The sequence below is a fragment of the Actinomadura hibisca NBRC 15177 genome, from assembly GCF_001552635.1.
GTDB classification, from domain to species: domain Bacteria; phylum Actinomycetota; class Actinomycetes; order Streptosporangiales; family Streptosporangiaceae; genus Spirillospora; species Spirillospora hibisca.
Window position 1 is genome coordinate 1 of record NZ_BCRO01000098.1, and the last position, 48,170, is coordinate 48,170.

Here is a 48,170-nt window from a genome sequence, read left to right on the forward strand (position 1 = left end):
CCCCGGTGGCCGGGGTAGCTGGGCATGTTCGGGCCCGGGGTTGAGGTAGTTGATCACGCGCGGAGTGCGGGATTGGGGTAGTTGCGCGGGAGCGCGGGTTGAGGTTGTTGCGCGGGAGCGCGGATTGGGGTTGTTGCGCGGAGTGCGGGTTGAGGTTGTTGCTTGAGCGCGGAGGGCTGGGTTGAGGTAGTTGATCACGTGTGGGGCACGGGGCGAGGTCGGCGTGATGGTGTGGGCGCGCGGCTGAGGCTGTTGGTCACGTGTGGGTCGCAGGGCTGGGGTTGTTGGTCATGTGTCGCACACGGGGCTGAGCCTGTTGGTCACTTGTCAAGCATCGGACTAAGGCTGCTGATCACATGTCACACACAGGCTAAGGCCGCTGGTCACATATGAAAGCTCGGCATGACCTGACCAGGCGTCAGCCCCTCCCCATGGGGTAGGACGCGATCATGGCTGCTCAACGTGCTCGTCGGGCCTCTCGGGGCACCCTTGCCAAGACCTCGCTGGCCGTCACCGCCGCCGCTACGGCTGGCGGGGTCGCCACCCGGCCGGACTCCTCCTGGTACGAGTCCCTGAACAAGCCCTCCTGGCAGCCGCCCCCGCCCGTCTTCGGGCTTGTCTGGACGCCCTTGTACGGGCTCATCGCCTGGGCGGGCGCGCGGGCCCTGGACTCCTCCGCCACCTCCGGCGAGCGGGCTGGTCTGCGGCGGGCGTTCGGCTGGAACCTCGCCCTCAACGCCGCCTGGACGCCCCTGTTCTTCACCGCGCGTGCGCCGCGTGCCGCCTTGGTCGAGGTCTTGGCCCTGAACGCCGCCAACGTCCTTCTCGTGCGCCGGGCTTGGCGGGCGGATCGGCGTGCGGCGGTCTTGCTCGCGCCCTACCTGGGCTGGACCGCCTTCGCCACGGCCCTCAACACCGCCATCGTTCGTCGTAACCCGCGCGGCTGACGGCTTCTCGGCGAGAAGGCCCGCCGCTCAGGGAGCCCTGAGAGCCCTGAGAGCCCTGAGAGCCCTGAGAGCTCTGAGAGTTCAGGGAGCGGCGGGCCTCGAAGCCAGCTAGGCCGTCACGCCTTCTGCGTCTCCGGTACCAGGCCGCGCGTTTTCATCGCGTGCAGCACCAGGTCGATCAGCACCTTCTTGCACGAGGCCAGGCTGCGGGCGTCGCACAACATCACCGGGACGTCGGGGCCCAGGTTCAGGGCCATCTGGATCTCCGTCAGGTCGAACTGCTGCGCGCCCTCGAAGCAGTTCACCGCCACCACGAACGGGGTGCCCCGGCGCTCGAAGTAGTCCACCGACGGGAAGCAGTCCGACAGGCGGCGCGTGTCCGCGAGCACCACCGCGCCCAGGGCCCCCAGCGCCACCTCGTCCCACATGAACCAGAACCGTTCCTGGCCCGGGGTCCCGAACAGGTAGAGGACGTACTCCTCCTGCATCGTGATGCGGCCGAAGTCCATCGCCACCGTGGTCGTCTTCTTCTTCTCCACGCCGGAGACGTCGTCCACGCCGATGCTCTCGTCGGTGAGGATCTCCTCGGTCCGCAGCGGCCTGGTCTCCGAGACCGTGCCGACCATGGTGGTCTTGCCGACGCCGAAGCCGCCCGCGATAACGATCTTCACAGCCGTGGGCAGCCGGCGGCCGTCAGAGCGCCCGGAGACCATCGATCACCGCCTTGTAGAGCCTGATGTCGTGCATGTCCGCCTCGGGTTCGGGCTCCTGCATCGTGATGAAGCCCTTGTCGAGCAGGTCCCCGAGCAGGACCCGCACGGTGGCGACCGGGAGGTCGAGAAGGCCGGTCAGCTCGGCGACCGAGGTGACCGACTGGCACAGGCGCACGATCGCCAGGTGCTCGGGGCCGAGGCCGATGGCGGTGTCGGGTTCGGGACCGGCCGCGACCACCAGGGTGATCAGGTCGAACCTGCCGCGGGTCGGCTCGATCCGGCCGCTGGTCATCACGTAGGGGCGCACCATCGGGCCCACGTGCTCGTCCAGGAGGCGTTCGGGCGGGTACTCCTGCTGGGGCCGCTCGGGCCACTGTGCTGGATCCTCCGGCGGCATCATGACAGGGGGCGCTCCCCGGTCTCGGTGCGCGACGGCGTGGACAGGTGGTGGCCCATGCTGGTGACCAGCATCGCCATCTCGTAGGCGATCAGGCCCACATCGGCCTCCTCGTCCGACAGCACGGCCAGGCACGCGCCCTTGCCCGCCACCGAGACCAGCATGAACGCCGACTGCATCTCCACGATCGTCTGCCGGACCGGGCCGCCGCCGAAGCGGGTCCCCGCGCCCTTGGCCAGGCTCTGGATGCCCGCCGCCACCGCCGCCAGGTGCTCGCCGTCGTCCTGCGACATGGCCGCCGAGGAGGCCATCAGCAGGCCGTCGGCCGACAGGACGACCGCGTGCCGCGCGTGCGGCAGCCGGTTGACCAGGTCGTCCAGCAACCAGCTCAGATCGGCCGCCGAACCCGCCTTCTGCATCACTGCTCGTCCTCGCCTTCTGCTTCGTTGCCCAGGGCTTGTGCCTCGCTCCGGCCGCGCCGGGTGCCACGCTGGTAGGAGCCCATGATCCGCTGGATCTCCGCGGGCGAGCGGGCCGGGCCGCCCGGCTCGTCGGCGGGCTCGCCGGCGGCCGGCTTCTCGTCGGCGCGCAGCGGCGGGGCCAGGTTCGCCTGCGGCACCCGGACGGGCAGCCCGGACGGGGTGCTGGGGACTTCGGGCACGGTGGGCTGGTCCTCCTCGGCGGGGTCGGGCTGCGCGACGCGGCGCGTCGGCGCGTCGGCCTCCGTCCGGTGCCGGACGGGGCGCGAACGCGGGAACGGGACGGTCGCCGACGCCGGCAGCGGGCGCGGCCGGCGCGGTTCCCGCGGCGTCTCGACCGTCTTTCCGGGACGCCGTTCCGGGCGCGTGACGGGGCCGTCCGCGAGCGGTCGCCGTACGTCATCGGGAGTGGCCGCACCGCTCACGACCTGGGCGAACCTTCCGCGCAGGACGGTCCACGCCGCGCCGACCCACCGTGCGGTCAGTGGCAGCGGCGCCACGTCCTCCGTCCGCACACCGGGGTTGCGGAAACGCATTACGAATCGCCCCAACAATTGTCATGGTGCCTGCGATGCGCGGTGCTTTGACCAGTATGCGAGACACGGGCGGCGGGGGTTGCTGCGCACGGCGATATTTCTGGTTCGCGCACCGCAGAACCTTACCAACGCGATCAAAGCCGCTCAAGGTGAATGGTTTACCGGAAAGCTCTCACCAGGTAACGGAGGCGTGATGTGGCGTAATTCACGTCGCGGAAACGCGTCCCCCGGAGTCGGCGAGGTGGAGGGCGGCCAGGACGGCGGCCCGGACGATGGCGACGGGGCGGTAAAGGTCCTTGTCGTGCCACAGCGGCGGCTTGTCCGAATCCAGGTCACCGCTCAGCACCGCCGACCGCAGCAGCGCGGCGCCCTGCGCGACGGCGTCGGCGGCCTCCGCCGGGACGTTCCGAGCCAGCAGGAGCAACTGCAACGCGTAAGCGGTCTCCTCGGCGGTCCCGCCGAAATCCCCCCAGGAGCCGTCGGCGTTCTGGGTGGCCAGTATCCAGCGGACCGCGCGCGCCACCGACGTCGCAGAGGCGGGACCGCCGAATTCGTCCAGCGCGAGCGCGGCGGAGAACGTCGCGTAATACGGGGAGGCGTGCCAGCGGTCGTGCCAGCGGCCGTCGTCCTGCTGCTGGGTGCGGAGCCAGGAAGCGGCCTTGTCCGCGGATGTGGCGTAACGCGCGGCGTTCGCGCCGCCTCCCGTATCGGCCAGATAGTGGCCGAACGCCTCCAGAACATGCGCGTTGGTGGTAATCGAGCGGCCGTTCTCGCCCCGCCAGGTGCAGAAATGCGTCGCGGTCTCGTATTTCCACAACAGGTCGGGCGGATGGGGCACGCCCAGCAGGGACAGCGCGTACAGCAGTCCGGAGCTGCTGTCGGCGTCGTCGGGCAGCCCGGCCCCGCCCGGCACACCGGACGGGCCGAGGGACGCGCGCATCTCGGCGAGCAGGGCGGGCGGCACCGTGACCGGGACCCCGGCGCGGGCCAGCCAGCTCAGCACCCAGCCGCGCTCGAAGTTGGTGATCGGGACGGCGACGGGCACCGGCCCGCCGTGCTGCCGGACGGCCTCCTCCAGGTAGCGGCGGAGGGCGGCGGCCTCGGCGGGATCGGACGTCAGGTCCCCGATCCCGTCCGGACCGAGCCACGCGGCGGTCGCGGCGGGCGACGCGCCGATCGTCCGCGGCGCGTCGGGACCGGCCGGTCCGTCGCCGCCCACGGCCACCGAGGGGACGGAGGGCGCGCCGACGGCGGCCTCTCCCGCGATCTCCAGCGCGTGCAGCAACTTCTCCGGCAGCTCGGTGCCCAGTTCCAGCAGGTCGCCGACGACGGGCAGCAGCGCGCCGTCCATCCCGGCGGGCAGCGGCGGCGGGCCCGCCTCCGTCCAGTGCTCCAGCCCGGCCGGCGGGCGTTCCCGCATCCCGTCCAGCAGCCGCCCGATCCGGATGATCAGCGACGGGGCGATGTGCTCGATCGCGGGCATGTCCGGCAGCTCCAGCGGACCCGCGAGCGGACCGGCCAGGACCTCCAGCCCCCGGAGCGCGCACTTGACCAGCACGGCCGGTTCGACGGCGGTCTCCCCGGCGGCGACGGCCGAGAGCGCCGCCTCGGTCGCGCTCAACGTCGGGACCAGCGCGTATCCGGGAAGGGGCGGCCCCCAGGCGCCGTCGGAACGCTGGGTCTCCACCAGGAACCGCAACCGCTCGGCGTGGCCGGTCAGCCAGGGGGCCAGCGACACCAGGCGGCCGGTCTCGTACACCGAGGGCGAGGACCGGCCCCACGGCTCGGCCGTCAGCCCGGCCACGAGCCCGGCGGCCGCGTCGGCCGCGCCGGGGAAACCTGCGCTCGCGGGCGGTGCGGTCATGACGATGCCGGCGGAGTCCAGTGTCACAACGTGCTCCCGTGCTCGCCGTTGCCATGGAAAGCGGGCGGCGGACCGGCGTCGACTGGCATGCGAGAGGCCCCTCAGGACGAAGTGGAGGCCGGGAACCGGAGCAGGGAGGCTGCGGTTTCGACCGTCTACTACTCTTTAGGTGCTTTTGGGCTGCATGAGCGTTATGCGAGGATCTGGGGAAGTATCACATGGCGGAAAACTGCTAACAAGAGGTGCGGCGGTGGGAAATTAATACACCTCCAGGTGATCTCGATCACATTTCTGCGGCCATCTCACCAGCCGGGATTTCCTGACAGAAGAGGCGGCGGGCATGTCATCTCATCGGTAAGGACCGAAGGGTGCTCGGGCGCATTGTTCGGACACATCGCCGCCGAAAGAAAAAAGCCCGCCGGAGGAATTCCGGCGGGCTCGGTTTGCGGTCCGCGGGGCGGACCGCCTCAAGATGCTCAGGGTGCGGTGCGGTTCGCCTCCGGGTTGAGCGGCGTCGGCAGCAGCGTCGGCCACGAGCGCCGGGTCGAGACCTTGACCTTGCCGGTCACCGTCCGCGGCCCGCAGTGCGCGGTGACGGTGTAGGAACCGGGCCGCACGTCCTTCTTCAACGTCGCGACGCCGGTGCCGAAGTCGGCCATGCCGCCGAGCGTCACGTTCCCGGCGAACGCGGGCGAGGACGCCCAGTGCCGCTGCGCGCCCACCGCGCAGCCCGGCACCCGCAGCTCCACCCGCTGGCCCGGCTGCGCCACCTTCGGGGCGACGGTGACGTGCTTGGACGCCGAGGCCGTCGCCTCACCCGCGGCGGGAGCCACCAGGCCCGCCGTCACCAGGGCCGCTCCGAGGGCGGTGATGCTCAGCAGGCGCAAGGGGGACTCCTCGGTCAAACATGTAGGCGGTGTGACTTCCGGCACTTTAGTGGGTCGGGCTTGCCGACTCTAGAGATGTCACCAAACCGGGAAAAGTTGCCCTCAACGCCAAGAAAAGGCCGTCACGCCGCCGGTTCGGTCACCCGGACCGCCTCGGCGCGGGCCGTCCGCCGGGCCCGGCGACCGGCGCGCAGGCCGTCGGCCGTGAGCACCAGCAGCGCCGCCCACACCAGCGCGAAGCCCGCCCAGCGGCCGGCCGGCATCTCCTCGTGCTGCACCAGCAGGCCGATCAGGAACTGGAGGGACGGCGTCAGGTACTGGAGCATCCCGACGGTGCTCATCGGGATGCGGGTCGCCGCCGCGTTGAAGAGCATCAGCGGGATGGCCGTCACCACCCCGCCGCCCACCAGCAGCGCCACGTGCCCCGCGCCCTCGTGCCCGAAGGTGGCGCTCCCGTTGGCCTGGAGCAGCACCGCGAACGCCAGCGCGGGCAGGAACAGCACCGCGGTCTCGACCGCCAGGCTCTCCGCCGACGGCATGTCGGCGAACTTCTTGAGCAGCCCGTACGTGCCGAACGACACGGCCAGCAGCAGCGCCATCCAGGGGAGGCGGCCGTAGTCGAAGGTCAGCGCGACCACCGCGAGCCCGCCGAGGCCCACCGCGAGCCACTGCCCGCCGCGCAGCCGCTCCCGGAAGACCAGGACGCCGAAGAGCACGCTGATCAGCGGGTTGATGAAGTAGCCGAGCGACGCCTCGATGGTGTGGCCGGTGTTGACGGCGTAGATGTAGGTGCCCCAGTTGGCCGTGATGAGGACCGCGGCGGCCGTCAGCAGGCCGAGCCGCCTGCGGGTGAGCGCGCGGAGCCAGCCCCAGTGGCGGCGGACGGCCAGCATCGCGAGCACCGCCACCAGCGACCACATGATCCGGTGGGCGAGGATCTCGGTCGCCCCGGCCGGCTTCAGCAGGGGCCAGTACAGGGGGAACAGGCCCCAGAGCGCGTAGGCGGCGATGCCGAACAACATTCCGCGACGGTTCACCACGAGCGGCAATCTAGCAGGATGTAAGCAGCCAAAACAGATCATGCTGCTGACCGGGAGGACGGACCTACGCCCTATCCCGACGAGGCCGAGCCCGTCCGGGCGCCCCTGCCTGGTCCGCCGCTGAGCAAACCTGGGGCATAACGGCAGATTGTCGCCACTCCGTCACGGGTAGTGCCCAGGGGAGAGACGGTGCGATTTCCAGGGGGAGGAAACGCCATGACGACGCAGGAGAGCGGTCTCGTCGGCAAGCAGGTCGTCGGCGACGACGGGACGGAGATCGGCACGGTCTCCCAGATCGTGCACGCCGAAGGTTCCGGTGAGCCCGAATGGCTGGTGGTCAAGTCCGGCCCGTTCGGCATGCGGGAACGGGTGCTGCCGTACGCGGGCGCGCGCGGCTCGGGCGACACCATCAACGTCCCGATGAGCCGGGACTTGGTGAAGGACAGCCCGCAGGTCGATCTGGAGAACGGCTTGACCTCGCAGGACGAGACGACGCTCGTCGAGTACTACGACCGGGGCCCGCACGGGGCGCTGAAGTCCACCACGGCCAAGGCGTCCACGGCCGCGACCCCGATGGCGGCGGCGACCACTCCGCGAGCCACCGCGACGCCGCAGGCCGGGCCCCGCACGTCGGCCACCGGGGAGACCGCCCGCGCGCCCCGGCAGCAGGAGGACACGGACCGCCGTAGGGACGAGGTCGAGGTCACGCGCTACGAGGAACGGCTCAGCGTGTCCAAGCAGTCGGAGGAGGCGGGCCGCGTCCGGATCCGCAAGGTCGTGGAGAAGGAGGCGTACGAGCAGAGCGTCGGCGTCCTCACCGAGGACTTCGAGGTCATCCGCGAGCCCATCGAGAACGGCCGCGGCGAGCGGCACGAGCTGGCCGCCGACGAGCAGGAGATGATCCTCTACCGCGAGCGCCTGATGATCACCAAGGTGGTCGTGCCGGTCGAGCGCGTCCGGCTGCGCCGCAAGAGCGCCCAGACCCAGCAGACCGTCCGCGAGACGCTGGCCAAGGAGCGCATCGAGGTGGAGAAGGCCGACATCCCGTCCCAGCCGGCCCAGCAGCGGACCACCGCCGCCCAGCGGCGGTGACCGCCGGGCCCTCCGGCGCCCGCCGCGCCGGAGGGCCGCCGGGGTGCCGACCGGCCTCCCGGGCGCATAACCTGCAATCGTGTTCGGATTCGCGAAGACCGAGATGATCTCACCCGACCAGGCGCTCCCGGGCCGCGACGAGCCCATGCCCGTCCCGCCCCGCCACGAGGTGCTGGACGGCCCGCTGGCCCCGCCCTACCCCAACGGCGCCGAGATCGCCGAGTTCGCCCTCGGATGTTTCTGGGGCGCCGAGCGCAAGTTCTGGCAGACCCCGGGCATGTTGTCCACGAGCGTCGGCTACGAGGGCGGCTACACGCCCAACCCGACCTACGAAGAGGTGTGCGGCGGCCGCACGGGCCACACCGAGACGGTGCGCGTCGTCTACGACCCGGCGAAGGTGTCCTACGGCGACCTGCTGCGCGTCTTCTGGGAGTCGCACGACCCGACCCAGGGCATGCGCCAGGGCAACGACGTGGGCACCCAGTACCGCTCGGCGATCTTCACCCGCTCCACGGCGCAGCAGCAGGAGGCCGAGGCGTCCCGCGAGGCCTACCAGAAGGTGCTGACGGGCGCGGGCTACGGCCCGATCACGACCCAGATCACCCCGGCCACCGACTTCTACTTCGCCGAGGACTACCACCAGCAGTACCTGCACAAGGTGCCGAACGGCTACTGCGGCATCGGCGGCACGGGCCTCTCCTGCCCGATCGGCGTCGCCCCCGCCGAGTGACCTTCAAATGAATCAGCGCCGGTAAGGATCGATCAGTGACGCAGGGGTTCTCGCTTCCGCCAAAGCCCGCTCGGGGAAGCGGGGGCCTGCGGTGTACGAACGGGCCCTCGTGCGACCGGTCGACTCCAGGATGCCTAAGCTTGTGAGATCACGAAGATCTCGTTGCGCTTGTTGGACGCTCAACCCTTCGGCCTGTTCGTAGCGCAGGCGTCGTACGCGTCCAGTCATGGCTACTTCGTGGAGCGCGGAGACCCAACGCTCGTCGCGGTCTTCTGCTATCGCGAAGTCCGTGAGAACGCCCAAGACCCTGTTGGTTCTGTCGAGCCTGTTCCTGACCGTTTGCGCTTGTTGATGATAGGCGGTCAAGTTGAATCTGATCCAGCTGGAGACGTCCTGGTCAGGCTCGTATTCGGTGCCTCTGGCGTTCAGTTCGCGGTAGTACTCCCAAGTGTTCCCTGGTCGCCCCAGCCATGCCTCGATCGAGGAGAATTCCGGCGCCAAGACGCCTTCACGGGCAATGACGAGCGTCTGGAGTGAGCGTGACATACGGCCGTTGCCATCGCTCCAGGGATGGATCGAAACGAGATGCAGGTGGGCCATGGCCGCTCTGACCAGGGGATGAGAGCCATCGTCTGTCAACCATGCCACCAGTTCATCCATCAGTTCCGGCACTTCTTCGGCGTCAGGCGCAGTGTAAGCGGCGATGCTTCGGTCTCTGGGGTCGGTGACATATACCGGACCGCGCCGCCACTGGCCGGCAGGTTTGGAGACGGTGTGACGGTGCCCCTGTAGCATCCAGTGGAGCGCGTTCAGGAAGCCTTTGCTGTAAGCGAAATCTGCCACATCGTGGAGTGTCTGGATGTAGGTCATCATGTGCTGATAGGCAAGGGTCTCGTCGCGGTCGGCTTCCGATATATCGACATCGCGTTCCCCGTCCATCAGGTCGACGACATCGACCGTGGGCACCTGGAATCCCTCGATGGAGTTCGAAGCCGCCACTGCATCCGCGGTCAGGTATTTACGGAGACCGTCTGCCCATTTTGTTGGCACCTGGCGTATCTGAAGGCGCAGGGCCGTCCTCATCTGCTCGATCTCCTCTAGAACGAGGCGATCGAGGTCGGTGAGGTCAGGAGTCGGGAAGAGCATAAAATCAATAATATTGTGACGCAATCACTGCGTCAAGCCTCGCGGCCGTCGCGGCGTTTCGGTGCACGTTGCTCTATGTGTTGAAGTCGAGAACCCCCACCAGCGGTACCCGTACAAGGTGTCGAATCACTCTGCGGCACCGGTGGCACGGGCCTGAACTGTCCGATCAGCGCCACGGTGAGGCCGACGAATGAGACGGACGTGGATCCGGCGAAGTCGGTCAGGTGTTCATGGCCTGGTGGATCCAGTCCAGGGAGCCGGTGTTCAGGGCCTCTTCGGCCAGGCGCTTTGCGGTTTCGGTTTTTAGTTGGGCGAACGAGCTGTCTATCCACGGCTGGGTGTTCCGGTTGCCCTGGTCTCGGTACTCGATCGCCTGGATCAGGCATTCCAGTTTGTCGGCGTCTCGGGCGCAGCGGGACTCTGGGGTTTCCTGGGACTCGTATTCGGTCACGGTTTTCGTGACGAGCGCCGCTATCGGGGCGGGCAGGGCGCGTGTCTGGTCGGCGGTCACCTGTTCGTTGGGGGTCTTGGTCACGTAGGGCTTGGCCAGGTAGGGCAGGTCCGTCAGGCGCGTTTCCTGCGTGTCGTGGAAGAGGCTCAGGAAGGCCGCGCGTTCGGGGTTCGCTCCTTCCTGCGCGGCCAGGACGGCGGCGATGATCGCGGTGCGGAACGAGTGGTCGGCCACGCTCTCCGGGTCGGTGACGCCCGCCACCAGCCAGCCGGTCCGCTTGTAGCGCTTGAGCAGGCCGATCTCGTACAGGAAGTCCGCCAGTGGTTCGGTCATGGACTCACGCTAATGGGCGCGTCCCCGCCGTCATGATGGGCGGTATGGATGTCGGGTTGCGCGCGGAGCGCGTGTTCACGGTTGGTGAGGCGGATACCGCCGAGCGGGTTGGGAGTGGGGATCTCCCTGTTCTTGGGACGCCTCGGTTGCTCGCGTTTGCCGAGGCTGTCACCTTGCAGGTCCTTGCGGGGCGGTTGGGGGAGGGGGAGACCTCGGTCGGGACTCGGGTCGAGTTGGAGCATCGGGCCGCCAGTTTGGTGGGAGCCCGGGTTCGGGTTGTCGCTGAGTTGATCGAGGTTGACGGGCGACGGCTTGGGTTTCGGGTCACCGCTACCGATGAGGGGGGTGCCCTTGTCGGGTTCGGGCTTGTCGAGCGTGTTGTGGTGTCGGGGGAGAGGTTTCTTTCGCGGCTTCGGTAGGGGTTTTTCCTATGGGGGAACACGACAGGGCCCCCGCGCGTCGGGTGGACGCGCGAAGGCCCTGTGGGGTCGTGGTTCTCCGTCAGTACGGCAGGAGGCGTCCCGAAGGCGTCCTGAGGTCGATCGGGCTCGGTTGACGTGGCGGTTTCGGGCGCTTGATGAGCTGCTGCCGTGCCATGGTGATCATCTCCCCCGTCGAACCGGGTGTTCAAACCCGGGGATCGAGCCGATGTCCGCCTCTTTTCGTTCGACGCCGGGGTCGAACGCAAGGTTCCGCGAGCTTATGCGACAACCTCGGCCCGTTCGACCGAATTTGGGGAAGCCGGTCTTGCTTTGGGTGGCGGCGACGGCACGGAGGGTCCCGATCAGGAGACGACGTCGCGGCTTCGGAAGCGGCGGAACGCCAGCGCGAACAGGATCGCCGCGTACGCCACCGAGATCGCCGCGCCCTTCGCCATCCCCGTCCACTGGATCTGCGGCTGGAGCGCGTCCATCCACGAGTACATCCAGTGCGTGGGCAGGAAGTCGCGCCATGAGCCCAGGGCCGTCACCGCGTCCAGGATGTTGCTGACGATCACCAGGCCGACCGCGCCGCCCACCGCGCCCAGCGGCGAGTCGGTGGTGACCGACAGCAGGAACGCCAGCGCCGCCACCACGAGCTGGCTCACCAGGGCGTAGCCGATGATGATCCCCATCCGGCCGAGCGCCGTGCCGACCGCGACCTCGCCGCCGGTCGGCAGTTCCACCTCGCCCCAGCCGAACGCGACCGTGCCCGCCAGCAGCGACATCAGCGGCAGCACCAGCACCGCGACGGCCGCGTAGCCGAGCGCGACGATCAGTTTCTGCCGCAGCAGCCGGGCGCGCGGGACCGGGGCGGCCAGCAGGTAGCGCAGCGACGACCAGCCCGCCTCGCTCGCCACCGTGTCGCCGCAGAACAGCGCGACCGCCACCACCAGCAGGAAGCCCGTCGAGACGAACAGCGCGAACAGCGCGAAGTTCATCGCGCTCGCCGTCGCCACGTCCACCAGGCTCGGGAAGCCGTCCGGCTCCGGGTCGCCGCCGAGCTTGAACGCGGCGACCAGCACCCAGGGCAACACCAGCAGGATCGCGAACGCCACCAGCGTCCGGCGCCGCCGCCACTGCCGCACGACCTCCACGCGCAGCGGCAGCGTGCGGCGCACGTCGTAGCCGGGCGCGCCGCCGTCGGGGCGCGCGGCCCGGCCGCGGTCGCCGTTCAGGGTCGCGGTCATGGGGTCCCCTCGCCGATGATCTCCAGGAAGGCGTCCTCCAGTCGGCGGCCGGCCCCGGTGATCTCGGCCACCGGCCCGGCCGCGACCTGGTGGCCGCGGGACATGACGACCGCGTGCGTGCACGACTGCTCGACCTCGGCCAGCAGGTGGCTGGAGACGATCACGGTGCGGCCCGCCGCGGCGTACCGGACCAGCACCTCGCGCATCTCGCGGATCTGCGGCGGGTCCAGGCCGTTGGTCGGCTCGTCCAGCACCAGCAGGTCGGGCAGGCCGAGCATGGCCTGCGCGATGGCGAGGCGCTGCCGCATGCCCTGGGAGTAGGTGCGCACGGCCCGCTCCAGCGCCGCGCCCAGCCCGGCGATCTCCAGCGCCTCGTCCAGGTGCGCCTCGTCGGGGCGGCGGCCGATGGCCCGCCAGTACAGGTCGAGGTTGTCGCGGCCGGACAGGTGCGGCAGGAAGCCGGGGCCTTCGACGAACGAGCCCAGCCGCGACAACACCGGCGCGCCCGGCGTCACCCGGTGGCCGAAGATCCTGATCTCGCCCGCGTCGGGGAGGATCAGGCCCATCAGCATGCGCAGCGAGGTCGTCTTGCCCGCGCCGTTCGGCCCGAGCAGGCCGAGCACCTGGCCCTTCTCGACGCGGAACGACAGGTCCGACACCGCGCGGTGCCCGTTGCTGTACGCCTTGGTCAGGCCGGTGATCTGGAGCGGGACGTCGGCCAGTTCCGGATCGAACTCCGGTGTCGTGTCGCGGCGGCGACCTGTCAGCACGATGCCCGCCGCCACGGCCAGCGCCGCCAGCGGCAGCGCCCACACCCACGCGGGCAGCGGCGCGGCCTGCGTGCGCAACGCCGGGACGGTCGGGACCGTCAGCCCCGACACCGCCGCGACCTTGTAGGAGGCGGGCTTGGCGGGTGTCGCGAAGCCCATGTCGGTGGTGGTCAGCACCAGCCGCAGCCGGTGCCCCCGGTCGAACCGGTAGTCCATCGCGGGCAGCGTCACGGTGGCCTCGCCCGCCTTGGTGCGCAGCGGCGCGGCGATGCGGCGGGCGGGCGAGCCCTGCCCGGACGGCCCGACGTCGTAGAGCTTGGCGAACAGCGGGACGTCGCCGTCGCCGGTCACCTTGATCCGGACGGTGGCCGCGCCGGTGAGCTGGAGCGGCTCGCTCAGCGGCCGGGTGTCGAAGGTGGCGGCCTGGCCCGGCATGTCCACCGGGAACTGGCCGCCCAGCGCGCCGCCGCCCAGGTCGCCGAGGCTGCCGAGCGCGCCGAGGCCGGGCAGCGCCGAGATCGACGTGGGGGAGCCGCCCGCCGGGTTGTGGATCGTCTGCTCGCGGCCGGAGAGGGGCAGCGTGCGCGGGTTCGCGTTCAGGCCCGGGTAGGCGCCGGCGGTGGCGGGCTCGACGGTCACCTGCTGGGTGGAGGAGTCGATGCCGCCCGCCCGCGTCACGGTGAACGCCGGGTCGCCGCCGCCCTTGCTGTCCAGCCGCTGGTCGAAGAAGTCGCGGACCAGGCCGCGCAGCCGGGACGTCTCCTCCGCGCCGCCGTCGTGGCCGCCCTGGTACCAGACGGTCGAGACCGGCGCGCCGTTGCGGGCGATCGCGCGGGCGTTGGCGTCGCCCTGGTCCAGCGGGAACAACGAGTCGGACTGGCCCTGCACGATCAGCGCGGGCACCTTGATCTGGCCGGCGACCGCCGACGGGCTCGACCGCCGCAGGATCTCGATGGCGGCGGCGTCGGGCTTCCCGTTCTCGGCGACGCGCTGGTACATGTCGCAGAGCGACGGCAGGAACCGGCCGCAAGCGGTCTCGCCGGACTCGCTGGTGAAGAACAGCCCGGCCCACAACTTCTTGAACACGCCGTTGGCGGGGCCCGCGCCGGTCGCGTCGGGGAAGAACACCTGCGGCAGGTCGTTCCAGGTGATGCGCGGCGCGATGGCGTCCACGCGCCGGTCGTGCCCGGCGGTGAGCAGCGCGATCGCGCCGCCGTAGGACTCGCCGGTCATGCCGAGGCGCGGGTCGCCGGGGCCGTCGAGCTGCACCTCGGGCCGCTTGGCGAGCCAGTCGATGAGCTGGCGGACGTCCTTGACCTCGTAGTCGGGCGAGTTCAGCGCGATCTCGCCGGTGGACTTGCCGAAGCCCCGCGCCGACCACGCCAGCACCCCGTACCCGGCGCGCGCCAGCGCCTCCGCGTCGCCCTTCACCTCGTCCTTGGTGCCGCCGAACCCGTGCCCCAGCAGGATCACCGGGGCCTTGGCGCGGCCGACGGGACGGTAGAAGGTGGTGTCGAGGGTGACCTTCTGGTCGTCCTTGGGGCCGTCCAGCACGTCGATCCGCTGCTGGAGCGCCGTGACGGACGGCTCGCCGCCCGCCGCCGCGCCCCACAGCAGGCCGCCGCCCGCCAGCACGACGACCGCGCCGCCCGCGGCCGTCCAGCGCTTGGCGCGCCCGGCCCGTTCCCACCGCTTGCGGAGCCGCCCGGCTCCCCCCAGCCTCATGGGCAGAAGCCTATGTGGCGCGGGATCGGCGGCCGCTCCGCCCCTGTGCCGATCATGCCTGCGCCCACCGCCGTAGCCGGCCCGCCGCGGCTACATCCCCCGGCGTAGCACGATTAGAGCAGTGCGGCTTCGAACATGCCGGTCAGTCTGTCCGTCAGGTCTTCCGGGGCGACGGTGCGCAGTTCGTGCAGGCCGAGGCGGCGGATCGGGCCGCCGCCCATGATCAGGGTGGCGGCCAGCATCGCGCGCGAGCGCGCGTCCGGACCGTCGAGCTGGGCGGCCAGCGGGCCGATCAGCACCCGCTCGACGTGGCCGCGCAGGATCTCCTGCACCTCGGCGTTGCCGTACGAGCGGTCGATCATGCGCGACAGCGGCTTGACCTCGCGGAGCTGCGCCTGCCGCACGAAGTGCTCGGCCAGCCGCCGGGGCAGCGGCACCGCGCTCGGCCCCTCGATCACCCGCAGCAGCGGCGACTCGTCGGCCAGCACCTCGGCGAACAGCGCCGCCTTGCTGCCGAAGTAGCGGTGCACCAGCGCGAGGTTGGCGTCGGCCGCGGCGGCGATCATCCGGACCGACACCCCGTCGTAGCCGTGCTCGCCGAACAGGTCGCGGGCCGCCTCCAGCAGCCGCCGCCGGGTGGCCTCGCGGTCGCGCCGCGGGCGCCCCTTCACCGGTGTCTCCACCCGCACGATCGTCCCACGCCCCTTCCGCCGCCCGACCCGCCGGCCGCCGCCGAGTTGCAAGTAAACAAGTGTCTACATAGCATATATGCAAAACACAGGTAATTGACGCGATGGGGGCCCAGTGGCGCAAGCGAACGCGGTTCCGCCGAGTACGGCGGCGACCGCCGGATCGGCGCCGGTCAGCTACACGCACCGGCAGATCCTGGAGATCCTCTCCGGTCTGATGATGGCGATGCTGACCGCGATGATCTCGACCTCGGTGGTCGGCACGGCGCTGCCGACGATCGTGGGCGACCTCGGCGGCCAGGACCAGCTGTCCTGGGTGGCCAGCGCCTCGCTGCTGACCATGACCGCCTCGACCCCGCTGTGGGGCAAGCTGTCGGACATCTTCGGCCGCAAGCTCATGTTCCAGAGCGCGCTGCTGCTGTTCGTGGTGGCCTCGGTGGGGGCCGGGCTGTCGCAGAACATCGGCGAGCTGATCGCCGCCCGCGCGGTGCAGGGCCTCGGCGTCGGCGGCCTGTCGGCGCTCGCGCAGGTCATCCTCGGCGACGTGGTGCCGCCGCGCGAGCGCGGCCGCTACTCCGGCTACATGGGCGCGGTGTTCGGCGTCGCGACCGTCGCCGGGCCGCTGCTCGGCGGCTTCATCGTGGACGCCGACGGCCTCGGCTGGCGCTGGTGCTTCTACGTCTGCATCCCGCTGGCGATCGTCGCCTTCCTGGTGATCCAGAAGGTGCTCAAGCTGCCGAAGGTCAAGCGGGACACCCGCATCGACGTCTTCGGCGCGTTCACCATCACCGGCAGCGCGACGCTGCTCATGCTGGCGCTGTCGCTGGGCGGCAAGGAGTTCGACTGGAACTCGGTCTGGACCTACGGCCTGGTCGGCGGCGCGGTCGTGCTGCTGGGCCTGTCGGTGGTCGCCGAGCGAATCGCCTCCGAGCCGATCCTGCCGCCCCGGCTGTTCCGCAACCGCACCTTCGTGCTGACGAGCATCGGCTCGCTCTGCATGGGCATCGCGATGTTCGGCGGCATGATCTACCTGCCGCAGTACCTCCAGATCGTCAAGGGCATGAGCCCGACGGCCTCGGGCCTGATGACGCTGCCGATGGTCGCGGCGATGTTCGTGACCTCCACCGTCTCCGGCCAGCTCGTCACCCGCACCGGCCGCTGGAAGGTCTACCCGGTGATCGGCCTGCTGTGCGTGGCCGTCGCGATGTTCCTGCTGTCGCGGCTGCACGTGGACTCCAGCAACCTGGTCATCGGCCTGGACGTCGCGGTGCTCGGCTTCGGCCTCGGCCTGACGCTCCAGATCATGATCCTGGCCGCGCAGAACGCCGCCGACCTCAAGGACCTGGCCGCCACCACCTCCGGCGTCTCGTTCTTCCGCAACCTCGGCGGCGCGATGGGCGTGGCCGCGTTCGGCGCGATCCTCACCAACCGGCTCACCGCCGAGCTGAAGGACGGCCTGGCCGCCGCGCACATCCGTCCTCCGGCGGGCGGCGGGGGCCTGTCCCTCGGCTCGCCCGACGCGGTCCACCGCCTGCCCGAACCGTTCAAGGGCGTGGTGCTGGAGGCGTTCACCAAGGCGCTGGAGACGGTGTTCATGGTGGGCGTCCCGATCGCGATCCTGGGCTTCCTGGCGGTGCTGTTCCTGAAGGAACTGCCGCTGCGAGGCTCGGCGCGCGCCGCGACCGCCGGTCCGGCGCAGGGCTCGCCGACGGCGGACGCGCCCGCGTCCGAGGCCAAGCCCGTGTCCGCTCAGGAGGGCGGGCGGCACGCGCGCAGCGCCGACCAAGAGCTGGTGACGGTCGCGTCTGCGCCGATCCCCGGCGCGAACGGCCTCGCGCCCGCCCCGGCCGAGCAGCCCGTCATGGCGTCGGCCGCCTCCAGCGAGTACGCCCCGGCACCCAAGGGCGGCGCGCCCATCCGCGGCGTGGTCCGCACCGGCGACGGCAGCCCCGTCCCGGCCGCCGCGCTCACCCTGATCGACGTGACCGGGCACCAGCTCGGCCGCGCCATCACCCAGGACGACGGCGCGTATGCGCTGCCCACCCCCGGCCCCGGCACCTACGTGCTGATCGCCGCGACGGGCGGGCACGAGCCGCAGGCCGCCACGCTGGTGGTCGGCGACAAGGTCGTGGACTTCGACCTGCTGCTGGCGGGCAACGGGGGCCTCGCCGGCACGGTGCGCGGTTCCGACGGCGTCCCGGTCGACGGCGCGATGGTCGTGCTCACCGACGTGCGCGGCGAGGTCGTCGGCACCGTCCGCACCGAGGCCGACGGCGGCTACCTGGTCAAGGACATCGCCGTGGGCGGCTACACCCTCGCCGTCAGCGCCGCCGCGCACCGCCCGGTCGCGCTCCAGGTGGAGGTCACCGGCAACGGCCAGACCCGCCAGGACGTCGAGCTGCCGCCCGGCGCGCGGGTGCGCGGCACGATCCGCGACGGGGCGGGGCGGCCCATCGCCGACGCGCGCGTCACGCTCGTGGACGCGGCCGGTAACGTGGTCGCGATGTCGATCACCGGCCCCGACGGCGAGTACGCGTTCGGCGACCTCACCGGCGGCCAGTACACCGTCATGGCCTCCGGCTACCCGCCGGTCGCCACCGCGCTGACGCTGGGCGGCGGTGGCGGGCAGGACGGCCACGACATCACCCTCGGCTACCCGGACGCGTGACCGCCATGGACATCAACGACGACCGCGGCCTGCGCGGCGCCGCCCGCACCAAGGACGGCTGGGCGGTCCCGCAGGCCATCGTCACCGTCACCGACCTGCAGGGACGCCAGGTGGCGCGCGTGCAGGCCACCGCCGACGGCGCGGTGCGCGCCGACCCGCTGCCCCCGGGCACCTACACCGCCATCGTCACCGCCGTCGGCTACGAGCCCGCCGCCCGCACGCTGATGGTGACCGGCTCGGGCGCGGCCGACCTCGGCACGCTGGTGCTGGCCCGCGCGGGCGGCACCGAGCTGCCGCCGCCCGGCCCGTGGACGATCGACCCGGCGCACTCCGGCGTCGGGGCGGTCGCGCGGCACATGGGGCTGTCCAGCGTGCGGGGCCGCTTCGGGGAGTTCGGCGGGCGCGTCGAGATCGCCGACCCGGTCGAGCGCTCCCGCGTCACCGCCCGCATCGACGCCGCCTCCATCGACACCGGCAACGCGGTGCGCGACGAGCACCTGCGCTCGGCCGACTTCCTCAACGCCGCCGAGCACCCGGTGATCGAGTACGTCGGCGAGGGTCTGACCGCGCGCGGCCCGGACCGCTGGACGGTGCACGGCAGCCTCACCCTCAACGGCGTCACCCGGCCGGTGGATCTGGACCTGACCTACCTCGGGTCGGGCCCGGACATGTGGGGCGGGGTGCGGGCGGCGTTCCGCGCGACGACCGAGCTGCGCCGCACCGACTTCGCCATCAAGTTCAACCAGATCCTGGAGGCCGGGATCGCGACCGTCGGCGAGAGCCTCCGCGTCGAGCTGGAGATCCAGGCCGCGCAGGGGGAGACCCTCCCGCAGGGCTGACCGCCGCCAGGAGGCCCCGGACCCGCATCGGGTCCGGGGCCTCCTCATGTGTCGCTGTCGGGACGCCGGGGATCGTGGTCGAGCCTCGGCGGCGGTGGGCCGGACGGTGCGGTCGGACAGGCGCACGCCGAGGCCCTCCTCCAGGCGCGCGACCCGTTTCGACAGGGCCTGCCGGGTGCGGAACAGCGTCCCGGCGGCGCGGCCGGAACGCAGGTGCCCGGCGGCCGCCGCGAACGCTCGCACCTGCGCCGGACCGAGATCCACGCCGCTCACCCCGCCCGACAACCAGCGGTTGTCGAGAACCCCTGATCGCTGTTGGACGCACCCGCTGAGCAGGCGTTTTGCTGATCGGCATGAAAGCGCTGATCGCAACAGGGCGGGCCGACGAGCCGGTGGCCCTCGCCGACCTCGACGAGCCCGTGCCCCAGCCGGACCAGGCGCTGGTCCGCGTCGCGGCGTTCTCGGTCAACCGGGGCGAGACGTTCAAGCTGGAGAACCCGCAGGGCTGGCTGCCCGGCAAGGACATCGCCGGGACGGTCGTCCGGGCCGCCGCCGACGGCAGCGGGCCGAGCGCCGGGGAACGCGTCGTGGCGCACCTGCCGGGCGGCGGCTGGGCCGAACTCGCGGCGGCCACGACCGCCGACCTCGTCGCGCTGCCGCCGTACGTGCCGTTCACGACGGCCGCCGCGCTGCCGCTGGCCGGGATCACCGCGCTGCGGCTGCTGCGCGCGGCCGGGAGCGTGACCGGCCGCCGGGTGCTGATCACCGGCGCGTCCGGCGGCGTCGGGCACTACGTGGTGGAGCTGGCCGCCGCGGCGGGCGCGGAGATCACCGCGGTGTCGGCGACGCCCGAGCGCGGGCGGCGGCTCAGGGAGCTGGGCGCGGCGGCCGTGGTGCCGGACGCGGCGGCGGCCTCCGGTCCGTTCGACGTGGTGCTGGAGTCGGTGGGCGGCCGGTCGTTGCCCGCCGCGCTGGCCCGGCTCGCCCCGCACGGCACCCTGATCTGGTTCGGGCAGGCGAGCCGCGAACCGGTGACGCTCGACTTCTTCGACTTCTTCGCCGGGCCGGAGGGGGCGACGCTGCGGCACTTCCACTACGCCGACGCGCCCGGCCCGTACGGGCCCGACCTCGCGACGCTGGTGGGGCTGGTGGCGTCCGGCCGCCTGCACCCGGAGATCGGCCGCGTCGCCGACTGGGCCGGCACCGCCCGCGTCCTGACCGACCTGCGCGAGCGCCGCATCGTCGGCAACGCCGTGCTGACTTTGGAGAACATCTGATGACCTTGCACCTGGACCTGTCCTACATCATCGCGGGCAACCGCTCGCGGACGGCCGCCGCCGGGATCGACCCGTTCCACTACGAGCGGGCGACCGCCGGGATCGGCACGGCGCGGGAGTGGACGGCGGCGTTCCTGCGGACCGGCCGCGAGCGCCTGGCCGACGCCGAGCGCGCCGACTCCGCGATCTCGGCGGGAGAGGCGTACCGGGACGCGGCGTTGTGGTTCCACTTCGCGGCGATCCTGCCCGTCCCGGGCGTGCTGGGCGAGGCGGAGGCGGCGGCCGACGAGGCGATGGGCCGGGCGTTGAAGCTGCTGGAGCCGTCCGCCGAACGTGTCGAGGGAGTCGGCTTCGCGGGGTGGTTGCGGCGTCCGGCCGGGGTGGCGCGGCCGGCGCTGGTCGTGGTGGTTCCGGGGATGGACTCTTCGAAGGAGGAGTTCACGGCGGTGGCTGACGCGCTGCTGCGGCGGGGACTGGCGACGCTGGCGATCGACGGCCCGGGGCAGGGCGTGCTGGCCGCCACGACCGCGCCGGACGCCGACTACGGCCGTGTCGTGGGGCGGGCGCTGGACGCGGTCGGGGACCGTCCCGATCTCGACGCGTCGGGCGTCGGGGTGATCGGGCTCAGCCTCGGCGGGTTCTACGCCGCGCTCACCGCCGCCCGCGAGCCGCGCGTGCGCGCCGCCGTGACCGTGAGCGGCCCGTACCGGCTGAGCTGGGCGGAGCTGCCGCCGTTCGTGACGGAGACGCTGACGCTGCGAGCCGGGGACGCCGCGGCGGCACGGGCGTTCGCCGACCGCGTCGACCTGACGGACCTCGCGCCGGAGATCGCCGCACCGCTGCTGGTGGTGGACGGCGACACGGACGTGATCCCGGGCGTGGTGAACGGCGCGCCGCTCGCGGCCGCCGCGCCGCAGGGGGAGTACCTGTCGGTGCCGGGCGGCGACCACCTGGTGGGCAACGTCCGCGCAGCTTGGCTCCCGCTCGCTGCGGACCGGCTCGCGCGTGCCCTGACGGCGTGACGGCGTGATCGCGTGGCGACGGGGAGATGGTGTGGCAGCCCGTCGAGTTGCCCGGTCAGCCGTCGCCCTGCTGGATCGTCCTGGCGGCCGCGCGGTCAGCGGCCGCGCAGTTCCCGGAGGATCTTCTCGGCCTCCGGCTTGGTCGGCGGGCCGGTGATGACCACCTTGCCGTCGGTGATCGGGGTGTCCACGCGCGGCGCGGTCACCAGCTGCTCGCGCACCACGAACGCGACCTGCCGCCCCACCGTCGCCCGGGTGAGGTCGGCGAAGGCGCGCTGGTCGGCGCTGCGCAGCGCGACCGCGACGTCGTGGCCGCGCCCGTCGGCCGACTTCTGCACCCTCAGGTCGGCGACCTTGCGGATGGCGATGCCCTGCGCGAGCCGGTAGCAGGTCGGCCCGGTCGCGGCCGGGCCGGTGATGCCGGGCGTCCCGGCCGGGCACTGGCCCGCGGTGACCTGCGAGACCGGGTAGACGTGCAGCGGCGCGGCCAGCGTGATCGGCTGGGCGTGCCGGGACGCGGCGATCATCCCGCCGGTCACCGCGACCGCCGCGATCAGCAGCCCGAGCGTGATGACCATGACCAGCAGCGCCGCCCGGTGCTCGCGCGCCTCGCGCTCGCGCTGGGTCTGCCGCGTCCGGTCGCCGCGCAGGGCGGCGCGGCTGCGCTTGACCTCGGCGGCGGTGCGCTGCCGCTGGGAGACGCGGGCGCGGCGGCGCTGGTCGGGGTCGTCGGGGAGGGCGGGCCGCGCGGCGGGCTGCTCCGAGGGCTTGGTCTCCGGCGGCTTGGTCGCGGCGGCGTCGCCCTGCTTCTTGGCGCGCCGCCGCTCCTTGCGGCTCGGCTTCTTGGCGGGCGCGGCCTCGGCGGGCGGGAGGATCTGCTTCTTGGCCTGCCGCCGTTCCTTACGGCTGAGCTTCTTGGGCTCCGCGGCCTCTGCGGGCTCCGCAGGCTCCACGGTTGCCACGGGCGCGGTGGTCTCCGCTGGCCTCTCGGCGGGGCGGGGCCGGTCCCGGCGGCCCGCCTTCGCGGCGGGCGGAACGTTCCCGGGCCGGTGGGCGGTCTCCCGGACGGCAGGCGGCTCCTCCTCCTGCGTCCCTTGACGACCCTTGCTGCGGCGCGGAACGACCCGCATCGTCACCTCCCCGGCGGAATGATCTCCAGTCTTGCAGCATGGCGCGGCGTCCCGCATCGTCGGACCGTCCGAACCCGGACACCGGTCCCGTGCGTACCCCGCCCCAGCCATATGACGCGCGAAGGCCCGGCCCCGTTGAACGGGAACCGGGCCCTCCCGCGATGACGCCGGTCCGGCTAGTCGACGCGCCAGGTGTCGCCGCTGCCCAGCAGCGCGGCCAGCTCGCCCTGGCCCTGCCGCTCGACGGCCTCGTCCATCTGCGCGCGCATCTCCTCGTCGTAGGACGGCCGGTCCACGTTGCGGAAGACGCCGATCGGGGTGTGCTCGAACGCCGGGGAGTCCAGCCGCGACAGCGCGAACGCCTGCGACGGGTCCGCGGCCGACGCGTCGTGCACCACGATCTCCGCCGGGTCCACGTCCGCCACGTTCACGACCTCGAACGCGCCGGTGCGGGTGCGGCGCAGCGCCTTGTCGCGCTCGGCGCCGAACACGATCGGCTCGCCGTCCTCCAGCCGGATCGTGATGTCGTCGCGGACCGCGGCGTCCTTCAGCGGCTCGAACGCGCCGTCGTTGAAGATGTTGCAGTTCTGGTAGATCTCCACCAGCGCCGTGCCCTCGTGCTGCGCCGCCGCCCGCAGCACCGACTGCAGGTGCTTGCGGTCGGAGTCGATGGTGCGCGCCACGAAGGTGCCCTCCGCGCCGATCGCCAGGGAGATCGGGTTGAAGGGCGCGTCCAGCGAGCCCATCGGCGTCGACTTGGTGATCTTGCCGACCTCGGAGGTGGGCGAGTACTGGCCCTTGGTCAGCCCGTAGATCCGGTTGTTGAACAGCAGGATCTTCAGGTTGACGTTGCGGCGCAGCGCGTGGATCAGGTGGTTGCCGCCGATCGACAACGCGTCGCCGTCACCGGTCACCACCCAGACCGACAGGTCCGGGCGCGAGGTGGCGAGGCCCGTCGCGATCGCGGGCGCGCGGCCGTGGATCGAGTGGAACCCGTAGGTGTTCATGTAGTACGGGAACCGCGACGAGCAGCCGATGCCCGAGACGAACGTGATGTTCTCCCGGCGCAGCCCCAGCTCGGGCAGGAACGACTGGACCGCCGCCAGGATCGCGTAGTCACCGCACCCGGGGCACCAGCGCACCTCCTGGTCGGTCTTGAAGTCCTTCAGCGTCTGCTTGGCGTCGGTCCTGGGGACCAGCGACAGGGCCCGGCGGCCGTTCACGATCTCACTCACCGTCGATCACATCCTGGATGACGCCCGCCAGCTCCTCCGCCTTGAACGGCAGGCCGCGGACCTGGTTGTAGCCGATGACGTCCACCAGGAACCGGCCGCGCAGCAGCAGCGCGAGCTGGCCCAGGTTGATCTCCGGCACGATGACCCGGTCGTAGGAGCGCAACACCTGCTCGGTGTTGGCCGGGAACGGGTTGAGGTGGCGCAGGTGGGCCTGCGCGACCGGGTGGCCGGCCCGGCGCACCCGCCGCACCCCCGCCGAGATCGCGCCGAAGGTGCCGCCCCAGCCGAGGACCAGCACCCGGGCCGCGCCGGACGGGTCGTCGACCTCCAGCGCCTCGATGTCGCGCGCGATGCCGTCGACCTTGGCCTGCCGCAGCCGCACCATCTTGTCGTGGTTGGCCGGGTCGTAGGAGATGTTGCCCGAGCCGTCGGCCTTCTCCAGGCCGCCGATGCGGTGCTCCAGCCCCGGCGTGCCCGGGACGGCCCACGGCCGCGCCAGGGTGTCGGGGTCCCGCTTGAACGGCTGGAAGTCCTCCTGGCCGGCCTCGGCGAAGCCGGGCTCGATCGTCGGCAGGTCCGCCACGTCCGGCAGCTTCCACGGCTCGGAGCCGTTGGCCAGGTAGCCGTCCGACAGCAGGATGACCGGGGTGCGGTACTCGACCGCGATCCGGCCCGCCTCCAGCGCCGCGTCGAAGCAGTCCGACGGCGACCGCGGCGCGATCACCGGGACCGGGGCCTCGCCGTTGCGGCCGTGCATGGCCTGCAGCAGGTCGGCCTGCTCGGTCTTGGTGGGCAGGCCGGTGGACGGCCCGGCGCGCTGCACGTCGATCACCAGCAGCGGCAGCTCGGTCGCCACCGCCAAGCCGATGGTCTCGCTCTTGAGCGCCAGGCCCGGACCCGAGGTGGTGGTGACGCCGAGCGCGCCGCCGAACGACGCGCCGAGCGCCGCGCCGACCGCCGCGATCTCGTCCTCGGCCTGGAAGGTGCGCACCCCGAACCGCTTGTGCTTGGACAGCTCGTGCAGGATGTCGGAGGCCGGGGTGATCGGGTAGGAGCCCAGGTAGACCGGCAGCCCGCTCTGCGTCCCGGCCGCGACGACGCCGTAGGCCAGCGCCACGTTGCCGGTGATGTTGCGGTACAGGCCCGGCGCGTGCTCGGCCGGCTTGATCTCGTACTGGACCGAGAACGCCTCGGTGGTCTCGCCGTAGCTCCAGCCCGCCTGGAAGGCCGCGATGTTGGCCTTCATGATCTCGGGCTTCTTGGCGAACTTCTTCTCCAGGAACGCGAGCGTGCCCTCGGTCGGCCGGTGGTACAACCACGACAGCAGGCCCAGCGCGAACATGTTCTTCGCGCGCTCGGCGTCCTTCTTGGAGATGTCGAAGCCCTCCAGGGCCTTGACGGTCATCGAGGTGAGCGGCAGCGCGTGCACCCGATACTCGCTGAGCGACTCGTCCTCGACCGGGCTGGTCGCGTAGCCGACCTTGGCCAGGTTGCGCTTGGTGAACTCGTCGGTGTTGACGATGAGGTCCGCGCCGCGCGGCAGGTCGCCGAGGTTGGCCTTGAGCGCGGCCGGGTTCATGGCGACCAGCACGTTGGGCGCGTCGCCGGGCGTCAGGATGTCGTGGTCGGCGAAGTGCAGCTGGAAGCTGGACACGCCGGGCAGGGTGCCGGCCGGGGCGCGGATCTCGGCGGGGAAGTTGGGCAGCGTCGACAAGTCGTTGCCGAACGACGCCGTCTCCTGGGTGAAGCGATCGCCGGTCAGCTGCATGCCGTCACCGGAGTCACCGGCGAAGCGGATGATGACGCGGTCGAGTTGCTGGACCTGTTTGGTCACAGAGGAAGACCTCCTCGACGCGCAGCACCCGTCCTGGGGGAGGCACCCAGGATCGTGATGCTACTTAGGCTTACCTTCATGGTATGTCCGGGAACGAATGCTCTTCTCGGGGAACGGGAGACCGGCGGGGGCAGGATCGTGTTCCGGTCCGCGCCGCGCGCCCGACCGGACCTGAGGTCTCACCGCCGGTCCCGCCGCGGTGGGGGATGCCGCGGCCGTCGCCGCTCCGCCCGTCATCTGACGTCCCGCTTCCAGGGAGTCGTGGCCCCGTAACACCAACAGGTATCACCTCAGGGCACGAAAGATGCGTCTCCCTGCAATTCGGGCAGGTCCTATCCGGCGGTACGGCGCCGCGCGCTCCCCGCGTTCACCGGGAACACAGGCAGCTGGCCATGCGGCACAGGTCGACGTGCAGACGCCGGACGAGCCGCAGCAGATCGCAAGGGGCGCCGAAGCTCCCCGGGGGCACGGAGTTCACGCCCCGAACCATAGCGATGCCGAACGTGCCCCGACCGCACCGCCCCCCGTGCTCAGGGCCGGGCTGACGTGGGTACGGAAGCGGGTACTGACGCCCTGGCGGCGGCACGCGGGCCGCCCTCGGCGTCCAGGTCCTTCAGCAGGCGCGCGGCGTCGGCCGCCGACACCGCCTCGCCCAGCACGCGGGCGCTGGCCTGGTAGGCGTGCTGGCCGGGGGAGTCCAGGGCCCGCTTCATCCACCGCTTCCACGCGCCGCCGACGACGGTGCAGCGCAGCACGAGCTGGCCGTTGGCGGGCACCGCGCCCGAGCCGCGGCACTGGCCCAGCACCTGCGCGCCCGACGTGACGGTGGCGCGCAGCACGGCGCGGGCCCCGGCGGGCGCCGAACCCTTGGGCTCGGTGAGCGAGGCGGGGACGCTGACGGTGCAGCCGCTGGTGTTCTCGTTGCAGTTGACGAAGGTGAGCTTGCCGGGCGCGAACCGCAGCGCCGGGTCCACCGCGCCGGGCAGCGACGCCACGCGGGGCCGGACGGCGGCGAACAGCGGCCCGGGGTCGGCGATCTCGGTCGCGCCGAACCGGGGGTCGCCGTGCCCGGCGGTCTGGACGGCGAGCAGCCGGTAGGGCGGGGCGTTGGTGACGAGGTAGTCGGCGCGGGGGGTCTTCACGCGGTAGGCGGGCGTCCCGGCGACGTTCTCGGCGGGCGGCTTGGCGGGGGCCTTGAGGAGCGCGGCGGCGATGGCCTTCGGGCCGAGGAGGTCGCGGACGTCCACGCCGAACAGGGAGGCGGGGGCCTTGGTCCAGCGGCCGGTGTAGTCGTCGGCGCGGCCGGTCTCCCCGGCGTGGTCGCGCCAGAAGGCGGTGCCGGCCCTGACGTAGGTGACGCCGCCCGCGGTGACGAGGTCGGCCTTGAGGGCCCCGGCGGTGAGGGTGCCGCTGGCCACGCCGTTGCGGGTGACCTGGAGAGTGGCGTTGACGGGCTTGCCGTTGAGGGTGAGGGTGCCGTCGTAGCGCATCCCGGGCTTGGCGGTGAGCTGCCGCCCGGCCTCCTGGGCCCAGGCGGAGGGCGCGGGCTTGCCCGGCTCGCCTCCGGAGGAGTCGTCCCCGCCCACGAGCAGCACGGCCCCTCCAGCGGCCCCGACGAGAAGGACCCCGGCCGCCGCAATGACGGCGGCCTTGGGAACAGCCCGCCGCTGAGGCCGAACAGGCACCCCACCACCAGCAAACCCGGGCCCTCCAGTCCCGCCGGGTCCGCCGGGTTCACCAGGTCCGCCGGGACGACCAGGATCCCCGGGACCGTGAACGCCGCGCGGCTCTCCGGGGAGCGGCGTGTGGGCCGGGCCGCGCGCCTCCTGGCGACCGGTCCTAGCGGCGACCGGGACGTCACCGTTCGTCCCGCCCGCCACGGGCCTGCCCACGTTCGGATTCGCCGTGCCCTGACCGCCCTGACCACGGCCCGACGGCTGACGCGACGTGCCCGCGACGCGTACGTCGTCCGGGGCCGGCTCGCCCGGCGCGTTCGCGGGCCGTCCGCCCCCCGGTCCTTCCTGAGCCGCCGCACCCGCGACCGGCGCGTCCCCGGCCGGCCCGCTCTGCTCGACGCTCACTCGGCGCTCCCCGTGCCCACTCGTTCAGCCTCCGCTCGGCGGCCGCCCGTGCACCGCGCTCCGCGGGGCGCACAATCGGCCCATGCCAGACATAGAGTGCCGGACGATGCGCGGTGCCGCAGCCGCGACGCGCATCGCCGGCACCCCGCACGACCGGTGCGCCGGAGGTGTCACTCCTGGTCGAGGCCGCTCCGCATGCCCTCGATCTCCGTGCTCGACGCGCCGCCGACCTTGAACTCGGCCTGCCGCCGGTAGTCGCGCTCGCTGCCGCGCGACCAGCTCGACCAGGCGCCGCCGGTCACCCGGCACTCGGCCCACACGCCGGCGGTGCCGCGCAGCGTGATGCCGGTGGTGCAGTTGCCCAGGTCGCGGCCGGTGGTGCCGATCTTGCCGCTCCGCAGGGTGTACCGCACCTCCACCTGCAGCGGCTGGTCGGAGGTGGTCAGCGCCGTCACGCGCCCGCTGACGCGGCAGCCGTCGCTGTTGGTCGAGCACGGCGTCTTGCTCCACTCGCCGATGCGCGGCTGCACCGAGCTGTCGAAGGAGTCCTTCAGCTCGCCGACGCGGTCGCGCATCTCGCCCAGCGCCGCGGTCTCCTCGGCCGCCTTGTCCCGCGGGTCCACGTCCACCGCGATGCGCGGCTGGGACGCCTCGTAGCGCAGCAGCGCGGGCTCGTCGGCGTCCGACAGGTAGAAGAAGCCCGCCGGGTCGCCGAACCGCAGCGCCTTGACGCCCTTGATCGTCGTCTTGGTCGGCTTCAGCTTGGCCCGCGCCGCCGACCGCAGCTTGCTCGCCAGCGTGCTCGGGGCGAGCTCCTTGAAGTCCACGTTGAGGCGGGTGGAGCTGAGGCGTCCCCACTGCGGGCCGCCGCTGAGGAAGTACGGCTCGCTCACCGAGAGCGTCTGCCGCCGCCAGTAGGAGGCGTCGCCCTTCACGAACAGCTTGCCGTCGGCCGCCAGCAGCGTCACCGTGTCGGAGTTCCAGGTGACCTGGCCCGTCGCGCGGCCGCCCCGGGTGACGTTCAGGTCGCCCTGCAGGGTGTGCGTGCCGCCGCTGACCACGCCCTTGTAGGCGACGACCTTGGTGCGTTCCAGCGCCCCGGCCGCCGAGTTCAGCTGCTCCTCGGACGACTTGCCGCCGCCCGCGACCGCGAACACCACGATCGCGATCAGGACGACCACCACCAGGCCGCCGCCGATCAGCGCCGCGATCAGCGCGCCCGGCCCCGACTTCCGGGGCGGCGGACCGAGCGGCGCGCCCGGGGGCGGCGGGTAGAACGGCGGGGCGCCCGGCCCGCCGTAACCGGGCGGCGGTCCCTGCTGTGGCCCCTGCTGCGGCGGTCCCGGTAGCGGCGGACCGCCGGGCGCGGGCGGCGGCGGGGGCCATGAGGGACCGGCCGGGGGTTCCCAGCCCGGGGGAGGCGGAGGGGTGCTCATCCGGTCACGTCCTTCCAGGTCAATCGACCTCAAATGCTTCTCTAGTGTGCAGCAAAGCGGTGACATTGTGATCCCGTGGCCCGGCGGACGCCCGGCCGCGGGCCCGCGAAAGGTTCGGGGATACTTGACGGAACGCTCTCCGGGAGGTCTCCGTGCAGGACTACTTCGACAGCTACCTGGTCGTGGTCGCGTTGCTGCTGGTGGGCGGCGGCATCGTGGGCGGCGGCCTGGCGGCCAACCGGCTGCTGCGCCCGTCCCGGCCCACCGCGGAGAAGCTGACCACCTACGAGTGCGGCGTCGACCCGGTCGGCACGCACTGGGCGCAGTCGTACGTGCGCTACTACGTGTTCGCGTACCTGTACGTGATCTTCGCCGTGGACGCGGTGTTCCTGTTCCCGTGGGCGACGGTGTTCGCCGCGCCCGGCTACGGGATGACGACGCTGGCGGAGATGTTCGTCTTCCTGGGCTTCCTGGCCACGGGCCTGGCGTACGCCGGGAAGAAGGGCGTTCTGTCGTGGGTCTGATCGAACTGTAAGAATGCTCGGTGTGAGCACCGTGGATCTGCCCCCGCCCGGCGTCGGGCCGCTGTCGCGGCTGGCGCCCAAGCCGGTCAAGTTCGTGCTCAACTGGGGCCGCCGGTACTCGTTGTGGGTGTTCAACTTCGGCCTGGCCTGCTGCGCGATCGAGTTCATCGCGACCTCGATGAGCAGGCACGACTTCATCCGGCTGGGCGTGATCCCGTTCGCGCCCGGCCCGCGCCAGGCCGACCTGATGGTGGTGTCGGGCACCGTCAGCGACAAGATGGCCCCGGCGGTGCGCCGGCTGTACGAGCAGATGCCCGAGCCCAAGTACGTGATCTCGTTCGGGGCCTGCTCCAACTGCGGCGGCCCGTACTGGGACTCGTACTGCGTCACCAAGGGCGTCGACCAGATCATCCCGGTGGACGTGTACGTGCCCGGCTGCCCGCCCCGCCCCGAGGCGCTGCTGCACGGCATCATCAAGCTCCAGGAGAAGATCGCCGCCGAGTCGCTGGGCGACCGGTACACGCGCGACGGCGAACCCGTCGCGCCCGCCCCGGCCCCGCGACCGCTTTCGGCCACCGTGCTGCGCCGCCCCCTCCAGCCCCCGCCGCCCGCCGACGACACCGAGACCCAGGAGATCCACCTCCTCCCGGACGCCCCGGAGACCGCGACCGCGCCGCCGGCCCCGTCCGCGACGAGGGCGGACGTCGCCGCACCGGACGACGCGACGACGCCGCTCACTCCGCCTGAACCGCACGTGGCAGAGCCCGGGATCGCCCCCGCGCCCGAGGACGCGACGACGCCGTTGACGCCGGTTCCACCGGACACCAAGCCCGAGGGCGTCCCCGTGCCGCCCGCCGCACAGGAAACGGCTGCGCCGCCCGAGCCGCGTGTGACGAAGAACACGGACGTCCCCGCGCCGCCCGCCGCGCCCGAGGACGAGACCGCGCCGTTGACACCGGTTCCGCCCGACACCAAGCCCGAAGGCGTCCCCGCGCCGCCCGCCGCGGAGGAAGCGCCTGCGCCGCTGACGCCGCCGGAACCGCACGTGACGGAGAACACCGACGTCCCCGAGCCGCCTGCCGCAGAGGACGCCACCGCGCCCGTGCCGCACGTCACGGAGACCCCGAACGCCCCCGCCCCCGGCACGCCCGCCGCCGGCCCCTTCGCCGGTGCCGACGACCGCACCGCCCCCCTCACGTCCCTGCGCGGGCGCGAGCACGACCCGTCCATCATCCCCGGCCTCACCGACGACGACCCTGAGGACGGCGACACCGACGGCGACGCAAGCGGACGGGGCCGCCGGTGAACGTCGCCGAGCTCACCGACGCCTGGACCGCCCGCCTCGGCGACGAGGTCACCACCGAGGAGACCACCGGCGGCCTCGCCGTCGGCGTGCCCGCCGAGGTCTGGGTCGAGGCCCTCACCTTCGCCCGCGACGAGCTGGCCTGCGACTACTTCGACTGGCTGACCGGCGTCGACGAGGTCGAGGAGGGCTTCGCCGTCGTCGCCCACCTCTACTCCCTGGAACTCCGCCACCACCTGCTCGTCCGCACCCGCGTGCCCCGCGACGAGCCCCGCCTCGCCACCGCCACCGCCGTCTACCGCGGTGCCGACTGGCACGAGCGCGAGACCTTCGAGATGTTCGGCGTCGTCTTCGACGGCCACCCCAACCTCATCCCGCTGCTGCTGCCCGACGGCTTCGAGGGCCACCCGCTGCGCAAGGACTTCGTGCTCGCCTCCCGCGTCGCCAAGCCCTGGCCCGGCGCCAAGGAGCCCGGCGAGTCCGGGCACGGCGCGCCGAGCCGCCGCCGCGTCCGCCCGCCCGGCGTGCCCGACGACTGGGGGCCCCATGCTTGAGACCGTCCTGAAGCTCGCGCTGGTCGCCGCCGCCTTCGCCGTGCTGCCGCTGGTCGTCGGCCAGATCGAGCACAAGGTCATGGCGCACATGCAGGGCCGCCTCGGCCCCATGTACGCCGGGCGCTTCCACGGCTGGGCCCAGCTGGTCGCCGACGGCGTCAAGTTCGCCCAGAAGGAGGACGTGGTCCCCGCCGCGGCCGACCGGCGCGTGTTCAAGCTCGCCCCGGCCGTCGCGCTGATCCCGTACCTGCTGGTGCTGCTGGTGATCCCGGTCGGGCCGGGCGGCCAGGTCGCGCTGGAGCTCGGCGTCGGGTTGTTCTTCGCGCTGGCGGTGATGGGCGTCGGCGTGATCGGCGCGATCATGGCGGGCTGGGCCAGCGCCAACAAGTACTCGCTGCTGGGCGGGATGCGCGTCGCCGCGCAGCTCATGTCGTACGAGCTGCCGATGGTGTTCGCGGCGTCGTCGGTCGCGATGGCCGCCGGGACGTTGTCGCTGGGCGGCATCGTGGCGGAGTGGCGCTGGTGGTGGCTGCCCTGGCAGGCGGTCGGCGCGGTGGTGTTCTTCGTGGCGGGCCTCGCCGAGCTGCGGCGGCCGCCGTTCGACATGCCGGTCGCCGACTCCGAGATCATCTTCGGCCCGTACACCGAGTACGGCGGCCTGCGGTTCGCGCTGTTCATCCTGGCCGAGTACGCCGGGATCGTGGTGTTGTGCGCGCTGACCACGGTGTTGTTCCTGGGCGGCTGGAAGGGCCCGTTCCTGGACGTCGAGCTGGGCTGGCTCTGGACGCTGCTCAAGGTCTTCGTCCTCGCGTTCCTGGTGATCTGGCTGCGCGTCAGCTACCCGCGCATGCGCGAGGACCAGCTCCAGAAGCTCGCCTGGGCGTGGCTGGTGCCGCTGTCGCTGGCCCAGCTCGCGCTCACGGGCGTGCTGAAGGTCGTGGCCGGCTGAGCCTGCGGGAGGCGGCGGTCGCGGCGACGGCCAGCGCCGTCCACGCGAGGGCGTAGGCGGCCGACAGGGCGACGGCGTCGGTGCTCGGATTGCGCATACCGGAATCCTCGCCGCGCCCGGCGCCGGGCACATCCGCCGCCGTACTCAGAACGCCCTGAGTACCGCTACGGCAGGAACACCGCGTACTCGGCGATCTTCGGCAGCCGGTCCGGCGGCAGGTCGACGTCCACCGCCAGCTCCTCCGCCGAGATGAACCCGCCGTGCTCGCGCCGCCGCCGCCCGATCCGCTCGACGAGGTCGGGCGTCATGCCGGGCAGCGTGGACAACACCTGCGGCGGCGCGTGGTTGACGTCGATCAGCCCGCCGTCGTCGAAGGCGCCCGGCAGGTCGGGACGGCCGATGCGCAGCTCGTGCGCCAGCGCCGGGTCCTCGGCCACCAGTTGCCGCGCCTCCTCGCGCAACGTCCGCCGGTACCGGGCCACCCGGATCGCGTGCCGGTTGCCCTGGTTCATGACGGGCGCGCGCGGGAACGCCGACGGCCGGACGGCGAAGGCGTGCACGGTCCCGGCGATCCACAACGTGGTCATCATCAGGCCGCCCAGCATCGCCAGGACCGGGTCCGGCATGTTCAGCAGCATGAACACCATCGTCAGCGCGCCGCCGTACCCGGCCGCCGTCGCGCCGAGGTTCCACGAGCCGCGCCGGACCGCCGCGTACAGGAACGAGAACGGCGTCCCGAGCCCCAACGTGAGAAAGGGCACGAAAGCCCACAGGATGCCCTGCGGCTCGTGCTCCTCGGGCGGCAGCTCGGGGTGCGGCGGGCGCGGCGGCAGCGGGTAGGGCGCGCGCCATCCCGGCGGCGGCATCGGCGGCGGCTGGTGGGGCGGCTGGTGCGGCGGACGGTGCCGCGGACGGGGTGGCCGCGGCGGCCTGACCTCGCCCGGACGCGGGCCGTCACCCGGTCGTCCGGTGGCGCGGGGGCGCCCGCCGGGGCCGGGGCGGCCGCTCGCGTCGGGGCCGAAGGGGTCGTCCAAGTCGTCGTTCACGGGACCTCCCGGACGGGGCCGTCACGGCGCCGGCGAGCCGCGTGCCCACGCTTGCTTTGACGAACGCCGCCCCCTCCGCGTTCCCCCGCGCGCTCCGGTAAGGAATCATGTGGCGGGTGGGACGGCTACCAGGAGGCGGGCTGGCCAAGGGGCTGGCCGTCACGTTGCGGACGATGACGCGGCGCTCGGTCACGCGCCAGTACCCCGAGGTGCAGCCTGAGCTGCCACCGCGCAGCCGGGGTGTGATCGCGCTGTTCGAGGAGAACTGCACGGTCTGCATGCTCTGCGCGCGCGAGTGTCCCGACTGGTGCATCTACATCGACTCCCACAAGGAGACGCTGCCCGCCGAGGGCGGCGGGCGCGCGCGCACGCGCAATGTGCTGGACCGCTTCGCCATCGACTTCGCCCTGTGCATGTACTGCGGGATCTGCATCGAGGTGTGCCCGTTCGACGCGCTGTTCTGGTCGCCGGAGTTCGAGTACGCCGAGTACGACGTCAACGAGCTGACCCACGAGAAGGACCGCCTGCGCGAGTGGATGTGGACGGTCCCGCCGCCGCAGGCCCACGACCCGCTCGCCGAGCCGCCCAAGGAGATCGCCGCCGCCGAGAAGGCCGCCGCGCGCGGCGCGCGCAAACCCCGGAGCGGCGCGTGACCGGCCAGGAGATCGTCTTCGCGCTGCTGGGCGTGGTCGCGGTCGGCTCGGGCGTGCTGGTGGTCACCACCCGGCAGATCGTGCACGCGGCGTTGTGGCTGGTGGTGTCGTTCGGCGCGCTGGCGGGCGGCTACCTGGTGCTGACCGCCGAGTTCGTGGCGTGGGTGCAGGTGCTGATCTACGTCGGCGCGGTGGTCGTGCTGCTGCTGTTCGGGATCATGCTGACCCGCGCGCCGATCGGCGCGGCCGAGCTGGACTCGGGCAACCGGTGGGCCGCGCTCGCCGTCGCCGCCGGCACGGCGGCGGTGCTGGTGACGGTGGTGGTGCTCGGCTTCCGGGGCGTGTCCGCGCCGCCGAAGGCGGGCGGCGGGTCGGCCGAGGAGCTGGGCGCGGCGGTGTTCCGCACGTGGGTGCTGCCGTTCGAGGTGTTGTCGGTGCTGCTGCTGGCGGCGCTGGTCGGCGCGATCGTGTTGTCGCGCTCCGACATCGGCCCGCCCGAGCCCGGCCATGAGGCCGACCGGGACGTCCACCGCGACGGTGAGGAGGACCGCTGATGCACCTGCTCTATCCGGCGGTGGTGTCGGCCCTGCTGTTCTCGGTCGGGGTGTACGGGGTGCTGGCGCGCCGCAACGCGATCCTCGTGCTGATGGCGGTCGAGTTGATGCTGAACGCCGTCAACCTGAACCTGGTCGCCTTCGACGTGTTCTGGCGCGACCGGCTGCACGGCGGGCAGGTGCTGACGCTGTTCACCATCGTGATCGCCGCCGCCGAGGTCGGCCTGGGCCTGGCGATCGTGCTGCTGGTCTACCGCAACCGGCAGATGATCGACGTGGACCGGCTGCGCGACCTGGCCGAGGACCGCGCCCCCGGCAAGGCCCTCGACCCGCCCGGCGAGGCAACCCCGGACTGGGTCGCGGAGGGCGCCTCGTGATCGTGCTGGCGTCCCTGACGATCCTGCTCCCGTTCGCCGCCGCGTTCGCGGGCATGCTGCTGGGCCCGCGCCTGTCGCGGCTGCTGCGCCCGCGCAAGGTGGAGCCCGTGCCCGGCGGCGGCCCCGCGACCACCGAGCAGGCGTGGTGGCGCGCGGCGATCACCGCCGAACGTTCGCCGCTGCGCAACGGCCCCGCGCTGCTCGCGTGCCTGCCGTTGGCGCTCGCGGCGGTGTTCGCGGCGATCGTCGCGTTCACCGTCTGGCGCTCCCCGGGCGCGCGCACCGGCACGCTGACGCTGATCGAGACCGGGTCGGTGCCGATCCGCGTCGGCCTCCAGGCGGACGGCCTGGCGGCGGTCGTCGGGCTGATGGTGTGCTGCGTCGCGCTGGCGGTGCAGGTCTACTCGATCGCCTACATGGCCAAGGACCCGCGCTACTCCTCCTACGCGGCGTTCATCTCGCTGTTCACCGCCGCGATGTTGCTGGTGGTCTACTCGGGCGACCTCCTGCTGCTGTACGTCGGCTGGGAGGTCATGGGCGTCTGCTCCTACTTCCTGATCGGCCACCACTGGGAGGACCGCGCGAACTCGCGGGCGGCGGTCAAGGCGTTCCTGGTGACGCGGCTCGGCGACGTCGGGTTCCTGCTGGGAATCCTGGCGCTGGGCGTGGGCGCGAAGTCGTTCGTGATCGAGGACGTGTTGGCCCGGCTCTCCGAGATGCCGCACGCGACCGTCACGGCGGCGGCGTTCCTGCTGCTGGCCGGGGTCGCGGGCAAGAGCGCGCAGTTCCCGCTGCACACCTGGCTGCCCGACGCGATGGCGGGCCCGACGCCGATCAGCGCGCTGATCCACGCCGCCACCATGGTCGCGGCGGGCATCTTCGTGGTCGCGCGGCTGTACGGGGTGTTCGTGACCGGCTCGGGCGTGCTGACGCTGCTGGGCGTGCTCGCGGTCGTCTCGATGGTGGGGTCGGCGCTGGCGGCGCTCGCGCAGGACGACATCAAGCGCGTGCTGGCCTACTCGACCATCAGCCAGCTCGCGGTGATGGCGGCGGGCCTGGCGGTCGGCGCGGACACCGCCGCGATCTTCCACCTGCTGACGCACGGCGCGTTCAAGGCGCTGCTGTTCCTGGCGGCCGGATCGGTGATCCTGGTGACCGGCAGCAACCTGCTGGGCCGGTACGGCGGGTTGCGGCGGGCGATGCCGGTGACGTTCTGGTCGATGACGGTGGGACTGGCGGCGCTGGTGGGGCTGCCGCCGGTGAGCGGCTGGTTCAGCAAGGACGCGGTGATCGAGGCGGCGCAACACGCGGCGCTGCACGGCGACCCGGAGCCGCAGGGCTGGTTCTCCGCCACGCCGATCCCTGAGACGGGGCCGCCGCCTCCCAGCATCACCCAGTTCCACGGCGGCGCGCTCAAGGCGTACGCCGAAGCCAACTTCACCCAGGTGAACTGGGTCGCCCCACCGCTGCCCGGCTGGGCGGCCTGGCTGGTCTACCTCGGCCTGCTGCTCACCGTCGCGCTCACCGCCGCCTACGCCGTCCGCCTGTGGCTGATGACCTTCTTCGGCGAGCAGCGCGGCGACTTCGAGCCCCGCGAGGCCCCCAAGCTGATGACCTGGACCGTCGCCGCGCTGGCCGTCCCCGCCGCGATCATGGGCTTCTTCGGCGGCGGCGCGGAGGAACTGCGCCCGCACGTCGGCTCGGCGCTGATCGCCCTGGCGCTCGCCGGGCTCGGCGGCGGCGCGGCGTTCCTGCTCTGGAACCGCGACCCCGCGCGCGACCCGGCCCGCGTGCTCGGCCCCGTCCGGCCGGTGCTGGAGCGGGGGTTCTACGTGGACGAGCTGTACGCGCTGGTGATCGTCCGTCCCGTCCGCGCGGCGGCCCGCCTGGTGGTGGCCGCCGACGCCCGGGGCATCGACGCCGCGGTCGTCGGCGCCGCCGGGGCTGCGCGGCGGCTCGGCGGGGCGCTGCGGGCGCCGCAGAACGGCAACCCGCAGACCTACCTGACCGGCCTGCTGGCCGGTGTCGTCGTCATCGCGGCCGTGGTGGTGGTCTTCCTGTGATCTTCCTGCTGTTGACGGCGATCCCGCTGCTGGCGGCGCTGGCGCTGCTGGTCCCGGCCGGGCGGTTCCTGCCCGGCGACGCGGCCGTGGCGCGGTTCGGCGTCGCGGTCTCGGGCGCGACGCTGCTGGTGGCGCTGTCGGCCGTCACCGCGTTCGACTTCGGCGCGCCCGAGCGCATGCAGCTGGAGATCGACCGGGCCTGGGCCCCGGCGATCGGGCTGCGCTTCCACCTGGGCGCGGACGGAGTGTCGCTGCCGCTGATCCTGCTGACGGCGCTGCTGACCTTCCTCTGCTTCCTCTACACGGCCAAGCACCCGCCCGCCGGGGACCGCGTCCGCCTGTTCACGGCGCTGCTGCTGGTCCTCGAAGTCGGGCTGCTGGGCACGTTCGTGGCGCTCGACCTGGTGCTGTTCTTCGTGTTCTTCGAGGTCGTGCTGATCCCGATGTACGCGGTGATCGCGATCTGGGGCGGGGCGGGCCGCCGCGCCGCCGCCTACAAGTTCATCCTCTACACGCTGCTGGGCTCGGGCCTGCTGCTGGCCGGGATGTTGCTGGTCGGCGTCAACGCGGGCACCCTCGACATGACCGAGCTGGCCGCGCGGCACGGCTCCGGCCTCACCCACGGCGTGCAGGTCACCGCGTTCGTGCTGATGGGCCTGGGCTTCGCGGTGAAGGCCCCGATGTGGCCGCTGCACACCTGGCTGCCGGACGCGCACACCGCCGCGCCCACCGTCGGGTCGGTGCTGCTGGCCGGGGTGCTGCTGAAGATGGGCACCTACGGCCTGGTGCGCGTCGCGCTGCCGCTGGCCCCCGACGGCGCGGCGTTCTGGGCCCCGTGGCTCGGCCTGTTCGCGGTGATCGGGATCGTGTGGGGCTCGCTGGCGTGCCTGGCGCAGACCGACCTCAAGCGGATGATCGCCTACTCGTCGGTCGGGCACATGGGCTTCGTGCTGCTGGGCATCGCGACGCTGACGCCGGTCGGGGTGAACGCGGCGCTGTTCGGCAACATCGCGCACGGCCTGATCACCGGCCTGCTGTTCTTCCTGGCCGGGGCCGTCAAGGACCGTTACGGCACCGGTGACCTGCGCGAGCTGGGCGGCGGCATGCTCACCTCCGCGCCCCGCCTGGCCTCGATCCTGACGTTCGCGTCGGTCGCGAGCCTCGGGCTGCCGGGCCTCGCGGGCTTCTGGGGCGAGATGCTGGCGCTGCTCGGCGCGTACAAGCCGCACGCCGACCTGCCGCGCACGACGTTCGTGGTGTTCATGGCGGTCGGCGCGCTGGGCGCGGTGCTCACCGCCGCCTACTTCCTGCGGATGCTCGCCAGGATCACCCACGGCCCGGTGCCGGACGCGCGCCTGACCGCCGGGCCGGTCGCGGCCGTCTCCCGGTACGAGTACGCGGCCTGGATCCCGCTGGTGGTGCTGACCCTGCTGGTCGGGTTGTGGCCCAAGACGTTGCTGGACGTGACCACCGCACCGGTGCGCGCGCTGCTGGGAGGTGGCTGACGCCCATGATCCAGGGCATCGACTACGCGGCGATCGCGCCGCCGCTGATCCTGGCGGTGGCCGCGCTCGGGCTGCTGCTGGCCGACGCGTTCGAGGTGCCGCGCCGCGTGCTGGGCGTGTTGTGCGGCGGCGCGCTGGGCGCGGCGCTGATCGCGGTGGCGGTCCTGGCGTTCGGCGACCGGCGCGCGACGTTCTGCCTGCCCACCAGCCTGCGCGGCACCGGGCCGCGCTCGTGCTCCTACGTCGCCGACGACTTCACGCTGCTGTTCCAGGGCGTGGTGCTCGCCGCCGCGCTGGTGGTGGTGCTGCTGTCGCTGCGCGAGATCGTCGACTCCCGCATCCCGGCGGGGGAGTACCACTTCCTGCTGCTGGCCGCGGTGATCGGCGCGGTGACGCTGGTGGCCGCCCGCGACCTGGTGCTGCTGGTGGTGGCGCTGGAGACGCTCTCGCTGCCGATCTTCGCGCTGGTGGCGCTGCGCCGCTACGACGGCCTGGCCTCCGAGGCCGCGCTGAAGTTGTTCCTGGTCTCGGTGGTCTCGGCGGCGGTCATGTTGTTCGGGATCAGCCTGGTCTACGGCGCGACCGGCGCGATGCACCTGGACCGCATCGCGCTGTCGCTGGAGACGCTGCCGGGCCGCATGGAGCCGGTCGTGGCGGCCGGGGTCGTGCTGCTGCTGGCCGGGTTCGCCTTCAAGGTGGCGGCGGTGCCGTTCCACTTCTGGGCCCCCGACGTCTACCAGGGCGCGCCGCTGCCGGTCGCGGCGTTCCTGTCGGTGGTGTCCAAGGCCGCCGGGTTCGCGGGGCTGGCGATCGTGCTGGCTCTGGGCTTCCCGGCGTTCGGGCACGTGTGGGGGCCGCTGGTCGCGGTGCTGGCCGCCGTCACGATGACGCTGGGCAACCTGCTAGCGCTGCGGCAGCGGACCGCGATCCGGCTGCTGGCCTGGTCGTCGGTGGCGCAGTCGGGCTACATGCTCGCGCCGCTGGCGGTCGGGAACCACCGGCTGCCGGAGGCCGTCGCGGCGACCACCGCCTACGTCGCGCTGTACGCGGTGATGAACCTGGGCGCGTTCGCCGTGGTGATCGCCTTCCGGAACCGCGCCGCCGCGCCGCGCTGGGACACCCTGGACGACTACCGGGGCCTGGCGCGCAGCAACCCCGCGCTGGCGGCCGCGCTGGCGTTCTTCCTGATCTGCCTGGCGGGACTGCCGCCGGGTGTGATGGGGCTGTTCGCGAAGGTCGTGGTGTTCCGCGGCGTGCTGGCCGGGGACGTGACGTGGCTGGCGGTGGTGATGGCGGTCAACACCGTGATCGGCCTGTACTACTACCTGGTGTGGGCGGTGAAGTTGTTCGCCGCGCCTGTGGGGCGTCCCGCCGAACCGGCTCCCGGGATGGCGGTGCGGGCCGCCGTGGCGGCGGCGTTCGCGGGCTCGGTGGTGTTGTCGATCGCGCCGCAGATCGTGCTGCAGACGGTCTCGGCCGCCAGCTAATTGGAACATCCGTCCAGGTCAAACCGTTGTGACTGATGACTGACAGCAACGGGGAGGCGGACGGAAAGTGCGGTTCAACGGCGTCAAGACGGCGGCACTGATCGCTGCGCTGTCGGCATTGATGCTCGCGGTCGGCTGGGCGCTGGGCGGCAACGCCGGGTTGTTCGTCGCGCTGGTCATCGCGCTGGGCACCAACGGCGTGGCGTACTTCTTCAGCGACCGGATCGCGCTGCGCTCGATGCGCGCGCACCCGGTCGGCGAGGTCGAGGCGCCCGCGATGTACCGGATCGTCCGGGAGCTGGCGACCTCGGCGCGGCAGCCGATGCCGCGCCTGTACGTGTCGGAGACGCTCCAGCCCAACGCGTTCGCCACCGGCCGCAACCCGCGCAACGCGGCGGTGTGCTGCACCCGGGGCATCCTGCGCATGCTGGACGAGCGCGAGCTGCGCGCCGTTCTGGGGCACGAGCTGTCGCACGTCTACAACCGCGACATCCTCATCTCCTCGGTGGCCGCCGCCATCGCCACCGTGATCACCTACCTGTCGCATCTGGCGATCTTCCTGCCGGTCGGCCGCTCCGACGACGACGAGGGCCCCGGCCTGGTGGGCGCGCTGCTGATGATGATCCTCGGCCCGATCGCGGCGGCGGTGGTGCAGATGGCGATCAGCCGCACCCGCGAGTTCCAGGCCGACGAGTCGGGCGCGCGGCTGACCGGCGACCCGCTCGCCCTGGCCTCGGCGCTGCGCAAGATCGAGGCGGGCACGCAGGCGATGCCGCTGCCCCAGGACCCGGAGCTGGCCTCCACCAGCTCGCTGATGATCGCCAACCCGTTCCGGGGCGGCGGGATCGGCAAGCTGTTCTCCACCCACCCGCCGACGGCCGAGCGGGTGGAGCGGCTGGAGCGGATGGCGGGCCGCCGCTGACCGCCCGGCCCCCCGTCAGGGCAGGGTCAGGACGCGGGGCCCGTCCGGGGTGATCGCGATGCTGTGCTCGAAGTGCGCGGCGCGGCTGCCGTCGGCCGTGGCGATCGACCAGCCGTCCGCCAAAAGCCGCGTCTCATCGCCGCCGCCCTCGTGGAACATCGGCTCGATGGCGATGGTGAGGCCCTCGCGGAGCTTCATGCCGCGCCCCGGCCGTCCCCGGTTCGGGACCGAAGGATCTTCGTGCATGGCGTTGCCGATGCCGTGCCCGCCAGCACCCTCCAAAATGCCGTAACCGGCGGCCCGCGCGACGCTCTCCACCGCGTGCCCGATGTCGCCCATGCGGTTGCCCGGGACGGCGGCCTCGATCGCCTTCTCCAGCGCCCGCCGCGTGGTGTCGATCAGGCGCGCGGCCTCGTCGTCGGCGGCCCCGACGGTGAAGGTGACCGCCGCGTCGCCGTGGTAGCCGCCGATCTCCGCGCCGCAGTCGAGCGAGACGACGTCGCCGTCGCGCAACACCGTGTTGCTGGGGATGCCGTGCACCACCACGTCGTTCACCGAGATGCAGACGACGGCGGGGTACGGGACAGGCGCCCAGGACGGGTGGTAGCCCAGGAAGGAGGGCCGGGCGTGCAGCTCCTTGAGCGTGCGGACCCCGACCGCGTCCAGCTCGGCCGAAGAGATCCCGGCCTCGGCGGCCTCCTGGACCGCCGCCAGCGTCAGCGCCACGGCGCGGCCGGCCTCGCGCATCACGTCCCACTCGCGGGGAGTTCGGTAGTTCACCATGAGGCGTATTTTAATACCAGTATTAGAATACGCAACATGGTCCGCACACCCCTGACGTCCGAACAACGCGACCGTGGCAAGGCCCTCGGCCAGATCCTGCGCGCCGCCCGCGGCCCGCGCAGCGCCGCCGCCGTCGCGACCGAGGCGGGTATCTCCCTGGAGACCCTCCGCAAGATCGAACGCGGCGCGATCGCCGTCCCGGCCTTCTTCACGGTGGCCTCGCTGGCCCGCGTGCTGAGCTTGGACCTGGCGACACTCGCCCGCGAACTAGAACATTTCGACGTCTCGGAGCGCCCCGCCGCAGCCGGCTGAAAACAAGCGCGAACCAACCCCGCACCCCCGGCGTCATAGATGACAAGAGCGCGCCGGCGCCTTCTGCGGGGGAAGGTGGCGGCGCGCTCGACGGTTCGTCACGCGGCCGGGACGCCAACCCCCCGGCGCCCTGGCCGCGTGACCACCGGCCTACCGGTAGTTCACGAACTGGAGGGCGAGGTCCAGGTCCTTGCCCTTGAGCAGCGCGATGACCTCCTGGAGGTCGTCGCGCTTCTTGGAGCTGACGCGCAGCTCCTCGCCCTGGATCTGGGACTTGACCCCCTTGGGGCCCTCGTCCCGGATGATCTTGTTGATCTTCTTGGCGTCCTCCTGGGAGATGCCCTCCTTGAGCGACACGCCCAGCTTGTAGACCTTGCCGGACAACCGCGGCTCGCCGGCGTCGATCGCCTTGAGCGAGATCTGCCGCTTCACCAGCTTGTCCTTCAGCACGTCCAGGACGGCGTTGGCGCGCTCCTCGGTGTTGGCCTGGATCTCGATGGTCTCCCCGGACCACTTGATCCCCGCGTCCACGTTGCGGAAGTCGAAGCGCGTGCCCACCTCCTTGATCGCCTGGTTGAGGGCGTTGTCGACCTCCTGGCGGTCGAGCTTGGAAACGATGTCAAAACTGGAATCGGCCACGCCACACTTCCTCGTCGGTCTTCTCTCTGCTGCCACGAGGTTAGCGAGGACGGACAACACAACGGCGGAGCCGCAGATGGGACGGCGGCCATACCGATCCGGCATGGGTCGCATTGATCGCGCCCTGCCGGGCACCAAGGGGCGGTCCGGAAGCTGAACATCCGCTACGAGCTGTGCGAAGTGACCATACGCCCCCATCTCATGACGCTACGGTCTACCGCACACCGACTCTCCGGAGGAGCCGTGAGACCAGCCGACGCTGAAGAGCTGTCGAACATGGACAAGGTGGACGCCCATCCCGACGTGCACCGCGCCACCGAACCGGACGAGGAGCACGTGCTGCGCTCCCTGTACGGGCCGCCGGACTCCGACGGCGTCTACCGCGCGGAGGAGGTGTGACATGGCCACCGCCGCCGCGATGCTGGCCGAGGCCCGCAAGTCCCTGGGCCTGACGGGCCGCCCGAACTACATCACCCGCGACTACGCGTCCCGCCACGGCTCGGAGTTCCTGAACGCCGCCTGGTGCGACATGGCCGTCACCTACTGGGCGCGCAACAGCGGCAACGCCAAGGCCGTGCTGCCGTCCGGCGACCGCGCCTACACCGTCTGGCACGCGCAGGACTTCCAGAGGATCGGCCGCTGGCACACCGGCACGGCCGCCGAGATCGACCGCGCCAAGCCCGGCGACATCGTGTTCTTCGACTGGGGCACGAGCAACTCGGTCGGCGCGATCGACCACGTCGGGGTCGTCGAGAAGGCGCTGGGCGGCGGCCGCGTCCAGACGATCGAGGGCAACACGAGCGACGCCGTCAAGCGGCGCGTCCGCGCCCACACCGTGATCGCCGGGTACGGCCGCCCGGCCTACACCGGATCGGGCGGCACGACGCCCGCGGAGACCTGGCAGGAGGCCATGATGAAGAAGCTCCCGCAGCTCGGCCGGGGCGACAAGGGCGAGCACGTGGAATCCCTGCAGGGCCTGCTGCTCGCCCGCTCCCACAAGGAGGTGCGCATGACGGGGACCTTCGACGCGACCACCGAGCAGGCGGTCAAGGCCGTCCAGAAATGGGGCGGCGTGGCGGCCGACGGCATCGTGGGCCCCAAGACGTGGCCGATCCTCCTACGCGTCCACGACTGACCTGCGGACGGCCCGCACCCGATGTCACGACCACTCCCGGGTTCCGCTATTCTTTCCAGTGCCGTCGCGAGAGCGACGCCACCAAGGCGGGTTGCCCGAGTGGCCAATGGGAGCGGACTGTAAATCCGTCGGCTTAGCCTACGCAGGTTCGAACCCTGCACCCGCCACATCACGAAAAAAGGCCCCTCACCAGGGAAAACCTGGTGAGGGGCCTTTCGTGTTGATGTCCGGCTGTGTATGGCTGAGACCGGGGTTCTACGGCTGATCGGGACCTATATGGGCCCCAGAATCAGGCGAGTCCCATGATCGGAACAGTAGGGGGTTGCTCGCGAGCACCCTATTGGCGACGGCGAATTCCAGGACGTTGAACAGCACGGACCGCCGCCGGGCTGCGACGGCCGGTTGAGCGGGCTGGCCGTCCAGGCGGGTTCCGAGGTACTTCAGGATGTTCCCGAGGGTCTCCGTGTCCGCCAGCGAGTCGACCGGGGGAGAGTGCTCTTCCATCCAGGCGATGATCTCGGCCTGTGCTTCGGGGATGTCCTTCCAGCGGTCGCGGTTGAAGGCGTGGGTGGTCAAGGCCCGACCCAGCTGGGGAGTTGTCGGCCACGGCTCCTGGCGCGGGAGTACGGCCGTCGTCACCTTGGTGAGGGTCTCGATGACGCCCCTACGCGTTGTGGGCTTGATCGTCTCCCACTTCCAATCGACGTAGCCCAGGGCCAGTTCAAACCAGGTCGTCTCCTCCAGCGAGATCGGCCACTCGACGTCGTAGTCCAGGGGCAGCTGCTCTTTCGCATCCTCCCCTTGGTCCCAGCCGAGCTTGGCCAGCGCTTGGGCGACACCACCGGCTAGGCACTTGGCGTAGACGGCCAGCAGGACCTTGACGCTGTTGCCGGCCCATTCGGCGACCTGCGGGGGATGGACCCCGGCGTTGAGCCAGATCGACAGGCGTGCGTGCCGGAGGTCGTAAGGCCGCCTTACCAAAGGGCCTTTGACCTGGTGAGGAGCCAGGACGTCCTCGCGAGTGGTCTGCCAGACCCGGTTGTAGACGCTCTCAGACAGGATGCCGCCGTTCTCCCCGCGAAACAGCCGACCGTCGGGAGCGGTTCCGAACAGGGCGAGGTGCCGGCGCAGCAGCTTGCACAGCGGTGGACAGACCGGAACCGATCGGGTCTCCTTCTCGCTGCGGTGTTTGAGGGCACGTCTCTCGCGCTCGCCGCTGTCGGTCCAGCGGCCGCCCACCTCGGGAGAAGAGTCCCCCAGATGGAGCCAGCCCCACTCGTCCTCGTCTTCGGGAAGGTCCAGCTCGTCCTCGTCCAGCAAGACCGCTTCGCCCGGTCGTAGCGCACCGAGGAAGAGGGCGCCGAAGAACGCCTGGAGGTGTTGGCCCATCGAACCTTGACGGCCGACTCCGTCCACCAGGGCGTGTCCCTGCACTTCGTTGACGACTTGGTTGCGCTCGACGACTTCGGTGTCCTTGGGCGCCGTCCAACTAACCGCCGGGAGGGGGTTGGCGTCGAAGTGCTTCTTCTGCACCGCGTAGGACAGGGCGTTGTAGAAGGTCGCTCGCTTCCGCCAGTACGTGGAGGCGGCTGCTTTCGCATCGTCCAGCGTCAGCGAGAGCCGCCGGAGCACGTCTCTCAGCAGGTCGGGATCGTTCAGGTCGGTGATGTCCACCGAGTGGGCTGCCACCCATTCGATGATCTTCGCCAGTTCTCCGGGAGGCTCAGCGCTGCGAGCTTCTCCGGTGAAGGCCCAGGTCGTCAGCGCCTGGTAGACCTCGCTCTGGACGGGAGGCTTGTCCTCCCACTGCACGAGAGCCAACGTCGCAGTCCCCAGGGCTTCGGCGATCCCCCGGCGCGACTTGGGCGCGACCTCCTTCCATTTCATGTCGGCATAGGACATCGCGAACTCGAACCAGGTGGGGACCGGGGCGGCCTCCTCTGGCTCCTCCTTCGGAATCAGGGACAGGGGGAGCCCGGACTCGACGTCGAACGGCTCACCCTCGTTCGCGGCGGTGCGCAGCTTGGCCTGGAAGCTGATGGCTAAGGCGCTGTTGGTGAAATTCCGGCTCATCCGGCGTCCGGCGACCTTCCAGCGCACCCGGTAGGAGCGCTTGCCCTTGGCTCGGTCGATTTCCTGGATCTTGTCGAAGATCCGCACGTTGTAGGTGACGGTCCGGGGACCGGGCCCCGGCTCCTTCCTGGAGCCGGGGCCGGTCTTGCGCGCGTGGGTCACGCCACGTCCTTCCGGCCGGCCAGCCACGCCTTGTAGTCGTTCAGTTCGATGCGGATCTGGCGGTTGGGCAGCACGTGACAGCGCGGGGCCACACCCTTCTGCCGCCAGTCATAGAAGGTCTGGCGGGAGATCTTCAACAACGCGCAGAACTCCGCCAAGGTCAGGAACCCTTCGGGCGGGACCTGGACGACTTTTGCAGCGTTCGGCCTCTTGGCCGTGGTCGATCGGGGCATCCTTCTTACGCTCCTTGATGAAGGGGTGGCGGCCTCGACGGGGTGCTTGGCGGTACGGCTGTCGAGGCCGTCTAACTTGGCGAGGGTCAGCAGGCCGAGGCGATCTCGGATTCGGCCTCCAGAAGCGCGACGTACTCGGCGATGGCGGTCGCAGGGATCAGACGGGAACGGCCGCGCTTGACCCAGCGGAGTCGCCCCGCCTTCATCTCCTCGTAGAGGACCGAGCGGCTCAGCGACAGGATCCGCATGGCGGCGGGGATGCTGTGCAGCTGGATGTCCGAGGCCGGTGCCACCTCGACGGTGCGAACAGAGATCATGCGTTCTCCTCACGTTGTAGTGCTGACCAGGGGAATCAGTAGGAATTGACCGTTGGGCGCACCTGCCCCTTGGGTTCGGCAAGCGGTCGGGCGAGGCCGTTGGTAAGGGCGCGGTGAACGATGCGGCGGGCGAGGCGTTCGGGAAGGCCGCTGACGGTTCCGGCGGTGACGAGGCGGTCTTCGACGCTGCTCCGGGAGAGCCCGGACCAAGCCAGGAGACCGCCGGTCTTGTAGGCCAGGGCCGACAAGGAACTTTTGCGGCCGTCGGTGAGAGCGGCCAGTTCGGCTGCGCCGTTGTCGATGACGGTGACCAGGTAGGCGGCGGATCGGCTGCAGCCGCTGCCCGAAGACGCGGCGAGTGCCGGAGCCGCCGGGGGCGCGGGACGGTCGATGGCGACGCGCAGGACTTCCTCGGCCAGCCACTCGGGCATGCGGCCGACGCGGGCGGGATCGCCTGCGGTGCGCTGGTAATGACCGGTGACGGTGGTGGCGCCGGGGGCGATGCCGTAGCTCCAGCCGGCCTTGATGTCGATCTGCCAGCCGAGCTGGCCGAGGGCCTGGCGGAGCCGCCGCCCGTCAGGAACGTGAGGGGCGCGGTACCACAGGTGGCGGCCGCCGGAGGGGGTGGTGACGGTGGCGGGCTGGTAACCGGGGTCGGTGGGCCAGGGGCGAGGACCGCCGCGTAGACGGGCCAGCAGAAGGAGGACGTCGCGGCCGGTTCGGACCCCCGTGAAGTCGCCGGAGACCTGATCACCGATGAGACGGATGCCGGGTAGCAGTTCGGCAGCGGGGTCGGAGGGGAGTCGTTCGGTATGGGCGTCCAGGTCGATGAGCACCAGACCGGAGGGGCCGGCAGCGATGGCAGGGACGGCATCGGGGCGGCGCCGCCACCAGGTGCGGATGCGGTCAGGGTCGGTGGTAGCGGCGCGGACGCCGTGGCACCACTGCCCGTCGGGCAGGCAGGGGCAGACGGCGTAGTCGCCGCGCGAGCATTCGGGGTTGTCGCGGCAGCTCAGGCAGTTGGCCAGGGGCCGCTTGTCGCGGGGCGCGAGGGGGAAGACGTGCCAGCCAAGAGCGGCCAGCGTCAGGGCTAGATCCAGGTGGCGGGTCATCGCGATCCTCCTTCCGGTCGATGAGCGGGCGTTGGTCGGGAGGTTGTGCGCCTCTGCAGGGAAGAGGGGCTCGGCGGGTCTCGGAGGTGAGGGGGATGCCTCTCTTTTCGGGCGGCGTTGCGCGGCCGTGGTGGCTTGCCCAAGAGAGGTGCAGTGGGGGCGCGGAAGATGACAGCGGGATGAGGGAAAGATGCATCCCCCACCCCGCGCGCTTTTCGGGGTATGTTCCGCGCGGCGACCAGTGTCAGTCGAAAACGAGGGTTGAGCTGGGAGAACGCCGGTACTGCCAGGCAGTACCGACCCCCAGTACCAGCCGTCTGAGAGCGCGACGCCGGTACTGAGGTAGTACCAGGAAGTACCAGCAGCAGTACCACCCTGGAACAGCCACTGACCTGCATAAACAGTGATCGTTTGACTAGGTGGTATTGCGGTACTGTCCGACATCGTCTCTCGCGCACGAAAGCGGGGGTCCAGGTC

General features: G+C 71.7%; 48 protein-coding genes, 1 tRNA gene and 1 pseudogene. 23 read left to right on the top strand and 27 right to left on the bottom strand.

Going from position 1 to position 48,170, the window contains the following annotated elements:
- Positions 1 to 449 precede the first annotated feature (449 nt).
- The gene (locus AH6_RS35425) at positions 450 to 947 is read left to right on the top strand and encodes a TspO/MBR family protein (protein ID WP_067489004.1); all 498 of its coding nucleotides are present in this window, start codon (positions 450 to 452) and stop codon (positions 945 to 947) included.
- Between the two features lie 116 nt (positions 948 to 1,063).
- Here the strand turns inward: AH6_RS35425 and AH6_RS35430 are convergent, their stop codons facing one another.
- From AH6_RS35430 to rarD, 7 genes are all read right to left on the bottom strand, one after another.
- Positions 1,064 to 1,660, bottom strand: coding sequence for a GTP-binding protein (locus AH6_RS35430; RefSeq protein ID WP_067489006.1), 597 nt, complete (start codon positions 1,658 to 1,660; stop codon positions 1,064 to 1,066).
- Entirely contained in the window at positions 1,641 to 2,060 is a 420-nt protein-coding gene (locus AH6_RS35435; RefSeq protein WP_083983791.1) for a DUF742 domain-containing protein, read from the bottom strand. Before AH6_RS35435 ends, AH6_RS35430 begins: the two co-directional genes overlap by 20 nt.
- Complete coding sequence (locus AH6_RS35440; protein ID WP_157431920.1) at positions 2,057 to 2,476, bottom strand: roadblock/LC7 domain-containing protein; 420 nt, start codon at positions 2,474 to 2,476, stop codon at positions 2,057 to 2,059. Before AH6_RS35440 ends, AH6_RS35435 begins: the two co-directional genes overlap by 4 nt.
- On the bottom strand, positions 2,476 to 3,036 hold the full coding sequence (locus tag AH6_RS35445) for a hypothetical protein (RefSeq protein WP_157431921.1): 561 nt from the start codon (positions 3,034 to 3,036) through the stop codon (positions 2,476 to 2,478). The genes AH6_RS35440 and AH6_RS35445 overlap by 1 nt, the downstream gene beginning before the upstream one ends.
- Positions 3,037 to 3,277: 241 nt before the next feature.
- Positions 3,278 to 4,963, bottom strand: coding sequence for a prenyltransferase/squalene oxidase repeat-containing protein (locus tag AH6_RS35450; RefSeq protein WP_245679613.1), 1,686 nt, complete (start codon positions 4,961 to 4,963; stop codon positions 3,278 to 3,280).
- Positions 4,964 to 5,412: 449 nt separating this feature from the next.
- The gene (locus tag AH6_RS35455; RefSeq protein WP_067489012.1) at positions 5,413 to 5,823 is read right to left on the bottom strand and encodes a hypothetical protein; all 411 of its coding nucleotides are present in this window, start codon (positions 5,821 to 5,823) and stop codon (positions 5,413 to 5,415) included.
- Positions 5,824 to 5,945: 122 nt separating this feature from the next.
- Entirely contained in the window at positions 5,946 to 6,845 is a 900-nt protein-coding gene (gene rarD / locus AH6_RS35460) for an EamA family transporter RarD (protein WP_067489014.1), read from the bottom strand.
- Positions 6,846 to 7,079: 234 nt separating this feature from the next.
- Here rarD and AH6_RS35465 point away from each other — a divergent pair, with 234 nt between their 5' ends.
- A complete protein-coding gene (locus tag AH6_RS35465; RefSeq protein WP_067489017.1) occupies positions 7,080 to 7,955 on the top strand; it encodes a DUF2382 domain-containing protein in 876 nt (291 codons plus the stop codon).
- A 79-nt stretch (positions 7,956 to 8,034) separates the two neighbouring features.
- Positions 8,035 to 8,685 carry a peptide-methionine (S)-S-oxide reductase MsrA gene (msrA, locus tag AH6_RS35470; RefSeq protein WP_083983792.1) on the top strand — a complete coding sequence of 217 codons (651 nt, stop codon included), beginning with the start codon at positions 8,035 to 8,037 and terminating at the stop codon, positions 8,683 to 8,685.
- Between the two features lie 12 nt (positions 8,686 to 8,697).
- Here msrA and AH6_RS35475 read toward each other — a convergent pair whose 3' ends face one another.
- A complete protein-coding gene (locus AH6_RS35475) occupies positions 8,698 to 9,831 on the bottom strand; it encodes a Fic family protein (protein WP_067489019.1) in 1,134 nt (377 codons plus the stop codon).
- Between the two features lie 220 nt (positions 9,832 to 10,051).
- Positions 10,052 to 10,615, bottom strand: coding sequence for an HD domain-containing protein (locus tag AH6_RS35480; RefSeq protein ID WP_067489021.1), 564 nt, complete (start codon positions 10,613 to 10,615; stop codon positions 10,052 to 10,054).
- A 44-nt stretch (positions 10,616 to 10,659) separates the two neighbouring features.
- On the opposite strand from AH6_RS35480, the gene AH6_RS47165 reads away from it, so the two are divergent.
- Positions 10,660 to 11,034: a thioesterase family protein gene (locus tag AH6_RS47165; RefSeq protein ID WP_067489083.1), complete on the top strand. Its 375-nt coding sequence runs from the start codon at positions 10,660 to 10,662 to the stop codon at positions 11,032 to 11,034.
- 365 nt (positions 11,035 to 11,399) lie between these two features.
- Here AH6_RS47165 and AH6_RS35490 read toward each other — a convergent pair whose 3' ends face one another.
- The 3 genes from AH6_RS35490 to AH6_RS35500 form a co-directional block, all read right to left on the bottom strand.
- Positions 11,400 to 12,284, bottom strand: a complete 885-nt coding sequence (locus AH6_RS35490; RefSeq protein ID WP_067489023.1) for an ABC transporter permease — start codon at positions 12,282 to 12,284, stop codon at positions 11,400 to 11,402.
- Positions 12,281 to 14,779: an alpha/beta fold hydrolase gene (locus tag AH6_RS35495; RefSeq protein ID WP_157431922.1), complete on the bottom strand. Its 2,499-nt coding sequence runs from the start codon at positions 14,777 to 14,779 to the stop codon at positions 12,281 to 12,283. Before AH6_RS35495 ends, AH6_RS35490 begins: the two co-directional genes overlap by 4 nt.
- A 113-nt stretch (positions 14,780 to 14,892) precedes the next feature.
- The gene (locus tag AH6_RS35500; RefSeq protein WP_245679615.1) at positions 14,893 to 15,450 is read right to left on the bottom strand and encodes a TetR/AcrR family transcriptional regulator; all 558 of its coding nucleotides are present in this window, start codon (positions 15,448 to 15,450) and stop codon (positions 14,893 to 14,895) included.
- 133 nt (positions 15,451 to 15,583) lie between these two features.
- On the opposite strand from AH6_RS35500, the gene AH6_RS46980 reads away from it, so the two are divergent.
- Together AH6_RS46980 and AH6_RS35510 are read left to right on the top strand one after the other, a co-directional pair.
- On the top strand, positions 15,584 to 18,136 hold the full coding sequence (locus tag AH6_RS46980) for an MFS transporter (protein ID WP_067489027.1): 2,553 nt from the start codon (positions 15,584 to 15,586) through the stop codon (positions 18,134 to 18,136).
- A 5-nt stretch (positions 18,137 to 18,141) separates the two neighbouring features.
- Positions 18,142 to 18,975: a YceI family protein gene (locus AH6_RS35510; RefSeq protein WP_067489087.1), complete on the top strand. Its 834-nt coding sequence runs from the start codon at positions 18,142 to 18,144 to the stop codon at positions 18,973 to 18,975.
- A 102-nt stretch (positions 18,976 to 19,077) separates the two neighbouring features.
- Here AH6_RS35510 and AH6_RS46290 read toward each other — a convergent pair.
- Positions 19,078 to 19,248 (bottom strand): annotated as a pseudogene (locus AH6_RS46290) (helix-turn-helix domain-containing protein); the annotation flags it as partial.
- Positions 19,249 to 19,328: 80 nt separating this feature from the next.
- Here AH6_RS46290 and AH6_RS35515 point away from each other — a divergent pair.
- On the top strand, positions 19,329 to 20,252 hold the full coding sequence (locus AH6_RS35515; protein WP_067489089.1) for a zinc-binding dehydrogenase: 924 nt from the start codon (positions 19,329 to 19,331) through the stop codon (positions 20,250 to 20,252).
- The gene (locus tag AH6_RS46860; RefSeq protein WP_067489029.1) at positions 20,252 to 21,274 is read left to right on the top strand and encodes an alpha/beta hydrolase family protein; all 1,023 of its coding nucleotides are present in this window, start codon (positions 20,252 to 20,254) and stop codon (positions 21,272 to 21,274) included. Before AH6_RS35515 ends, AH6_RS46860 begins: the two co-directional genes overlap by 1 nt.
- A gap of 95 nt (positions 21,275 to 21,369) precedes the next feature.
- On the opposite strand, the gene AH6_RS35525 is transcribed toward AH6_RS46860, so the two are convergent.
- The 6 genes from AH6_RS35525 to AH6_RS35545 all read right to left on the bottom strand — a co-directional run bounded on the left by AH6_RS35525 (position 21,370) and on the right by AH6_RS35545 (position 28,990).
- Complete coding sequence (locus tag AH6_RS35525) at positions 21,370 to 22,236, bottom strand: SecDF P1 head subdomain-containing protein (RefSeq protein WP_245679616.1); 867 nt, start codon at positions 22,234 to 22,236, stop codon at positions 21,370 to 21,372.
- A gap of 344 nt (positions 22,237 to 22,580) precedes the next feature.
- A complete protein-coding gene (locus tag AH6_RS35530; protein WP_067489033.1) occupies positions 22,581 to 23,639 on the bottom strand; it encodes a 2-oxoacid:ferredoxin oxidoreductase subunit beta in 1,059 nt (352 codons plus the stop codon).
- Entirely contained in the window at positions 23,632 to 25,473 is a 1,842-nt protein-coding gene (locus AH6_RS35535) for a 2-oxoacid:acceptor oxidoreductase subunit alpha (RefSeq protein WP_067489035.1), read from the bottom strand. Before AH6_RS35535 ends, AH6_RS35530 begins: the two co-directional genes overlap by 8 nt.
- Positions 25,474 to 25,840: 367 nt before the next feature.
- Entirely contained in the window at positions 25,841 to 25,963 is a 123-nt protein-coding gene (locus AH6_RS47170; protein WP_373861858.1) for a putative leader peptide, read from the bottom strand.
- 40 nt (positions 25,964 to 26,003) lie between these two features.
- Positions 26,004 to 27,068, bottom strand: coding sequence for a hypothetical protein (locus AH6_RS35540; protein WP_067489037.1), 1,065 nt, complete (start codon positions 27,066 to 27,068; stop codon positions 26,004 to 26,006).
- Positions 27,069 to 27,724: 656 nt separating this feature from the next.
- Positions 27,725 to 28,990, bottom strand: coding sequence for a hypothetical protein (locus tag AH6_RS35545; protein ID WP_067489039.1), 1,266 nt, complete (start codon positions 28,988 to 28,990; stop codon positions 27,725 to 27,727).
- 152 nt (positions 28,991 to 29,142) lie between these two features.
- On the opposite strand from AH6_RS35545, the gene AH6_RS35550 reads away from it, so the two are divergent.
- From AH6_RS35550 to AH6_RS35565, 4 genes are read left to right on the top strand one after another with little or no spacing between them, the layout of a single operon-like run.
- A complete protein-coding gene (locus AH6_RS35550) occupies positions 29,143 to 29,514 on the top strand; it encodes an NADH-quinone oxidoreductase subunit A (protein WP_067489041.1) in 372 nt (123 codons plus the stop codon).
- Positions 29,515 to 29,536: 22 nt separating this feature from the next.
- The gene (locus tag AH6_RS47220) at positions 29,537 to 30,820 is read left to right on the top strand and encodes an NADH-quinone oxidoreductase subunit B (RefSeq protein ID WP_083983797.1); all 1,284 of its coding nucleotides are present in this window, start codon (positions 29,537 to 29,539) and stop codon (positions 30,818 to 30,820) included.
- Positions 30,817 to 31,371: an NADH-quinone oxidoreductase subunit C gene (locus AH6_RS35560; protein ID WP_067489043.1), complete on the top strand. Its 555-nt coding sequence runs from the start codon at positions 30,817 to 30,819 to the stop codon at positions 31,369 to 31,371. The genes AH6_RS47220 and AH6_RS35560 overlap by 4 nt, the downstream gene beginning before the upstream one ends.
- A complete protein-coding gene (locus AH6_RS35565) occupies positions 31,364 to 32,320 on the top strand; it encodes a complex I subunit 1/NuoH family protein (RefSeq protein WP_067489045.1) in 957 nt (318 codons plus the stop codon). Before AH6_RS35560 ends, AH6_RS35565 begins: the two co-directional genes overlap by 8 nt.
- Here the strand turns inward: AH6_RS35565 and AH6_RS46865 are convergent.
- On the bottom strand, positions 32,289 to 32,417 hold the full coding sequence (locus tag AH6_RS46865; RefSeq protein ID WP_281180300.1) for a hypothetical protein: 129 nt from the start codon (positions 32,415 to 32,417) through the stop codon (positions 32,289 to 32,291). The two genes, AH6_RS35565 and AH6_RS46865, sit on opposite strands and share 32 nt — an antisense overlap.
- A gap of 67 nt (positions 32,418 to 32,484) precedes the next feature.
- Positions 32,485 to 33,366, bottom strand: coding sequence for a ComEA family DNA-binding protein (locus tag AH6_RS35570; protein ID WP_067489047.1), 882 nt, complete (start codon positions 33,364 to 33,366; stop codon positions 32,485 to 32,487).
- A 107-nt stretch (positions 33,367 to 33,473) separates the two neighbouring features.
- On the opposite strand from AH6_RS35570, the gene AH6_RS35575 reads away from it, so the two are divergent.
- The 7 genes from AH6_RS35575 (at position 33,474) to htpX (ending at position 40,927) form a co-directional block, all read left to right on the top strand.
- On the top strand, positions 33,474 to 34,019 hold the full coding sequence (locus AH6_RS35575; protein ID WP_067489048.1) for a NuoI/complex I 23 kDa subunit family protein: 546 nt from the start codon (positions 33,474 to 33,476) through the stop codon (positions 34,017 to 34,019).
- On the top strand, positions 34,016 to 34,573 hold the full coding sequence (locus AH6_RS35580; RefSeq protein WP_067489050.1) for an NADH-quinone oxidoreductase subunit J family protein: 558 nt from the start codon (positions 34,016 to 34,018) through the stop codon (positions 34,571 to 34,573). The genes AH6_RS35575 and AH6_RS35580 overlap by 4 nt, the downstream gene beginning before the upstream one ends.
- Positions 34,573 to 34,950, top strand: coding sequence for an NADH-quinone oxidoreductase subunit NuoK (gene nuoK, locus AH6_RS35585; RefSeq protein ID WP_067489052.1), 378 nt, complete (start codon positions 34,573 to 34,575; stop codon positions 34,948 to 34,950). Before AH6_RS35580 ends, nuoK begins: the two co-directional genes overlap by 1 nt.
- The gene (locus AH6_RS35590; RefSeq protein ID WP_067489054.1) at positions 34,947 to 37,013 is read left to right on the top strand and encodes an NADH-quinone oxidoreductase subunit 5 family protein; all 2,067 of its coding nucleotides are present in this window, start codon (positions 34,947 to 34,949) and stop codon (positions 37,011 to 37,013) included. Before nuoK ends, AH6_RS35590 begins: the two co-directional genes overlap by 4 nt.
- A complete protein-coding gene (locus AH6_RS35595; protein WP_067489056.1) occupies positions 37,010 to 38,518 on the top strand; it encodes a complex I subunit 4 family protein in 1,509 nt (502 codons plus the stop codon). Before AH6_RS35590 ends, AH6_RS35595 begins: the two co-directional genes overlap by 4 nt.
- 5 nt (positions 38,519 to 38,523) lie before the next feature.
- The gene (locus tag AH6_RS35600) at positions 38,524 to 40,005 is read left to right on the top strand and encodes an NADH-quinone oxidoreductase subunit N (protein WP_067489058.1); all 1,482 of its coding nucleotides are present in this window, start codon (positions 38,524 to 38,526) and stop codon (positions 40,003 to 40,005) included.
- A 67-nt stretch (positions 40,006 to 40,072) separates the two neighbouring features.
- On the top strand, positions 40,073 to 40,927 hold the full coding sequence (htpX, locus tag AH6_RS35605) for a zinc metalloprotease HtpX (RefSeq protein ID WP_083983794.1): 855 nt from the start codon (positions 40,073 to 40,075) through the stop codon (positions 40,925 to 40,927).
- A 15-nt stretch (positions 40,928 to 40,942) separates the two neighbouring features.
- Here the strand turns inward: htpX and map are convergent, their stop codons facing one another.
- Positions 40,943 to 41,710 (bottom strand): type I methionyl aminopeptidase, encoded by a 768-nt coding sequence (map, locus tag AH6_RS35610; protein WP_067489060.1) that lies wholly within the window; start codon positions 41,708 to 41,710, stop codon positions 40,943 to 40,945.
- 36 nt (positions 41,711 to 41,746) lie between these two features.
- Between map and AH6_RS35615 the strand changes: the two genes are divergently transcribed.
- Complete coding sequence (locus AH6_RS35615; protein WP_067489062.1) at positions 41,747 to 42,022, top strand: helix-turn-helix domain-containing protein; 276 nt, start codon at positions 41,747 to 41,749, stop codon at positions 42,020 to 42,022.
- 150 nt (positions 42,023 to 42,172) lie between these two features.
- Here AH6_RS35615 and AH6_RS35620 read toward each other — a convergent pair whose 3' ends face one another.
- Positions 42,173 to 42,661, bottom strand: coding sequence for a YajQ family cyclic di-GMP-binding protein (locus AH6_RS35620; protein ID WP_067489065.1), 489 nt, complete (start codon positions 42,659 to 42,661; stop codon positions 42,173 to 42,175).
- A 243-nt stretch (positions 42,662 to 42,904) separates the two neighbouring features.
- On the opposite strand from AH6_RS35620, the gene AH6_RS44385 reads away from it, so the two are divergent.
- The 3 genes from AH6_RS44385 to AH6_RS35630 all read left to right on the top strand — a co-directional run bounded on the left by AH6_RS44385 (position 42,905) and on the right by AH6_RS35630 (position 43,963).
- The gene (locus AH6_RS44385; RefSeq protein ID WP_157431924.1) at positions 42,905 to 43,060 is read left to right on the top strand and encodes a hypothetical protein; all 156 of its coding nucleotides are present in this window, start codon (positions 42,905 to 42,907) and stop codon (positions 43,058 to 43,060) included.
- Between the two features lies 1 nt (position 43,061).
- Complete coding sequence (locus AH6_RS35625) at positions 43,062 to 43,796, top strand: peptidoglycan-binding protein (RefSeq protein ID WP_067489067.1); 735 nt, start codon at positions 43,062 to 43,064, stop codon at positions 43,794 to 43,796.
- An 85-nt stretch (positions 43,797 to 43,881) separates the two neighbouring features.
- Positions 43,882 to 43,963: transfer RNA gene (locus AH6_RS35630), tRNA-Tyr, on the top strand.
- A gap of 88 nt (positions 43,964 to 44,051) precedes the next feature.
- Here AH6_RS35630 and AH6_RS45100 read toward each other — a convergent pair.
- The 4 genes from AH6_RS45100 to AH6_RS35650 all read right to left on the bottom strand — a co-directional run bounded on the left by AH6_RS45100 (position 44,052) and on the right by AH6_RS35650 (position 47,693).
- The gene (locus tag AH6_RS45100) at positions 44,052 to 46,031 is read right to left on the bottom strand and encodes a tyrosine-type recombinase/integrase (protein ID WP_067489070.1); all 1,980 of its coding nucleotides are present in this window, start codon (positions 46,029 to 46,031) and stop codon (positions 44,052 to 44,054) included.
- On the bottom strand, positions 46,028 to 46,264 hold the full coding sequence (locus tag AH6_RS35640) for a helix-turn-helix transcriptional regulator (RefSeq protein ID WP_067489072.1): 237 nt from the start codon (positions 46,262 to 46,264) through the stop codon (positions 46,028 to 46,030). Before AH6_RS35640 ends, AH6_RS45100 begins: the two co-directional genes overlap by 4 nt.
- Before the next feature lie 86 nt (positions 46,265 to 46,350).
- Complete coding sequence (locus AH6_RS35645; RefSeq protein ID WP_067489074.1) at positions 46,351 to 46,581, bottom strand: helix-turn-helix domain-containing protein; 231 nt, start codon at positions 46,579 to 46,581, stop codon at positions 46,351 to 46,353.
- A 35-nt stretch (positions 46,582 to 46,616) separates the two neighbouring features.
- Positions 46,617 to 47,693 carry a bifunctional DNA primase/polymerase gene (locus AH6_RS35650; protein WP_067489075.1) on the bottom strand — a complete coding sequence of 359 codons (1,077 nt, stop codon included), beginning with the start codon at positions 47,691 to 47,693 and terminating at the stop codon, positions 46,617 to 46,619.
- Between the last annotated feature and the right edge of the window lie 477 nt (positions 47,694 to 48,170).

What these genes read in the sequence shown, in the direction of transcription:
- AH6_RS35625 (WP_067489067.1), top strand. Translation starts at nt 43,062, where the DNA reads ATGGCCACCGCCGCCGCGATGCTGGCCGAGGCCCGCAAGTCCCTGGGC.
- AH6_RS35565 (WP_067489045.1), top strand. Translation starts at nt 31,364, where the DNA reads ATGCTTGAGACCGTCCTGAAGCTCGCGCTGGTCGCCGCCGCCTTCGCC.
- AH6_RS35480 (WP_067489021.1), bottom strand. Translation starts at nt 10,615, where the DNA reads ATGACCGAACCACTGGCGGACTTCCTGTACGAGATCGGCCTGCTCAAG.
- AH6_RS35575 (WP_067489048.1), top strand. Translation starts at nt 33,474, where the DNA reads ATGTGGCGGGTGGGACGGCTACCAGGAGGCGGGCTGGCCAAGGGGCTG.
- AH6_RS47165 (WP_067489083.1), top strand. Translation starts at nt 10,660, where the DNA reads ATGGATGTCGGGTTGCGCGCGGAGCGCGTGTTCACGGTTGGTGAGGCG.
- nuoK (WP_067489052.1), top strand. Translation starts at nt 34,573, where the DNA reads ATGCACCTGCTCTATCCGGCGGTGGTGTCGGCCCTGCTGTTCTCGGTC.
- AH6_RS35425 (WP_067489004.1), top strand. Translation starts at nt 450, where the DNA reads ATGGCTGCTCAACGTGCTCGTCGGGCCTCTCGGGGCACCCTTGCCAAG.
- AH6_RS35515 (WP_067489089.1), top strand. Translation starts at nt 19,329, where the DNA reads ATGAAAGCGCTGATCGCAACAGGGCGGGCCGACGAGCCGGTGGCCCTC.
- AH6_RS35430 (WP_067489006.1), bottom strand. Translation starts at nt 1,660, where the DNA reads ATGGTCTCCGGGCGCTCTGACGGCCGCCGGCTGCCCACGGCTGTGAAG.
- AH6_RS35545 (WP_067489039.1), bottom strand. Translation starts at nt 28,990, where the DNA reads ATGAGCACCCCTCCGCCTCCCCCGGGCTGGGAACCCCCGGCCGGTCCC.
- AH6_RS35615 (WP_067489062.1), top strand. Translation starts at nt 41,747, where the DNA reads ATGGTCCGCACACCCCTGACGTCCGAACAACGCGACCGTGGCAAGGCC.
- AH6_RS35440 (WP_157431920.1), bottom strand. Translation starts at nt 2,476, where the DNA reads ATGCAGAAGGCGGGTTCGGCGGCCGATCTGAGCTGGTTGCTGGACGAC.
- rarD (WP_067489014.1), bottom strand. Translation starts at nt 6,845, where the DNA reads ATGTTGTTCGGCATCGCCGCCTACGCGCTCTGGGGCCTGTTCCCCCTG.
- AH6_RS35510 (WP_067489087.1), top strand. Translation starts at nt 18,142, where the DNA reads ATGGACATCAACGACGACCGCGGCCTGCGCGGCGCCGCCCGCACCAAG.
- AH6_RS35650 (WP_067489075.1), bottom strand. Translation starts at nt 47,693, where the DNA reads ATGACCCGCCACCTGGATCTAGCCCTGACGCTGGCCGCTCTTGGCTGG.
- AH6_RS47170 (WP_373861858.1), bottom strand. Translation starts at nt 25,963, where the DNA reads ATGGTTCGGGGCGTGAACTCCGTGCCCCCGGGGAGCTTCGGCGCCCCT.
- map (WP_067489060.1), bottom strand. Translation starts at nt 41,710, where the DNA reads ATGGTGAACTACCGAACTCCCCGCGAGTGGGACGTGATGCGCGAGGCC.
- AH6_RS35600 (WP_067489058.1), top strand. Translation starts at nt 38,524, where the DNA reads ATGATCCAGGGCATCGACTACGCGGCGATCGCGCCGCCGCTGATCCTG.
- AH6_RS46860 (WP_067489029.1), top strand. Translation starts at nt 20,252, where the DNA reads ATGACCTTGCACCTGGACCTGTCCTACATCATCGCGGGCAACCGCTCG.
- AH6_RS35495 (WP_157431922.1), bottom strand. Translation starts at nt 14,779, where the DNA reads ATGAGGCTGGGGGGAGCCGGGCGGCTCCGCAAGCGGTGGGAACGGGCC.
- AH6_RS35645 (WP_067489074.1), bottom strand. Translation starts at nt 46,581, where the DNA reads ATGATCTCTGTTCGCACCGTCGAGGTGGCACCGGCCTCGGACATCCAG.
- AH6_RS46865 (WP_281180300.1), bottom strand. Translation starts at nt 32,417, where the DNA reads ATGCGCAATCCGAGCACCGACGCCGTCGCCCTGTCGGCCGCCTACGCC.
- AH6_RS35490 (WP_067489023.1), bottom strand. Translation starts at nt 12,284, where the DNA reads ATGACCGCGACCCTGAACGGCGACCGCGGCCGGGCCGCGCGCCCCGAC.
- AH6_RS35465 (WP_067489017.1), top strand. Translation starts at nt 7,080, where the DNA reads ATGACGACGCAGGAGAGCGGTCTCGTCGGCAAGCAGGTCGTCGGCGAC.
- AH6_RS35640 (WP_067489072.1), bottom strand. Translation starts at nt 46,264, where the DNA reads ATGCCCCGATCGACCACGGCCAAGAGGCCGAACGCTGCAAAAGTCGTC.
- AH6_RS35435 (WP_083983791.1), bottom strand. Translation starts at nt 2,060, where the DNA reads ATGATGCCGCCGGAGGATCCAGCACAGTGGCCCGAGCGGCCCCAGCAG.
- AH6_RS35475 (WP_067489019.1), bottom strand. Translation starts at nt 9,831, where the DNA reads ATGCTCTTCCCGACTCCTGACCTCACCGACCTCGATCGCCTCGTTCTA.